This is a genomic window from Acinetobacter entericus, assembly GCF_026168575.1.
Taxonomy (GTDB): domain Bacteria; phylum Pseudomonadota; class Gammaproteobacteria; order Pseudomonadales; family Moraxellaceae; genus Acinetobacter; species Acinetobacter bouvetii.
On the sequence record NZ_JAPEQW010000010.1, the window covers coordinates 57672 to 115342 of the forward strand.

Here is a 57671-nt window from a genome sequence, read left to right on the forward strand (position 1 = left end):
ATTTACCCAAAGCTTCCGGCGGCATTTATTCCATTTTTTTTGGCCAAAAGACCTTATCAGCAACATTAGTTTCTAAACTTGCCAGTAAAACCCAATGCAATCTCCTTGGCTTAAGCTGTATACGCAATAAGGATTCATCCAGTTTTGATGTGCATTGCACGCGCTTATCTGACGATATTTTATCTAAAGATTTACAGATTTCTGTTGATGCGCTGAACATGGCAATGCAAAACATAATCAATCAAGCCCCAGAGCAGTATATTTGGTCCTACAAACGCTTCAGAAATTGCTATGGCGACATTAATCATTACAATCAAAATAAGCTTTGATCCAATGAATAACTTTAAAATGCATGCAGCGCAGACTGACTAAAAAATCATTAAGTAATTGAATTTAATTAGCTTATTCTTATTCAATTGAGAACAATTTTCAACAGTGGCATAATAGCCACCACTTTCCACTTTGCTGTGAATCTCCCCTATGGCTATGCGTCCTGAAGTTCGCCGTCGTGCAATTGTCTTAATTATTTTTGCTGTCGTGCAATGGGTTTTTATGCGCTACATCGTAGACAATCAGCTATTCAATTTAACCACCTATAACCGTATCTTGATTTTCTGCATCAGCAGCTTGGGCGGTGCATTGCTGATCTTTGTGGGGTTGATTTATATGGTGCTGAAAGGCAATGCGGATAAGGACAATTAACTCAGATCCTAAAACCTTTTAAACCTGCATTAAATAAGTAGCTAGTTATGACCTCATTAGTAAAAGCAAATACCAATTACACTGTTGAATTTCATTCTTTTCATTGGGATAACTTTAGCCCAGAAATTTTAAAGGCTCACAGCAGTGTAATGCAGCATTTAGATATCCCAATTCAGTATACGCAAAAAAATATACCGCATGGGCAATGGCTTGATGATATCATGCGGCAAGCAACATCCGATGTCATTGTTATTATTGAACCTGATTTGTTCCCACTCAATCGACAAGTTGTTGATGATACAATTCAATACGTGTTAAAAAATGATACTTTTTTAGGCTGCGCACAAGTTTCTAATCATATTGGTACAGCATCGCATATCTTCGCCTCTCCTGCTTTTTTTGCCATTACCCGTACTTGCTATGAAAAACTAGGCTCTCCTTCATTCATGCCAAATAAACAGGGAGATGTAGCAGAAGCGTTGGCTTTTGCAGCGGAAGCCAAAGGAATCCGTTACCGTACACTTTTCCCATCCCGTTACGAAAAAGCACCATCTGAAGGCTGTTGGCCGCTCGCCAGTTATGGTTATTACGGTATTGGCACAGTATTTGAAGATAAGGTCTATCATTTATTCCAAAGCCGCACTGCGGAAAATATTGAACTGTTTATTAAACGCTGCCATGAACTGATACAAGACCAGCTGGACTTATCTGGCTTCAAAAACTCAATCAACTTAGAGATTCCAGAACATGTTTATCAGCCAAAGAAAAAGCGGAAATGGTATTCACGCTTTTTCTAATTAAGGTATAAGGCCTATCCTTCTTTACGAATAACTCAAAACGAAAAGTCTCCACGGCATTTGATGGTCAATTCACTTATTGCCGTGATTCAATTTATTGCTTTTTATTCAGAAATTTTCTCACTCTTTTAATATTCAGCCACCAATTCAGCAGACGGCTACTGCCGACAAAAAATACAGAGCACATAGGAAAAAACCATTGTCCTGCTTTACGTTCCCGCTGTACTTCGGTATAGCATCTTTGAATATCAAAATAGCCTTGATCTACTTTTCCTCCGCTTTTATGAAAAAGATGAAAATCAATCACATAGGATTTTAGACCTAGATATTTTGCATTTTGGCATAGATCCAATGCGTATAAATGGAAGCCTTTCATCGTTGCAGTTGAAGCATTATTCACTCGCTGATTGATAATAAAAAAGTTTTCATCCACACTCATGACTTCTTGCGGAAATGGCCCTTCATTAATACTTTCACCATGCGGATCAGAAATGCGGACAAAGTGTTGCCCTACCGTAGTACGCCCAGCATTTGCAGCCACTGCCCAGTTTGAATCCAACTGATTTAGTTGTTCCAAACACTGTTCCAAATGCTCGCGGTCATCATATTTAAACAGCAGGTCTTGATGACAAAAAATCAAATATTGTCCTTGTGCTGATTTAATTGCCCGATTTACACCACTATATCCATCAAATTGATTTGAAGCTGCGTTATCAAAATATAAAAATTCAATATCCTCTCCAGCAAAACCTTTTTGCTGCGCTGATTCAACCATTTCTAAATATTCTTCTAATCTAGTCACCAAGGTGCAAAATGTGAATTTTTTAGTGAAAGTTAGTTCATTTTCAATTTTTTTTACCGACTCGATCATACCCAAACCTATAAATTAATCTAAATAACCCTATAATTTCACGCCATTCACTCGAATCTCATCAACACCGAGGATGTTTTCCACTCATAAATGTTTTAATCACAATTTTTAAATCTCTAAACTCAAAATGGCTGAATTTTCGATACATCAGGCGTAAAAATTTCAAACGGGCCATCCACAGGCTGCCGCTGTAATATTTCACTTTCAGTGTATTTTCATAAATAAACTCTTTTTTCCGCCAGTCAGTCATCGCTTCTTCAGTGAGTGATAAACCATGATTCAAATACGAATTTGAAGTTATCTTAAATTGATTCCCCGCGTGAATCATCTGATTCAAGCGCAAGAAAAAAGTTGAATCTACTCCATAAAAAGCAAAGTGCTGATCAAATACATGTCCAAATTTTTCAATAAATACATGCTTGATCCGCTCTGACAACACCAAACCAGAACCTACTGAAAAAATCGTTTGAATCTGCCTAACCTGCCCTGAGTGCAGCAATAACTGATCATTCAGCATTGGGAAATGCTGCACCTTATCAATTCTGGCATAAATTTTTGGCAGTTCAATATCCGTATTCTGCAGTCCATAAAACAGATGCTGCTCATACTCGGAATTGATCTCGGTATCATCATCAAACATGACATAATAATCTGCCGTATTTTTTTCAATCAGATCATTATAAATCCAACTTAAAGGCTTATTTTCTAAATGGTTTTCTAAAGTAACTTGTAAATGCTTCTGCTTCAATTCAAGCAGAAGCTCATCTTCTTCAACGGCATTTGGTCCATTGTTCACAATCACCAAATGCTGAAGCGGCATATTAAATCGGCTCAAACCTTGCAAGGTTGCAGATTCGTTTAAAGTCTTATTATAGACAATGACAACCAGCGCAATTTTAGATTTTGACATTTTGGATGGTTCCCTAAAAAACAGCTTATTAAACAGCTACTTTCTAACAATATATTTAATTTATGCTTTTATTCACTGAATAAGCGTAATAAATAATCAAGATATTAATTAAAAAATTTAATAAAAAGAAAAAATTGTTTTTATAATTTTATCTATCTCTGTATCTTGTAAACCCAAATATAAAGGTAATCTTATCAATTTTTCGCTTTCCCGAGTAGTAAAAACGTCTTTCCCATGAAAACTAGACACTTTGATACCAAATGAAGATGAATGTAAAGGCACATAGTGAAATACTGCAAGTACATCATGATCTTTTAAATAACTTAATAATAGAGTGCGTTGTTGCAAATTTTTAACTTTGATATAGAACATATGTGCGTTATGAGAACATTCTTGAGGAATTATAGGCAAAAGTAACAGTTCTTCATCTGCTAATTTCTTTAACTGATGAAAATACTTATGCCATATTTTTAATCTAAATTGATTGATATATTCTGATTGTTCAAGCTGTGCATATAAATATGCAGCTTGAAGCTCACTGGGCAAATAACTACTCCCAATATCTGACCAAGTATATTTATCCACCATACCTCGAAAAAATTGACTGCGGTTTGTTCCCTTTTCTCTAATAATCTCCGCACGCTCTATAAACTGTGGGTCATTAATTAATAATAGACCACCTTCTCCACCGCTAGTATAATTCTTAGTTTCATGAAAACTATATGCTGCCAAATGCCCAATCGTTCCTAGAGCCTTTCCTTTATATGTTGCCATCATAGCTTGGGCTGCATCTTCTACAACAAATAAATTATATTTTGTTGCCAATGCCATAATCGTGTCCATTTCACAAGCAACCCCTGCGTAATGCACAGGAACAATGGCTTTAGTCTTATCCGTAATTGCAGCTTCAATTTTAGTTTCATCAATATTCATAGTATCTGAACGAATATCCACAAAAATAATCTTTGCCCCACGTAAAACAAAAGCATTAGCTGTACTGACAAAAGTATAGCTTGGCATAATAACTTCATCGCCTGTTTCAATATCCAATAGAATGGCCGCAAGCTCTAAAGCATGTGTACATGAAGGTGTAAGTAAAGTTTTTGGACAAGGTAAATACTTTTCAAACCACTCTTGACATAATTTAGAATATTTGCCATCACCGGATAATTTTTTACCACGAACTGCATCCAATAAATATTCAGTTTCTTTACCAGTATAAGGTGGCTTATTAAATGGAATCATATATTCTGATCCTTGATAAATTTAACAGTTGATTATTTAAATTTCTCTAAATATGTTATGTTGCACTAAAGCTGAACCTTGTAGCACTAATTTACCAGTATCATCATAAATATTGGTTTGCAAATCTGCTCGACTCTTTTCCCTATAAATTCTAATAACGACAATCTCAACGAGATAATATTGATCTACATATACAGGAGCTTTAAATAACAAATCTTGTTTCAAATAAATAGTCCCTAAACCAGGATATTCTGTACCAAATATCCTTGATAAAATACTACCAACCAAAAAACCATGTACAATAGGTTTTCCGAAAATAGTATCCCGAGCATATTTTTCATCAAGATGTATTGGATTAATATCGCCTGTTAAATGGGAAAACATTTCCACATCTGTTTGTTCAAAACTTACGCTATAAGTTTGTTTCAATTCTTGGTTATTTAGTAATGCAAAATCCATATTTTTACCTATATTTAAACGTTGGATCCATTTAAATATTGTACTTCAAGTTCCAATAGATTCTTACTTCGCTCTTTTACTCGTTTTGCAGGATTTCCGACATAAACCCCCCAAGCCTCTGTACTTTTATTAACTAATGTCATTGCACCTACAGAACATCCCTCTTTTAGATGAACACCTGGGAAGATAATAGAAGCTGCTCCCACAATGACATGCTTACCTATATATATTTCTCGTTTTATCTCTTTTTTAAAGGACGAGGGAATTGTAGGGTTGGTCAAAGTTCGACCACTATAATCATCTGATTGAGTAAAAACTTGTACTTGATAAGCTAATCCAGAAAAATCATCAAATATTATCCCCTTTTCACCACCTGCAACTAAACACTGAGGAGCAATATGTACATTCTGACCAATTTTAATACTTCCTGAAATTACACAAAAATCATCTATTCTCGAATGATCTCCAATTTCAATCTGATCACAGTTATAAATAGCTGCTTTATCACTGATTTTTACATTTTTACCTAAAGATTTAAAACCCATATTCAATAGTTGTTGTTCTGTTAAATATGCCATTTATATATTCCAAAATCATAGTTTAAAAAAAGTACGAATTTCATCCATACAAGTTTGAACACAAGTCTCACTTTTAAAATGTTCATGCTCAATATGCTCGAAAACCTTTTCTTTGGTTTGATGTGCCCAATCTAACTGAACTTGATTCAAACCATAGGCAATGCCATAACGATCAGTTTCATTAGAATACCATTCATCAATACTTACTCTATGATCAGGCACAACAACTGATACACAACCTGCTAATACCGCAAAAATAGAATATGCAGTATAGTCGTCATAACAAATAAATGTTCTTGCTTGATTAAATATCTGGGCAATTTCTGAATGACTTTTTCCATCTAAACAAATTGAATTTTTATCATGAATAATAGGCTTACTAACTCCTTTTCGTATCATATAGCAACTTTCAATCGTTCTTTCTAATTCAACATTTCTATATATATCAATTGGATAAAAAATTACTTTCAATTCATTCAATGATGTTTGGCTATTCACATATGAAAAATCTTTGATTGCTGAGTTAAACTTAAAATATAACTCATCTTCCCCATAGTGAATTCGTCCCGTATGAAAACCTGGTTGATGTAACAACCATCGCACCACATGTTTAATTTTCAATGGATTGTCATCAACTATTTCAGGATAAATCACGACACTTTTTTTTGGAAAAAAAAAATTCTGCCAGACAGGTGTATTCCAATCTGGATGTACGTCTATTTTGGTATTTCTAAATATTTTTTTTATATCTTGTCTCAGACCAAATTTCCGATGCGGTACAAGATATGCTCGACAATTGGTGACTTCATTAATTAAATGGCAAAGCCGATGTAATGCAATGCTTCCTCCTGAATTTTCATCATAGGAATACGCATAAATAAAAATATTCATATTAATCTATGCGCTCTTTAAATGGTTTCGCCAAACGATCTTTATCAGTAAGTTGAATCACCATATTTTCTTCAATCTGCCAATCAATTGCTAAATCTTTATCATTCCAAACAATTGAGCGCTCACACGCTTTAGAATAATAATTCGTGGTCTTATAAAGAAACTGCGTATTATCTTCCAATGCAATGAAACCATGCGCAAAACCGGCAGGAATCCAAAACTGCTTATGATTTTCACCGCTCAGCTCCACACCAACCCATTCTCCAAATGTCAAAGAACCCTGGCGGATATCCACAGCCACATCCCATGCACGCCCCTGCACAACACGCACGAGTTTACCTTGCGCATGCGGATCCAGCTGATAATGCAAACCGCGCAAAACACCTTTTTGCGAGAGTGAATGATTGTCTTGCACAAAATTAGGCACCTCAAGACCGCGTTCAGCCAATATTTTTTCAAATCCCTGCTGATTAAAGCTTTCCATAAACCAGCCGCGTTCATCAGCAAATATACGCGGTTCTAAAATAAGCAGGTCTTTAATTTTTGTTTCAATTACATTCATTTTCACAAATCCAGTGAGGACTTCACATCTTAATAACTAAAAAATAAATCAGGTTCAATCGCATTTAATGCTTTTTGATATATTCCTGATGCAGCGATAGCAGGTACTGGCCATAACCGGTTTTTTTGAAAAATTCACCGCGCGCCTTCAATTGATCTGCATTAATCCATTGATTATGAAAAGCAATCTCTTCTAGGCTAGCCACTTTTAAACCCTGTCTATTTTCAATGGTTTGCACAAATTGGCTGGCTTCCAATAAAGAGTCATGTGTACCTGTATCCAGCCAAGCAAAACCACGCCCTAAGACTTCTACATTCAGCTCATCTTTTGCCAGATAAATGTTATTCACATCGGTAATTTCCAGCTCACCACGATGAGATGGCTTAATATTTTTAGCAATTTCAACCACCTGATTGTCATAAAAATAAAGCCCCGTAACCGCATAATTTGACTTCGGCTGTTCTGGTTTTTCTTCGATACTCAGCGCTTTACCATTGCTGTCAAAATCTACAACACCAAACCGCTCTGGATCATTCACATAATAACCAAAAACCGTTGCGCCGCTTTCTCTACTGGCTGCACGTTTGAGCTGATCAGAAAAATGCTGACCATAAAAAATATTGTCGCCCAAAATCAAGCAAACATTATCATCGCCAATAAATTCTTCGCCCAAAATAAAAGCCTGCGCCAAACCATCTGGTGAAGGCTGTATTTTATAGGAAAGCTGGATACCAAGCGCTTCGCCCGTGCCCAAAAGCTTTTCAAAATTAGGCAAATCTTCAGGCGTGGAAATAATTAAAATTTCATTAATTCCCGCCAGCATCAGCACAGACAGCGGATAATAAATCATCGGCTTATCATAAATCGGCAACAGCTGCTTAGAGGTCCCCATAGTGATTGGATATAGTCGGGTACCTGAGCCGCCGGCAAGAATAATTCCTTTACGCTTATTATTTGATGTCATGTTATAAAATCTCTGCGATAACTTGTGCTACACCCTGCTGCCAAGCAGGTAAATATATTTTAAAGTTCTGTTGTAATTTACTGGTATTCAGCCGTGAATTTAGCGGTCTTTTTGCTGGTGTTGGATATTCTTCGGTCCGTATGGCTTTCACATTTTTCAACGTCAGCTGTACATTGGCATTGCGCGCCTGCTCAAAAATATATTGAGCATAATCATACCAAGTCGTTTCACCTTTTGGCGCCAAATGGTAATGACCATGCAAATTCGGACGCTCCGCTGCTTGCAGATCATAATAACGCAAAACTTGTGCCGTAATATCGGCAATTAACGCAGCGCCTGTCGGCACACCTACCTGATCATAAATAATACTAAGTTCAGGCTTACTCTGAGCCAATTTCAGCATGGTTTTAATAAAATTATGCCCACGTGATGCATAGACCCAGCAAGTCCGAAAATTTATAAATCTGACCTGACTATTTTCTAGCGCAAGCTCTCCATTTCGTTTAGTTTGACCATAATGATTAATCGACGCAGTCTGATCATCTTCATGCCATGCTGCAGTTCCTGTCCCATCAAAAACGTAATCCGTTGAATAATGGATAACTAAAATATCTTTCTCTTTACACACCTCGGCAAGATGAGCAACAGCAAGATGATTAATGCTATTAGCATATTCCAATTCTGTTTCTGCCAAATCTACAGCAGTATAGGCAGCTGCATTGACCACGACATCAGGCTGAATATTTGAAATTGCATAACGGATTGCTTCAAAATTTGTGACATCACCACAAAAACCATCTGCATTAATCTGACGATCCAGAGCAATCACTTCACCTAAAGGCTGCAATGCACGTTGCAACTCCCAGCCTACTTGGCCACTTTTTCCGAGTAAAAGAATTTTCATGCAGCTGCTCAGTCAGTGGGATTTAATCGATATTGCTGGTTTAACCAGTTTTGGTATTCACCGCTTTGAATGTGTGATACCCATTGCTGATTGTTCAAATACCATTGCACCGTTTTTCTCAGACCCGTTTCAAAACTTTCCTCAGGCACCCAGCCTAGATCCTGTTTGATTTTATTGGCATCAATCGCATAGCGTAGATCATGCCCAGGACGGTCTACTACATAGTTGATCAAATCCTCATAATGTGCGAGACCCTGTGGCTTATTTGGCGCCAACTCCTCCAATAAGCTGCAGATTGATTTCACTACATCAATATTTTTTTGCTCGTTATGACCGCCAATATTGTAGGTTTCACCAACCGTAGCCTCAGTAACCACCTTATACAAAGCACGGGCATGATCTTCGACATAGAGCCAGTCGCGAATCTGCTGGCCATTACCATATACTGGCAAAGATTTCCCCTGCAAAGCATTTAGAATAATCAACGGAATAAGTTTTTCAGGGAAATGATATGGACCATAGTTATTAGAGCAATTGGTCAATACAACGGGTAAACCATATGTCCGATGCCACGCACGTACAAGATGATCTGAACTTGCCTTGCTTGCAGAATAAGGTGAACTAGGTGCATACGATGTTGTTTCAGTAAACAAATCATCTGTTCCTTCTAAATCACCATAAACTTCATCAGTAGAAATATGATGAAAGCGAAAAGCTTGCTGAGCTTGATCATCCAATTCATTCCAGTATTTACGGGCAGCTTCAAGCAGCTGATAAGTGCCGATAATATTTGTTTCTATAAAATCAGCTGGTCCTGAAATTGAGCGATCAACATGAGATTCAGCTGCTAAATGCATTACTGCATCTGGCTGAAATTGTGAGAAAAGCTGATCCAATGCTTCACGGTCACAAATATCAGTCTTAGAAAACTGATAACGTTGATTATCAGCAACTGAGGCTAAGGATTCCAAATTACCAGCATAAGTCAATTTATCTACATTAAGTACCAAATCATCTGTATTTTGGAGAATATGACGAACCACTGCTGAGCCGATAAAGCCAGCACCTCCTGTTATTAAAATTTTCAACTGATGCTCTCTATGAATTTAATTAAAATATAAGTTGCTAAATAATTTGCTAAAATTTTTTCTCAGCCCTGTACCATATTTGCTTTTCAGCAAAGGTCTATTATCTACCCGCTCAGCTTCTATAGCACTTAGCCTTTGGTTACTTTCACCCTTTTGAATAACAGGATGATCCACTAAATATGTCATCATCAAATGCACTTGATGATCAAAATCAAATAAATAGCTCCAGTCATCAGCCCTGCGCAATGGCTGATGATAAGCTAACAATAAAGTGGCCATTTCTCTGTCAACAATATACGCCATAGCATAATTCACACGATGATAAAAATCAGGAATAACTTCCAGTACTTTTTTACCTAAGAGTTGATCTTGTACAAATTTACCTCTTACTTTTCTGGATTCCTTCATTTGAATTCCACCCAAACTCAGTAAAGTTTTAGGAGGCAACTTAATTCGGCTGAATTCTTGCTGCAGCATATCAATTGTTAAGTCTTCCGGTAAAATAGCATCATCCTCGAGAATAAATGCATATGAATCATCCGATTCCAAAAACTCTTTCAATGCTTGCAAATGTGACAAGGTACATCCCAGTTCACCAGGTGTTAGGGCTTGTTCACGACCTTTAACAGCTTTCTCAAAATAAAATTTTGCAGAAAGCTCAGTTCCTTTTATACCAATTTTTTTATACTGTTGAGTTAACGACTGAAAAAAAGGCTGTTGCAGAAATTGATTCAAGCGTATTGAGTCCGCTTGTTCAATACTAATAATAAAAACTTTCATAGAAACAGCCCAATTTCATACTGCATAAATAATATCTAATGTAGAATTAGATAGATAGTATTATATGTTTCCGTGCCTTCATGATGCGTACAATTTTAAAGAAATGGTATAAATTTAAACAAAATAAGCAAGCTAAACAATATAACTCTCACTGGTATATGCGCTTTGGCTGGCTCGATCAACCCTTAAACAATCAAGAACAGCTCAAAGAACTCTTTGAAATTCACTCACCGCGCAAATTTACATTTGCCGACTGTTTCTATGCACAGGAAGACAGCCGCCATTTCATTTTTTTTGAAGAAGTCGATGATGTTCATCCTGTTGGCTTTCTATCTGTCTTGGAAATTTTTAAAGATGGCACATTTACAGAACCTAAAACCATTCTCAAACTGGATTACCATCTTTCCTATCCCTGCGTTTTCAAGGTCGAAAATGACTGGTACATGATTCCAGAAACCAGTGCCAATAGAACGGTTGAACTGTGGAAATGTGTTGAGTTTCCACTGAAATGGGAAAAACACGCCAATATTTTGGAAAACATAGATACCGTCGATACCACGCCATTTTTTCATGAAGGCCTGTGGTACTTATTTACATCGACACGGCGCAATTGTAAAAAGTTTGGCGACCGTTTAGATTTGTTCTTTACCGAAGACATTCTCACCCCCAACTGGCAAGAGCATCCGCAAAACCCGGTGTGTCAGGGCCATCAGCAGTTCCGCATGGCAGGCAAGCCCTTTATCTATAATGGCAAACTGGTCCGTCCAAGCCAAGATTCATTAAAGCGCTATGGCGGCAATATTGAACTGAAAGAAATTTTAGAACTCAGTCCAACAGCCTATAAAGAACAGCTTTTAGAAGTGGTTTTACCAGACTGGAAAGCTGAAGATGATGGCTGCCACACCATCAATGCCGAAGAAAATTTTGTGGTGCTGGACGCCATCCGGCTTTCAGCCAAAAAATAATCCGAATGGTTAAGCGTGCTGCAGCAGCTCATAAATCCTGAGCGTTTGCTGCGTCATCGCCGCCACGGTCAGTTCATCCTTAGCGCGGAAAAATAAAGGGGCATAATCTCTTTCAGCCTGTTCAGACAGTGCATTTTCTATCGCCTGATGCAATTCATCCGCCTGTCCAATTTCAGCCAAATACGCTTCAGGCAGCCACTCAACCACCCCATTCACTTTGGTAGACGCCATGGCCTTATCCGCCTGCAGCGCCTCGACCATCACCAGAGGAAACCCTTCGCGATCTGATGAAAGTACCACTACATCTGCAAGTTGAATCAAATCACGCGCATCGGTACGGAATCCCAAAAAAGCGACCTGATGCTGCATCTGCTGCTGTACCGCTTGAGCTTGCAGGGAAGCCCGCAATGAGCCATCCCCCACAATCAAAAGAGTGGCATCTATCCCCTGCATGGCCTTTAACAGCAGGCTGATATTTTTAACCGGCTCTAAGCGGCCAATGCACATGACGATTTTTTGAGTGCTGTCCATTTCAGCATGCTGTGCATAAATTTCTGCTTTCAGCGACTGTTTTTGCTGATCCGAAAGCGCCGGCTGCGCATAGACACCGTTATACACCACATGCGCTTTTTCGGCAGGAATGCCTTGTGTCAGTGCTTGACTCACTGCAATCACCGCATCCCCTGCTGCATAAATCGCTTTATTCTTTTTTGTGCCATGCACGGTGGTGACAAATTTTACCGGTTTCAGCCAGCCGCGGATTTTAGACAGGAGTTCTGCCGCTTTGCCTGCCTGCGCATGCACAATATCCGGCTGAATTTGATTAATCAGTGTTTTTAATTGCCAAAGCAGAACAAGATTCCAGCGGCTGCGGGCAAAATCAACCGCATGGAAATGCACCCGCTGATTGAATTTTTCTGCATAGCATGGATGCGCAAGTATATGCACTTCATGCTGCAAAGACATTTCATTGGCTAAATTGAAGGTATGCTGCTCTAAACCGCCTATGCCGCCGCTGGTTGCCAGAACCTGCACAATCTTCATGACTTGCCCTGCTTTTTCTTGGCTGCATTCTGATGCTGTTCAAACAGCTTGGCTTCTTTTAAAAAGGCATAGAAGGCGTTAATCATGCTGTTTACAAAACCGCGCCAGCCATTGAAGCAGCTGCGGCGGATAAAGTAGGATTTTAAGAAGGTCACGGGCATCACCAAGCTCAATTTCAGCAGGCTGGGCTTTTTGCCTTTTTGAAATTTTTCAGCGGCCTTTAAATCTGAATACTGATTATTTTTTTCAACTTTGACAAAAATACTCGACTCACCGTAATGATAAATATCGCCTTCCGCTTTGACGCTTTGCCCATCGACAATGACATTTTCATGGACTTTATTTTCAAGATCATACTGCCCTTTGCTTTTGCGGAAAAAGCGTACTTTGGCATGCTTTTTCGTGTGTTTGCTGTTGGGCACCCCTAAAAACACATCGTTAATCGGCGTGATTAACGCATCAATTTGATTGGCTTGAATGGTGCGCTCAATCTCTACTTTTAACTCAGGAGACAGCACTTCATCACCGTCTAAATTCAGCACCCAATCATTCTTGCATTGCGCCAAAGCCAGGCTTTTTTGACCGGCATAGCCTTGCCAGTCTTGATGTGAAATCCGAGTATTTGGAAAAGACTGCGCAATCGCATAAGTATCATCGGTACTGCCGGAGTCCAGAATAATCACTTCTGAAAAATCGCGGACACTTTCTAAAGTATCCTGCAGCCACGCGCCGCAATTCAAGGTCACAATATAAACACTGCAAGGGATCATAATTTATAGCGTCCTTTAGCCATAGCAATGCGCATTTGCAGGGCATTCATGGCGCCATGTGTGCTGACGCGCGGAATATTGAATTGATTCTCTGCCGTATAGGCTTCTACTTTTTTACGCGTAGATACCGCATTTTTAAAGCCGATTTCTTGCGCCATCTGCTGATGCCTTGCGTTAAAGCGGCCAAATGGATATGCAAAACTTGGGCAGCGGCCCACCAGCGCTTCTATATCCTGCTTAGATGCCTGCATTTCTGCAAAAGCGTCTTCATCAGACAGTTTCAGCAAATTCACATGATGCTGTGTATGCGCGCCAAATTCAATCACCCCAGATTCAGACATCTCGCGAATCTGTTCAGCATTTAATTTTTCAATGCCTTCTATTTGCGTTGCTAAATAAATTGTCGCTTTGGCCTTATATTTTTTCAGCAATGGATAGGCATATTGGTAATTATCCAAAAAGCCGTCATCAAAAGATAAGGCAAAAACATTGCGCTGCCCTTGATACTGGTCCAATTCAGAAACAAAGCAAAACGTGGCTTTCTTTTTGACTAAATATTGCAGCAGCTGTTCAAATTTAGCCGGCGGCATATTCATGCCTGACGCCTCTGCATGCGGCGTCACCTGATGCAGCATCACCACCCTTGGCAATTTTGCGCTGCGCAGCGGCAGCCAAAAGGTATAATTGCCCAGTAGATAAAGTACTGCCGCAAAAAGAGCTAAGCCGGCAACCGCATACAGAAACCACATTATGCGTATACCTCGTGTGCCCATTCATACGCTTCTGACAAAGGCTGATCAAAAGCCACTTCAATCATAAACTGAGTAATCCGCTGGCCATTAAAGCTGCTGCGGGTTTTATTCCAGCCTGCTACTGCAATTTTTTTTGCTTCGACCGGATGATCCGCATAATGCTTAATTTTCGCAGCCAAATCATTCTGGTCATCAAAATACACCACTTCCTGCTCAGTATAGAGTTTGTCAAAGCCAGGGATGCGCGGGCTGAAAGTCAGCAAGCCATTGCCTGTCAGCTGCACAATACGGTCTGAACTGTACAGCGTCACATCATTCTTCCGTGAATAATTCAGCCCCATGCGGGTTTCCGACAATACTTTGTAATAGCCCTTGCCGTAGACGCCGGGCTGTTCAAAACAGCCATAGTATTGATATTGGACTTTATTTTCTGACAAGGTCGCCGCCAGATCTTTCAGGAATTTTTCACGTTCAGGCTCTTTGTACACCACACCGCAGAAAATAAACTCTTTATTAATGTGCTCTGATTCAAACTGTTTCAGCACTTCCACATTGCGGTGCCCCACATTCGGCATATAGGCCACTTTTAGATGCGGCTGCTTTAATTTCTGCAGATATTCCCCGCCCGTTGTACAAAAAACTGCATCCAAATACGGTGAAAACTCGCGAACAAAATCCAGCTTATGTTCCAAATACAGCGGATCGACATACCAAAAAGCAATTTTTGTCTGAGGGAATTGATGTTTAATTTCTTTCAGCACTGTGGGGCTCATTAAATCACTGTGGCCAATCAGCACCAAATCAGGCTCTAGATTATTCACAATTTTTAGAATTTCTTTATTGGCCCAATTGGCGCCTAATTTTTTCGTTTTGAAAATTGTGCCCATGCGGGCCATATCACGAAAGCTGAAATCATAAACAAAATGTCCATTTTCAGTTAAGCCAGCAGAAATTTTACGGTCTGTGCAATAAAAATGGGCGCCCTGTTTATTAAAACCAAAATTCGCAATGTGTAAGATTTTCATAAATCACTCAAATACAATCAATTGTAGTATTGCCAAGCCGGCATATTCTAATATTCAGGGGAAAAGGATAGCATAAAGCCCCCCGTACAGACAGCAGTAAACTTCCATCTCCAAGTCTGCCAAACCATGCAGCGGGAAGACACCGCACTGAATAACATGCTGAGACTTTACAAAATTTTAGCTGAGCTGCAAAAGCTTAAGCGTTATCCGCTGCGCCTCTTCAAACGGTGTATTTTCTGCAAGCTGCGCAATTTCAAATTGCGTTGAAACGATGTTTTTTTCCAGAAGCGCATCCACGGATTTAACAATCCGGTCTTGTTTTAGGCGGTCAATCTGAATCACTCCGACCCGGCACCCCGCGGTCAAAGCTTCGTAAATCATCGAAACACTGTCTTCAGTCACCCAAACTGCTTCCGCTTGCTGCATTTCTTCAAAAATCCAGCCTTGCGGCGTTTGCTCAACTGTAAAAATCTGCAGCTGTTCGGCAAAAGGCTGCTCATTTAAAAGATCCAGAAAATCTGCCGGGGTACGGCGCGAGGTTGTTAAAATGATTTCTGCCTGCGGGTTTTGTTCTGCAATTTGCTGAACAGCGTGCAGTACTTTTTCATTATCCCATTGATGCCGTTTAGACGATCCGCCTAAAGCAATTAAAATCCGATTCGGGTGATGGCGCTGTTCGTTGATAATTGGGTTCAGCGCCCCTTTGCTTAAAATCACATTGCCAAGCTCAGCCACGCCATCATGTTCTGGAATAATCACATGGTCAAACCAGCTGAAAGGAAAATTCGGCTTCATCAAAATAACCGTTTTGGCTTGCGGAAAAACTTTACCCAGCAATAGCACCCTCAGCTGGGTATGACTGCCGACCCCAATAATATAATCTGGCGTCTGGCTCACCGCATCTATGCGATGGGCGAGCATGCCCGCGCACAGGCTAACTATTGGCAATTGCGCAATGGAAATTTCCTGAAAACTGACTGACTGCGTACTGTTGCGCTGAATGGCTTTATACAAGCCCACAGCCTGAGAGCGGTGTCCAGCTTTTCCATCACTCACATAGACAATATGCATAAAGCCTCCGCTCCATTCAGCCAAGATAAAAACTGATCTCAATAAAAAAGGCGGAACTTCCGTTCCGCCTTTTTATCTTAACCGATCAGCTTATTTTACGTAAGTTAACCAGTGCGCATATTTAGGGTCTTTGCCCTGTACAGCATCGAAATATGCTTTTTGAATTTGCGTTGTGATCGGGCCGCGAACGCCTTCACCGATTTGACGGTCATCATATTCACGGATTGGCGTTACTTCAGCCGCTGTACCCGTAAAGAACGCTTCATCCGCAATGTAGAATTCATCACGGGTGATACGGCGCTCAACCACTTCAAAGCCAAGGTCTTTAGCAATGGTGATAATGGTTTGACGGGTAATGCCGTCCAACGCGCCGCCTGCGATGTCAGGGGTATGAATCACGCCGTCACGCACCAAAAATACGTTTTCGCCAGAACCTTGACATACATAGCCTTGAGGATCAAGCAACATTGCTTCATCATAGCCTGAATGCGCCACTTCCTGATGCGCAAGAATCGACAGCGTGTAGTTGCCAGATGCTTTTGCTTTACACATCGTCACGTTCGGGTGATGGTGTGTAAATGAAGAAGTTTTCACGCGGATGCCTTTCGCCATCGCCTCTTCGCCAAGGTAAGCGCCCCAGCTCCATGCTGCAACCACTGCATGAATAGTATTATCTGTTGCCGCAATGCCCAGCTTTTCTGAACCGATAAAGATAATCGGGCGCAGGTAGCAAGACGCTAATTTGTTTTCACGAACCACATCAATTTGAGCCTGTTCCAAAGCTGCTTGATCAAATGGAACTTTCATTTGATAAATTTTTGCAGAATTGAGCAAACGCTTGGTGTGTTCTTTTAGACGGAAAATAGCCGTTCCATTCGGAGTTTCATAGGCACGGACACCCTCAAACACACCCATACTGTAGTGTAAAGTATGTGTTAAGACGTGAGTTTTTGCTTCACGCCAGTCAACCAATTGTCCATCTTGCCAAATAAAACCATCACGATCAGCCAAATTCATGGCACACACTCCAAATTTTTATACACAGTCATTTTTATCCAAGGCAACAGCTGCGCTTGGATCAATTAATCTTTGCCATAGCTTGCAAACGACCTCTCGGGTATCGCGCCAATCCGCAGCATTCACTTGCATTGATTGATTTGCAAGGGCTAAGCGGTGGCTCTCGGCTCGTTCACGAAGGTAAGCTTGAATCAATGCTGTCGCATCGTCACTGGATAAGCAACTTGCTTTTGCGGCGTCTTCAAGGATTCGTACGTTGTCGGAGTAGTGAGCGAGATCTGGATTCGCCCCACTCCATGCTAATACCGCATACTGTGCCATAAATTCAATATCAACGATACCACCTGCATCCTGTTTTAAATGAAAAATCCCGTCTTTTTGCTGTTCTTTAGAAGAGCCCAAATGATCTTTCATTTTTTGACGCATTTTCAGCACTTCTTCGCGCACGCTTTCTTCATTTCTCGGCTGGGTTAATATCCGGCAGCGCAATTGCTCAAACTTCGCCCGCAGCGATTCTTCACCGGCAATCGAACGCGCTCGCACCAAAGCCTGATGCTCCCAGACCCAAGCGCTCTTAAACTGATACTGCTCAAACGCTTTCAGGCTGGTCACCAGCACGCCAGCCTCACCGGATGGACGCAGTCGGGTATCAATTTCATAGACCCGGCCATCCAGCGTTTGCGTGGTCATTAATGACATAAATTTCTGCGCCACACGCATGGCAAATTCAAATCCGCTGATGGGTTTTAAGCCATCGGTATCCGCCTGTTCATCCATAAAGTGAATAAAGACTAAATCCAAGTCTGAGCCATAGCCCAGCTCAATGCCGCCTAATTTCCCATAGCCCGCCACTGCAAAAGCGATATGATCCAGTGAGCAGCGCTGCCCATCAGCATCCAGAGGATAGCCATGTTTTTTAGCGGTAATTTGATAAGCCAGATTCAGCGTGGAGGCCACAGAAACTTCTGCAATATCCGTCAGCGCATCGGAGACTTTCATCAACGGGCTTTCTGCCAGCACATCGCTGGCCGCCACAGTTAGTACATTGGATTTTTTGAATAAGCGCAGCACCCGCATCAAGTCTTCCACATCATCCAATTCAATCCGCAGCAATTGCTGGCGCAGTGAATCTTCCAAATCCTTACGCTTCGGCAGCTCAAAATCCATGGACAGGAATTCATCCAGCAAGACCGGATAGTGCGTCAACTCTTCACAAATCCACGGGCTGACGGTGGCCATTTTGACTAAACGCTGCAGCGCGCCTTTGCTTTCAATCAGCATCACTAAATACACGGTGCGGCGCATGACCGATTCCACCAATGGCATCAAACGCAGCAAAGCCACTTGCGGATTGTCCGACTGAATCACCGCTTCAATCAAATGCGGCCAAAAGGTTTTTAAGCGCTGAACTGCCTTAGCCGGCAATTTTTTCAGGGCATGTCCATACCAAAATTCATGGACCAGATTTTTTGCGTTTTCATCCAAAACATCGTTCAGCTGTTTTTCGAGTTGCGTAAAACTTTCAACTAATGGATCGGGTTCTTTTTCTTTAATTAAATGTTCAAATTGATAAATGACTTTGGCGCGCTTTTCATTTAACACCTGCAGGAAATCATCCCATGAGGCATAGCCCAAGGTATCCAGCATGCGCTGGCGCGGTTCCGTCTCATGCGGTAAAGACTGCGTCTGTTGATCATTCAGCGCTTGAATCGCATGTTCGACACGGCGCAGGAATAAATAGGCGTCTTCCAGTTCCAAGATCACGTTTGGATCCAGCAGGCCGACCTCACCCAAATGATGCAAATTCACCAAGCATTGGCGGTCTTGCAATTCCAGTTTTGATCCGCCGTAAATCAGCTGGAATACCTGAACAATAAACTCCACTTCACGGATGCCGCCAGCCCCCAGCTTAATATCATCTCCAATATTGCGGCGCTGCACTTCACGCTCAATCATCGCCTTCATTTCGCGCATGGCTTCAAAAGCGGTGTAATCAACATATTTACGGAATACAAATGGCCGAGTCATGCCCAGCAGTTCAGCACCTTCTTTGCCCCCTGTGACAATACGCGCTTTAATCCATGCGTAGCGCTCCCATTCGCGCCCATGCTGGCTCAAATATTTTTCTAAAGCTGCATGGCTGATCGCCAAGGCAGAACCGTCCCCCCAAGGGCGCAGGCGCATATCCACACGGAACACAAAGCCATCTGCAGTCATGTGGTCCAATAAATAGATGAGCTTTTGCCCCCACAAAATGCAGAACTGCTGCACATCAATGCATTTTCTGCCGTTGGTTTCACCCTGCTCATCAAACGCAAAAATCAAATCAATATCGCTGGACAGGTTCAATTCCTGCGCGCCCAGCTTGCCCATGGCAATGACAATCAAGTCTTGCACTTTGCCGTTATAGCCCATCGGCTCGCCATGTTTAGCCGCTAAAGGCTGGTAAGCGAAAGCTTTCGCTTCACAAATTGAAGCATCAGCAAAATCGGAAAGTTCACGTGTCAGTGTCACCACATCGGTCAGCGCATTGGCATCCTGCCAAATCCAGCGGAACATCAGGCGCGCCCGCAGAATGCGCATTTCACGCATCCAGGCATTTTCATTCGTAATATTATTTAAAGCTGCTTGGACAAAAGCCTGAATTTGCTCAGTGCTCAAAGGAATTAAAAATTGGTCAACGGCATAATCCTGTTCAATTAAGTTGCGGTGTATCCCCAACACTTGCTCTGCATATTGGCTGGCACGCAAGGTCTTCTGCAATTGTTCCACATTCATTTTCAAACCCATAATCCAGTTTTTTTTCTAGTTATATCAGCTGCAAACCCATAGTGGAAAAGAATTTGATATTTTAATCATGAGATTAAGCTGTTTCTTCCGGCTTATCGCCGTGCTGGCTGCTTATTTCCAAAGCATGATGATGGCTCAGCGCCAAAGGGAAAGTGACTTTAAAAAGAGTTCCCGCCCCCTCCTTGGATTCGACAGCAATTTCGCCATGATTCATTTCGACAAAGCGCTTGCAAAGAATCAAGCCCAATCCAGTGCCTTTTTCTCCTGCGGTGCCTTTCACACTGACGGTGATTTTAGGATCAAACAGCTGTTCAATCTGAGGCTGCGTCATGCCTAAACCGGTGTCCTGAATAGACAGGCAGACCCCTTTTGAAGCCATGCAGGCCCGCAGCGTTACTTTTCCCGTTCCATCTGTATTGGTAAATTTCAGCGCATTGGACACCAAGTTCTGAATAACAGACGTGACCATATTGATATCTGCGTAGATCTTCAAGCCTTCGGGCACGTCATTCAGCAGCTGAATATTTTTCTTGACCGCCAGACTATTCAAAACATCGCAGACAATTTTCACCGCATGGCTCAATTCAAAATTGATCGGGTGATAGACCAAGCGCCCGCCCTCAGCCATGGCCCAGTTCAGCAGACTTTCCAGCAAATTATAGGTTGATTGCGCTGTGTCGAATAAATAGTCAGCGATATTTTGAATGCTGGATTCATCCAAAGTTTCACGCTCTTGCGCCAATACTTCAGAAAACCCCAGCAAGCCATGAAACGGCGCACGCAGATCATGCGCAATAATTTGAAAAAATTTGGTGTTACTGAAATTCAGCGCCGACTGCTGCTCATAAAGCTCTTTCAGTTCAGTATTTTCTACCCGCAATTTAATGCTGCCAATCAGGCTAAAGACAAACTCCTGCACCACGTTTTTTTGCTTTTCATCAAAAGCGCTGCTCTGCTCATCAAATAATAAAACCTGCCCTATCGGCAGTTCGTCATCTGTCAAGTTAAATGCCAGCAAACGGGTATGGCCTGCGCCCAATCTTTGAATATGCTGAGAAAAGTTTGAATAATTGGGGTGTGAATCATCAATGCAATCCGCACCTTCAAAATAAGGCTCTAATTGCGCTTGACCGCTGGCAAGAAAAGGCTTGCACCCGTCGGCTGAGGAAAACCAGATATACGGCTCATTCTGAAAAACCAAAACGGCATGATCCGCCTGCAGCATGCTTCTCGAAAATTTCAGGAATTCCGCCACACGGTTATCTTTGGTGAATACACCCATCAGTAAAGCCAATCTGCACGCGGCCAACTGTTCCGTCTGTGTGCCTATTTCCAGCAATTGTATCGCCATAGCGCGTCACCTGCTTTTTGCGCAAAAAGCAAAACCGCCTTTTGCACCCAATTTTAATTCTTATATTTTATTTTAATTAACAAAATTCAACAAACATCTCAACAACAATAACTGACAAAATCATTCTATTATTTATAAAAAAGCAAATAAAATGGCGTAAATTTAAAACAAAACATTAAATATCAATAATATAATTAATTCAGGATTTCATAAAAAGAGCCCAGCCTTCCGACAAAAAGATTGTAAGAAAAATGATTCAGTTCACAGTTTCCATAATATGCTTTCAAGCATCAGGACTGAAATGACAGAATATTGTCCATTGCTGGACTCAATGCATTTAGCGGCACTTCACATCCAACTGTTTGAACTTTTTTTTGATGCCTTTTGCCAACACCAAATGCCATTGGATCACCGCAGCCTGCAGATGCGCCCGAACTAAAATAGGCGATTCAGCTTAAAGAACCATCAAAAAACTGCTGTATAAATCTAAAATTCCTTCAGCTTATCTGAATAAAAGTTCAAGTGTGCAGCCTGCATTTTAATGACAGCTTTGGTGACTGACTGGGGCATAAAAAACGCTGATTTTCTCTGTACAATAATTTATTTCCATGATACCCAACATGTTGCCAGAAATTAGCTTGCCATTTCACCAGCAAAGCCAAACAGAAAACTATGGAATTTAAATTAAAAATAGAACTTAAAACATTGAATAACAATAATTAAAATAAAAAAAATGCATCGACCTGTATTTCAGCGCATTCATGCCGTTTTCCTCCGCCAGCCAGCTGTTGCTGCTCGCCAAATTCGAAAAGCAGCTAAATTTCACGTAGAATATTGCCATCGGTGAACAGCATCGATCTATACATTTTCAGCCAGCGGCCAATATGCGATATTGCCGTTTGGCTGAGGTGCAAAAAGCACCAATACCTTTAAATGTTTTATTTAAGCAAACCGGTTCTCAGGACTGAGCCAAAAGCTCGGTCCAGACAAAATCAATCAAAGCAAGGGGCTATATATGGCTGGTGGAAAGTCAACAATCATTTACACTTTGACCGATGAGGCGCCACTGTTAGCGACCTATTCTCTGCTGCCGATCATTGAGACCTTTACTAAGCCAGCTGGCGTTGAGATCGTTAAAAGTGACATCTCTGTAGCTGTACGCGTGCTTGCAGAATTTGCAGACTGCCTAAGTGATGAACAAAAGGTGCCCGACACGCTTGCAGAGCTTGGCCGTCTCACACAAGATCCAGACACGAATATTATCAAGCTTCCGAACATCAGCGCATCTGTTGGTCAATTGACAGCGTGCATTAAGGAACTTCAGTCTAAAGGCTATGCGCTTCCTGACTATCCTGAAAACCCGACAACTGACGAAGAAAAAGCCATTAAGGCCCGTTACAGCAAATGCCTAGGCTCTGCTGTAAACCCAGTATTGCGTGAAGGCAACTCAGACCGCCGCGCGCCTGCTGCGGTTAAAAACTATGTGAAAAAGCATCCTCACTCAATGAGCGAATGGAAGCAATGGTCACAAACTCACGTTTCACATATGAATGAAGGCGACTTCTACCATGGTGAAAAGTCAATGACTTTGGACCGCGCCCGCAATGTGAAGATGGAATTGATCACCAAGTCTGGTGAAACCATTGTTCTGAAGCCAAAAGTTGCGCTTCAAGACGGCGAAATCATCGACTCAATGTTCATGAGCAAGAAAGCGCTTTGCGATTTCTATGAAAAAGAACTTGATGACTGTAAAGAAGCGGGCATTTTGTTCTCTTTACACGTTAAAGCAACCATGATGAAAGTTTCACACCCGATTGTTTTCGGTCACTGTGTGAAAATTTACTACAAAGACGCTTTTGAAAAACACGGTAAATTATTCGACGAACTCGGTATTAACGTGAACAACGGTATGGCAGGTCTTTATGAAAAGATCGCAACTTTACCGACATCTTTACGTGAAGAAATCATCGAAGACTTACATGCTTGCCAAGAACACCGTCCAGCACTTGCTATGGTTGATTCTGCTAAAGGCATCACAAACTTCCATTCACCAAACGACGTAATTGTAGATGCTTCAATGCCTGCAATGATTCGTGGTGGCGGTAAAATGTGGGGCGCTGACGGCAAACCTTATGACTGTAAAGCAGTAATGCCTGAGTCAACTTTTGCGCGTATCTACCAAGAAATGATCAATTTCTGTAAGTGGAACGGCAACTTTGACCCACGTACGATGGGTACAGTGCCGAACGTTGGTTTGATGGCGCAAAAAGCGGAAGAATACGGCTCACACGACAAGACGTTTGAAATCTCTGAGGCGGGTGTTGCAAACATCACTGACTTAGAAACTGGCGAAGTGTTGATGTCTCAGAACGTGGAAGAGGGTGACATCTGGCGTATGTGTCAGGTGAAAGATGCACCAATCCGTGACTGGGTGAAACTGGCAGTAACGCGCGCGCGCAACTCTGGCATGCCTGCAATTTTCTGGCTTGACCCATACCGCCCGCACGAAAATGAATTGATCAAGAAAGTTGAAAAATACTTGAAAGATCATGACACTGCTGGCTTAGACATTCAAATCATGTCTCAAGTCCGTGCGATGCGTTATACACTTGAACGTGTTGCGCGCGGCCTAGATACAATTTCAGTAACCGGCAACATCTTGCGTGACTACCTCACCGACTTGTTCCCGATCATGGAATTGGGCACTTCTGCCAAAATGCTGTCTATCGTTCCGTTGATGGCTGGCGGCGGCATGTACGAAACTGGCGCAGGCGGTTCTGCGCCTAAACACGTACAGCAGCTTGTTGAAGAAAACCACTTGCGTTGGGATTCTTTAGGCGAGTTCATGGCGTTGGCTGTATCTTTAGAAGAAATGGGCATTAAAGAAGACAATGCTCGTGCAAAACTTCTTGCGAAGACACTTGACCAAGCTACCGGCAAGCTTTTAGACAATGACAAGTCTCCTTCACGCCGTACAGGTGAGCTGGACAACCGCGGCAGCCACTACTACCTAGCGAAATACTGGGCGGATGCTTTGGCAGCTCAGGATGAAGATGCTGATCTTAAAGCGAAGTTTGCGCCACTTGCGAAAGCATTGGACGAAAACGAAGACAAGATCGTTGCTGAACTTGCTGCCGTTCAAGGCAAACCAGCGGATATCGGCGGTTACTATGCAGTTGATACAGCCAAAGTAAATGCAGTGATGCGTCCAAGCGCAACGTTAAATGCAGCGCTTGCAGCAGCTCAATAAGTTGTCAAACTAAGGAATCTTAGTGAATTAAAAAACCGGCCTAGTGCCGGTTTTTTATTGCCAATTATTCTTGTTATAAAATTCAATTCATAAATAAAGATGAAATATAATCCTACATTAAATCAATTCCGAAGCGATGCAACACAACTAACCATAAGAAAAATAATACGATTGTCACAATACAGCAAATCATTAAAGTCAGCCAAAAACTACAACGCGCATAAAGTATTGGAAATAATAAAAACATAGGCAAAGTCGGAACTACATACCAAAACGTATACCATGCATGATTTGAAATTTTCTGTGGATCTTGATTTTCAAGTTTCATCCAAATTAATACAAGCACCGTTACAATGGGTAATGCTGCAATCAAGCCGCCTAAACGATCGCTGCGTTTAGCCAGCTCTGAAATCAGCACCACCATTCCAGCCGTCATCGCATATTTTGCAATAAGCCATAGCATTTTTAGACCCTTCAAGATTCAGCAGAAAGCATATTTTGGAATTCTTAATATATAGTTTCATGATAAAAACATTTCTTTTTTATTTGAATACCTGAACCATATTTTATAAATTTAATTTCAGGCAATAAAAAAGCCCTCAAGTCTTATAGTGCTTGAGGGCTTTCCAGATATCTGGTCCCGAGGGTCGGACTCGAACCGACACGTCATCGCTGACAGTGGATTTTGAGTCCACCGCGTCTACCAATTTCACCACCTCGGGAGTGGATGAGGGCTATAATACGCTATTTCACAGCACTGTCAACAATTGATATATGTGTTTGATTACTTTTAACTCAATCAATATTTTTTCGTCTTAAAAGTGAGCAAAAACAGCCGAAAAATTGAAAAAAGCATATAATGGGCGCAATTTATTCCCCTACTGTTTTATACATTTCTCATGCAACTTTCTGATTTCAGTTTTGATCTCCCAGATGAGCTGATTGCTCGCTATCCATTAGAAACCCGCAGCGCTTCCCGCCTGCTACACCTCGATGTTCAAGGCCAGTATCACGATTATCACTTTACCGATATTTTAGACCTGCTGCAGCCGGGTGACCTGCTGGTGCTGAACGACACCAAAGTGATGAAAGCGCGCTTAAAAGGCAAACGCGCTACAGGCGGTGCTGTCGAAGTGCTGGTTGAGCGCATGATGGACAAATTCGTGGCGCACTGCCACATCAAAGCCAGCAACTCGCCGAAAGAAGGCGCTGAGCTGTTTATTGGCCCAGACGAAGTGAAAGTGACGGTAAAAGGCCGTCATGAAAATTTATTTATTGTTGAATTTTCACAATCTATTTTAGATGTCTTAGACAAATACGGCGCGCTGCCGATTCCGCCTTACTTCAACCGTGAAGCCGAATCTATTGACACCGAACGCTATCAAACAGTGTTCAATGACCCCGCCAAATTAGCCTCAGTCGCTGCGCCAACCGCCAGCCTGCATTTTGATGAAGCGCTGCTGCAAAAATTAGAAGCCAAAGGCATCAATAAAACCTTTGTGACCCTGCATGTCGGCGCAGGCACTTTCCTGCCTGTGCGCACCACCGATATTGAAAACCATATCATGCACAGCGAATGGTGCGATGTATCTGATGATTCGATGGCGCTGATCCGCGAAACCAAAGCGCGCGGCAACAAAGTCATTGCAGTCGGCACCACTGCGACCCGCGCCACTGAAAGCGCTGCCCAAGCCAATGGCGGCGAGCTCAAAGGCTGGACCGGCGATACGCAAATTTTCATCTATCCGGGTTATGAGTTTAAAGTGGTTGACCGCTTGATCACCAACTTCCATTTGCCTGAATCAACCCTGCTGATGCTGGTGTCTGCATTGTCAAACCGCGACAATATTTTGAATGCCTATCATCATGCTGTGGACAGCCAATACCGCTTCTTCAGCTATGGCGATGCCATGCTGATTGACAATCTCAACGTGAAATAAACTCAGAGTCTACCCCATGCCGATCGATTCTGTTCAACGCTCCATCCATATACGGCGCAAAAAAAATGCTGTGGTTTTTCAGAATATCGCCCGGCTGTGGGATCTTGGACGCAAAGCCCATTCACATCAGGATATTTTAGATGGCCTGCATCCGTGGAATGCGCCGATTACCTTGCGCTTTGAAAATCTGCTTCCGCGGCTTTTAGCGCTCTGCGGCATGATCTGCATTGTGCCGGTATTCTTTCAAGCCTCACACTTTTGGGCACAGCTGTGTTTTCTTGCCGGGCTGATGATGATTTTTTGGGCCTATATCAGCTACGAGCAGGATGACCCGATTGAAGAAGTCATTGAGTTCTTAGAACGTGAAAGCATTGCCAAAAAATATCAGCTGCAATTCGGCCGCCAGCCGCAGCATATTTCCATTCCAATGAATCAAGCCCACTTCATGGCGCATTTAAAGAACCTGTTTCCAGTCTTTAATCAGGGCTCAATCTCCAATGACATCAGCAATTACGCCAGTGCAGTGTGGGACGATGAGGATGGCTTGCAGCATCAGGTGCTGGTATTTCAATACCACTACATTAATGAAATTAAAGTCCGTGACAAAGATGCCAACGAAGTCCGCTTAAAAGAAGTGCATAAAGACTTATGGGGAGTCTTTGTTTTTGATGTTGAACATCAAGGCATTGCCATTACCAGCATAAATACGCCTTTTTATTATCCTTACAGTTTTCCATGGCACAGCAGCGACATTCAAATCAACCAAAAGCTGAAATTCTATGGCAGTGATGAAATGAACACAGCCAAACTGATGAGCCCCGGTTTTGTGCTGCGCGCGGCCGATTTTTTCCAGTCCCGCCAAGGCGACTTGATGTTTCATCCAGTCAGCAAAATTCTGTGTTTTTTAGGCCCGCAGGATTTATTCCAAGTGTCCAGCAAATCATCGAAGATTGAAGATATTTCAGCATTGCGCGGACATTTAAGAACGTTTAAATTAATTGCTTTAGAGAACTTGCAAAAAGATCTGACTATTTTTTTAAAATAAGCTTATAAATTCAGCTTTTCAAAAAAACAAGATCTTTGGGGAAAATAAAATATGGGGCTGATGATCTTTTTTATACTGATTATTGCGGCTGTTTTTGGCTGTATCGTCATCCGCAACAATATTGTGCGCCACCACAATGCAACCATCCGCGCATGGTCCGATGTTGCCAGCTACGAACGTCAAAAAGTCAAAATTCTAGACGGCTTGCAGCCGCTGGTCGAGCAGTACTCTGGTTTTGAACAAGGCACTTTGGAAAAAGTGACTGAACTGCGTCAAAACATTATGAATCTGAACCTGCAAAATGCTGATGTTTCGCAGCTGCAGCACATTGAATCGTTAAATAAAGAATTGATGCGCAGCCTGAATGTCGTGGTAGAAAACTATCCAGAATTAAAGGCCAATGAAATTTATCTAAAAATGATGAATGAAATTGAAGAGCAAAATGAAAATGTCGGCGCGGCAATTACGATTTTTAACCGCAATGTCGAACTGTTCAACAATCATATTCAAGTGTTTCCAAACAATATCGTCAACACCATGACTTTAGGCAAAAAAACAATTCGTCCTTTTAAAGACAATGCCGTAACGCAGAGCTTTGATTATAGGCCAAACTTTTAATTTCAGGCGCAGGGCTTTCCTGCGCCGCGCTATGGATTTCAAGCCATGCCAGAACATACAACATTATTAAAACAAGTATTAATAGAAGAATTTCAGCAGCTTTATCAGCACTATAAAAACGATGATATTTACGCATGCGCCTTGGTTTTTAATGAATATTTGCAGATTGATTATTTAGCCATTTCCACTCAGCGCAGCATTTATGCAGAGCATGAAGACCGCGCCCAGTATTTATCTGAACTGGAGCGCTGGAATATCCAAAAGTGGCGCAGCAGATTACGCCCTGCGCAAAGTTCCGCCTTGCACAGCTTTCGGGATATTCTGGCTGGAAGCGCGGCATCTGCGCACAGTTTCAGTACCCCCATACCCGATCAGTCCAGCAGCAATCTGCAAACGCTGCTGGATGCCTTTAAGCAGGCCAAAGAAGCGCTGGTCACTTTAAATGGCCAAGATCTGCATCAGATTTTATTTTTTATCGGCCTGCCTTCTCAGCCAGAGATAGAAATTCGGTCCGTGCTGTATCTCAATCCGACCAGCAGCGGGCTGCAGTCCTTTTTGCATGACCGCACGCCAAAGCAGCAGGCCATCCAGCATTTAAACCGCTTTAAGCTGTCGCAGGCCGATAAAGACCTGCTGATTGATTTAGCGCAGTTGGCGGAAGTGGAACCGTATAACGAGCTTCAGGTCGCCCACGCAGCGTATCTGCTGACGCTTGAGTCCAATTTTATGGATACCAATGCCTATATTCAAAAACTGGTGCAGACCATTGCAGCAATGGCAACCGGCAGCAAAGACAGCTGCGCCATGCAAAAAGATGAAATATTAGCGCGCATCAATCAGTTTTATCATTCTTCCCATTTCACCGCGCAGCCCGCCAGCTGAAAGCGCTTCTGCGGCCTTGCGCAAATGTGAATGCAAATCCATGAGAAATTTACAGCCTCAGTACGCTCTGGCGCTGGCGTTTAGCAGCGGAATCAAGGAAAATAGCGTACTTTTAGCACTAATGATCAGCGAACTGTTTTTTCGCCTTGATTTGGAACCTGTATGAAGTTTGAAAAATTAGGCCAGTCTGGACGCGCGCGCCGCGGCCGTCTTACCCTTGCACATGGTGTGGTGGAAACGCCTGTGTTTATGCCCGTCGGGACTTACGGCACGGTAAAAGGCATGCTCCCGCGCGATATTGAAGAAATTAAAGCGCAAATTATTTTAGGCAACACTTTCCATCTTTACTTGCGCCCTGGCCTAGAAGTCATTCAGGAACACGGCGGCCTGCATGAATTCATGAAATGGGACAAGCCGATTTTGACCGATTCAGGCGGCTTCCAGGTCTTCAGCCTTGGCGCAATGCGTAAAATCAAAGAAGAAGGCGTGACCTTCCGCTCACCGATTGACGGCTCTAAAGTATTTTTATCTCCTGAAATTTCAATGGATATTCAAAAAACATTGAATTCAGATATCGTGATGATTTTTGATGAATGCACGCCTTACCCTGCAACGCATGAAGAAGCGCAAAAATCGCTTCAGCTGTCATTGCGCTGGGCAAAACGCTGCAAAACTCATCACCATGATGAAATCAACAATACCAATGCTTTATTCGGCATCATTCAAGGCGGCATGTACGAAGACCTGCGTGATGAGTCTCTGAATGGCCTGCTGGACATTGGCTTTGACGGATATGCCATTGGCGGCCTGTCTGTGGGCGAACCGAAAGAAGAAATGATTAAAGTGCTGGACTATCTTCCTGCGAAAATGCCTGAAGATAAGCCGCGTTACCTGATGGGCGTCGGTAAGCCTGAAGATATTGTGGAAGGCATCCGCCGCGGTGTAGATATGTTTGACTGCGTGATGCCGTCCCGCAACGCACGCAACGGCCACTATTTTGTGACAGATGGTTTAGTGCGCATCCGCAATGCCAAATACCGCCATGACCAAAGTCCGCTGGATGCTGATTGCGACTGCTACACCTGCACAAATTTCACCCGCGCTTATCTGTTCCATTTAGAGAAATGCGGCGAAATGCTGGGCTCAATGCTGGGCACCATCCATAACCTGCGCTATTACCAGCGTTTTACCCAAGATATTCGTGACGCTCTGGACAATGGCACATTTGATGAATTTGTTCAGGACTTTTATGCCCGCCGAGGCTTAGAAGTGCCGCCTTGTCCGCAAGATTAATCTTTCAGCATTTGCGCTGAGGAAAAAGACAAGGTAAATTGCAGAACAAGCCAATTTATTATCATGTTATTGATATACCGTTTTATTAGTTTAGGAAATTGAAATGAGCCTTTTTATTTCTACTGCACATGCAGCAGGTGAAGCAGCACAACAGCCGAGTATGATGGCCAACATCTTAATGATTGCTGTTTTTGTTGCGATCTTCTACTTCTTGATCTGGCGTCCGCAATCTAAGCGCGCAAAAGAACACCGCGCGCTGGTTGAAAGCCTGGGCGTCGGCAGTGAAGTTGTGTTTGCCGGCGGTTTAATGGGCAAAATCATTAAACTTGAAGGCGATTTTGCTGTCGTTGAACTGAGCCGCGGCGTAGAAGTAAAAATTCAGCGCGCAAGTGTGATTTCAGTTCTTCCTGAAGGCACGTTAAACAACCTTTAATCAAAAAACAGTCGTGCATCCGCACGGCTTTTTTCATTTTAAGAAGAAAACAAATGCGTTACCCAGCATGGAAATATCTGCTGATCCTAGTCGTTTTAGTGGTCAGCACATTATATGCCCTGCCAAGTTTGTATCCAGATGAACCAGCTGTTCAAATTTCGGGTGCCAAAGCCGGTACTCAAATCGATCAGAGCATCGTGCAAAAAGCAGAGCAAATTTTAAAAAGTGAAAACATTGCCACACACGACAACAGCTTCACCAATAATGCAGCCTTATTGCGCGTAGATTCAAGCGAAGCACAATTAAAAGCAAAAGACGCTTTGCGGCGCGACTTGGGCGACCAATACGTTGTCGCATTAAACCTTGCGCCAACCACGCCTGAATGGCTGCAGAAAATTGGCGCTAAGCCGATGAAGCTCGGCTTGGACTTGCGCGGCGGTGTTCACTTCTTGCTTGAAGTGGATATGGATAAAGCCATTTCACAGCGTATGGAAACATCTGCTGCAGACTTGCGCCGCCAGCTGCGTGACAGCAACCTGAAATTCAACAGCCTATCGCTCAGCAATAACGCGATTACCCTTCAGTTCGCCAACAATGATGACCGGTCAGCAGTGATGGATTTCCTGCGCCGAAGCGGCAATGAGTATACGCAGCAGGCGATTGCAACCGACAGCGGTTCAACACTGCGCTTGACCTATACTGATGCCCGCAAGCAGGAAATTCAGTCCTATGCAGTCAACCAGAACTTAACCACACTGCGCAACCGGATTAACGAGTTGGGCGTAGCGGAAGCTGTGGTTCAAACGCAGGGCAGCAACCGCATTGTGGTGGAGCTTCCAGGTGTTCAGGATACGGCTGAAGCAAAACGTGTCCTTGGCCGTACTGCAAACCTTGAATTCCGCTTAGTATCCGACTTGAATGATCAATATATTGATCCATACACCGGTCAGATCAAAGGTTCATTGCCGCCAGGCACAGAAGCTTTCGCCTATGAATCTTTAGACAGCGGCCGTCAGCTGCTGCTGGAGCGCAACCGTATTTTAACGGGTGAGCGTGTTCAAAATGCATCTTCAGGCTTTAGCCAGGATTCAGGCGGCGCTGAAGTAAACATTACGCTGGATACTGCTGGCGGCAAGCTAATGTCAGAAGCAACCCGCAATTCTGTCGGCAAACGCATGGCTGTGCTGTTTATTGAAAACAAGCAAAAGATCAGCTATGTTCAAGACCCTAAGACTGGCGCGCAGACTGAAGTCCGCACCCCTTATACTGAGTCTGTCGTCATTAATGCAGCAACCATTCAAGCCGTATTAGGTTCACAATTCCGCATTACCGGCCTGTCTTCTCCGCAGGAAGCGTCAGAGCTTGCTTTGATGCTGCGTGCAGGTGCACTGGCGGCGCCAATGTACTTTGTTGAAGAACGGGTGATTGGCCCGAGCTTGGGTCAAGAAAACATTGATAAAGGCGTCTTGTCTACGCAAATCGGCTTCTTGCTGGTTGCAATCTGGATGGTGGTGTTCTTCCGCCTATTTGGCTTAATCGCCAACTTTGCCCTCGTGTTCAACTTGGCAATGATTTTAACCATCATGTCTTGGATTGGCGCCTCCCTCACCCTGCCGGGTATTGCGGGTATCGTCATCACCATTGGCATGGCGGTCGATGCCAACGTGCTGATCTGTGAGCGGATACGGGAAGAAATGAAATGGGGCGCCTCGCCCAAGCAGGCCATTGTGGCCGGCTATGATCGGGCCTACAACACCATTCTGGACTCCAACTTAACCACATTCTTGGTGGCGTTTATTCTGTTTGCCATTGGCACAGGCCCGATTAAAGGCTTTGCCGTGACCCTGATGATTGGTATCGTCTGCTCAATGTTTACTGCCATTACAGTAACCCGTGCGATTGTCCAGCTCATTTACGGCAAAAAACGCAACCTGCATAAGTTGAGCATTTAAGGAGATCGATGATGACTGAAAATACTCAACTGAAACCCAAAAAATACGGCCGTCCAGACGATGAACACGTGATTCCGTTTATGAAGATTTCTTTGCCTGCGGCATTGATTTCCATCTTCTTGACGGTGGCCAGCATCTACTTTATTGCGACGAAAGGACTGAACTTAGGTTTAGACTTTACCGGCGGTGTTTCTGCAGAATTGAACTACAGCCAGCCAGTAAAAGCCGCGGATGTCTCCGAAGCTTTAGCAAAAGCAGGCTTTAAAGATTCTGTGGTGCAGACTTTAGGCTCTAACCGCGACTTGATGGTGCGTATGCCCATCCAGGAAACGGCTGAAGCTGCGGACTTAACCAAAGAAATCACTACGGCAGCGCAATTGCCGGGCAACAAAGCTGAAGTGCATAAAGTTGATGTTGTCGGCGGCCAAGTCGGCAACGAACTGTACATCCGCTCAGGCGGCGCTGTGGCATTAGCCATGCTGCTGATGCTGGTTTATGTCACAATCCGCTTTGAATTCAAGCTGGCGCTGGGCGCAGTGCTTTCCCTGCTGCATGACGTGATTGTCACTGTCGGTGTGTTTGCGATGATGCAGTGGCCGTTTGACTTAACCGTACTGGCGGCGATTTTGGCGCTGCTCGGCTTCTCATTGAACGACAACATTGTTGTTTCTGACCGTATCCGCGAAAATTTCCGGAAAATCCGCGGTGCAGAGCCTTTGGAAATCGTCAACATTGCCTTAACCGAGACGTTACGCCGTACTATTCATACGTCGGCGACCCTGCTGCTTGTGGTGTTAGCCATGATGTTCCTGGGCGGCGAAGGCCTGCACTGGTTCTCAGTGGCAATGTTTATCGGTGTCTTTGTCGGCACCTATTCTTCGATTTATATCGGGACTGCCTTTGCCTTATGGCGCGGCTTGAACCGTCAGGACTTCATTGTACAAGTGAAGCCTGAGTTTGAAGAAGAAAATGAAATTCCACGCTGATTGCTAAATCATAAAAAAAACCCATCTTCAGATGGGTTTTTTTTATGGCTTTATGGGTGCTGTATCAGCTGGATTTCAGGAAAAGTAAAACCTCTGCAGGATAATTCTGAACGCCATGCAACCGTCAGCATAAGGTGAGGCAGCTGAAAATTTTGATAGGCGAATGTGCCAAGGCTGCAATGGCTGCACACGCCACCATTCTGATCGGGATGAACTTGTGTATCCAATTCATTCAAATTCATGCGGATGCCCAAACCTGACGCTTTGAGCACCGCTTCTTTCGCCGTCCACACTTTAAACCAATAGTCCGATGGATCTTCTAAACTTTCCCAGAGCGCTAATTCACGCGGATGAAACGCATGGCGCGCTAAAGCATCAAAACGCACTTTCCGCGCCAAATCCTCCACATCAATACCAATATCCGGCATGCTGGCGCTGAGCGCTAAAGCATAATTCTGCTGGCTGTGCGAATGATTAAATGCAATTTCAGGCAATTTTTTAAGATAAGGCTTGCCAAATTCAGTGCTACCCAAATCAGCATCCTGTATCTGCTGCTGACTATATTCACTTAAATGCTGATTGCGCTGACGGTAAATCTGCTGCTTTTTATACCTTTGGTAGGCGCGCATATCCGGAAAATCATCTCGCGGTAAAGGCGCGAGCTGAGCCAGAGCATGCACATGCACTTGAATATTTTTAGGCTTGCTCATTGTGTACCCAGCTCGACTTTCATGATTTTTTAGAACTTAACAATATCACCTTTCAGCGCAACGCCAGCAATAGCTGTACCTTTGGCGCATCGGTAAGTCGTGGTGCTGCGGGTTTCATTTGACTTATAGAAACTTACCAGATTGGTCACAGCATTTGCGCCCCTGGCTTTTGCGGTATTTTGGAATTGAATCAGCGCTGAACGCAGCACATGATCACATGCGCTTTCAGCAGATTTGGCAAAACCATTGGTTTTTTTATTGGTCACTAAGCCCTTTTCAATCACCTTGCCGCCTGACTTGGTGCCCGCCAAATAAAACTTAACAGACCCATCCAGTGTTCCATCCGCTACAGCGCGGTCCACAGCTTCTTTGAAATTAAAGTCGTGCATGGTATCTGCCGCATGTACTGCAGCCATTCCGCTCAAAGTCAGCACAGCGGCTGCGCAAATATTTTTCAATAACATTATTATACCCTCGTCTAATCAGACATGTTTAAAAATCAGGGAGGTATTGATTCCTCCAAAAGCAAAATTGTTGCTCATCATGATGTGCGTTTCTGCTGAACGCATTTCATTGACGATATAATCCAAATCACCGCAGCCGCTGTCAAGCTGATTTAAATTCAGCGTAGGCACCAGCTGATTGCGCAGCATCATTTCAATACTCAGCCATGCCTCAATGGCCCCGCATGCCCCGAGCGTATGCCCAAAATAACTTTTTAATGAGCTGATCGGCTTCTTGCCCAAAATCCGTGCGGTCGCTTGCGATTCTGCAATATCCCCTTGATCGGTTGAGGTGCCGTGCGCATTGACATAGTCAATATCCGCGGCAGCAAGCTGCGCATCTTTCAGTGCCAACTGCATGCAACGGCCCATCATTTCAGAGTCAGGCCGGGTCACATGCTGACCGTCGGTATTGCTGCCATAACCGATGACCTCGGCATAAATCGTCGCCCCGCGCGCTTGGGCATGTTCATATTCTTCTAAAATCAAACAGCCTGCGCCTTCACCGACCACTAAACCATCACGCTTTGCATCAAAGGGACGCGGTGTTTTTTCTGGGCTGTCATTTTGCGTACTGGTCGCCAGCAGCACATCAAACACAGCAGAACCTGCAGCGCTGAGTTCTTCTGCCCCGCCTGCAATCATCACAGTTTGCTTGCCGAATTTAATCGCTTCATAAGCCTGGCCAATGGCCATGGAACCCGAAGTACAGGCACTTGAGGTCGGCAGCGTTAAACCTTTTAGACCAAAATAAACCGTCATATTGACTGCGCTGGTATGCGACATCATCCGGATATAGGTCGTCGCATTCAGCTTGTTCATATTATTATCCAGCAACATTGCGCCAAATTCAGCAACCGCATCTACGCTGCCTGCCGATGAACCGAAAGCAACCCCGGTTTCACCGCTTTTTAAAATCTCATCATTCAGCAGCCCTGCATCTTCCAATGCTTTTTCAGCACATACCGTAGACATTAAAGCAACACGTCCCATGCCGCGGGTCACTTTACGGTTAAAATGCTTCGGTACAGTAAAGGATTCAACGGGGCCCGCCAATTTACTGCGTAAATCAGGATAAATTTCCCAGTCCGGCATGTAGCGGATGCCGCTTTTGCCTTGTGCAAACTGCTCAAAAATTTGCTCTGCGGTTTCCCCCAAAGAGGTAATCCCTGACATGCCTGTCACAACAACACGTTTCATTAAATCAGGCCTCCATTGACTGAAATCACTTGGCGGGTGATATAACTGGCATCATCACTGCATAAAAACTTCACCGCTTTGGCGACTTCTTCCACCTGCCCCATGCGCTGCATCGGAATCATCTTCAAAGCATGCTCTTTCACTTCTTCCGTGACCATTTCGGTTTCAATCAAGCCCGGAGCCACACAGTTCACCGTGATTTTGCGTTTGGCCAATTCCAGCGCCAATGCTTTGGTCGCGCCAATCAAGCCTGCTTTGGCAGCGCTATAGTTCACCTGACCTCGGTTACCCATGATTCCAGACACCGAAGATAAGGTCACAATACGTCCGCCCTTTTTCAAGCGAATCATCGGCATCATCAAGGGTTTCAGCACATTATAAAAACCGTTCAGAGAGGTCGAGACCACGTCATCCCAGTCTTCATCGGTCAATGCGGGGAAAGCACCATCACGGGTTAGTCCTGCATTCAGCACCGCACCGTAAAAAGCGCCATGCTGTGCTATATCTTGCTCCAAAATGGCAGCAATCTTTTCACGCTCATTCACATCGAACATCAGTACATGGCTGGCCTGTCCAAGCGCTTGAATCTCCTGAGCTACGGCTTCGGCCTCAGACTGTCTTGAGCGGGCATGCACCGTGACATCAAAGCCTGCCTTTGCTAACTCTAAAGCAATCGCTTTACCTATTCCACGGCTCGAACCCGTGACTAAAACTCTTCTGTTCACACTAATTTTCCAATGATTTCATTCATATTTTCAGGCTCAAATACGCTCAACATAGCGCTGAACCGATGTTCTTGATATTCAATTTCACAATTAAACTGCCCCAAACCTTCGTGCAGATAACTTTGTTCGACCCGAATCTGCACGGTTGTACCCAAACTAAAATAGGCACAGGGTAACTGCATTTTACGCGTTCCCAATAAAAAGCCAATTTTCGGTGGCAATCCCTGAGTTTGCCCTTTATAGCCTGCATAGGCACTAATGGTCTGCGCCATCAGCTCAATACTGCTCCATGTGGGCAAGCCATCTGGCTCACAAAACATCAAATCTGGCGTGATGTGAAGTTCTGCAATGGCGAACTCATCATTGGCTTCAATCAGATGACTCACGAAAACCATCGGTTTTTCATGTGGAGTAAACTGTACTGCGTCCATCATGGCAAAGCCGTCCCGAAAATTAAACTGATATTGCTGCCGCCAAAAGCAAAAGAATTACTCATCGCATAGCGAATGGGTGTATTCAAATGCGGTGTAAGCACATAATTTTGCCCAGCCAACGCATCGTCCAACTCACCTACATGATGTAGCGGCAACCAGGATTGGTCCAATAAAACCTGCTGGCAAATAAAGGCTTCGATTGCACCTGCTGCCCCCAGACAATGCCCTGTTTTATGTTTGGTGCTGCTCAAAGCCACAGCTGCATCTGAAAAAACAGTCTGTACCGCTTGAATTTCCATCGCATCATTTTGCGGTGTAGAAGTCCCATGTAAGTTCAAATATCCAATATCGCCTGCTTCAAGCTGCGCAGCATCTAACGCTTTTTGCATCGCCTCCGCAGCACCTTGCCCTTCTGGATGCGGTGCTGAAATATGCCATGCATCCATTGACTCGCCGCTCGACAGCAACATCACAGGAGCGGGCGCTTTGGAAAGTAAAAACAGTCCTGTGGCTTCACCAATATTGATACCGTCACGGTTGGCACCACAGGGCTGACAAATTCCGCTCGATAAGCTTTCTAAACTATTAAAACCATTTAAAGTCAGCTTGCATAGGGTGTCGACTCCACCGACTAAGACAGCATCGACCAGATCGGCATTCAGCAAACGTTGCCCCGCCGCCAGCGCTTTAGCTGCCGAGGAACAAGCGGTAGAAATGGTATAGGCAGGCCCTTCCCAGCCCAAATACTGTTGTAAGGCTTCCGCTAAACTGCCCATTTCTTGCTTTTGGTGCTGTATAGACTGCGGCACAGGCTGTTGAAACTGTGCTTTTAAAGTAGGTTCATTATCCGCGATGCCTGAGGTTGATGTGCCGATAATCACAGCAAGACGTTGTTTAGCAAACTGTGCTGTATAGGCCCGAATCTCGGTTTCAATGTGTGCCAGAGCCGTCAGGGCAAAGCGTAAATTCCGTGAGTCTGCACTGCTTAAGCTTGCAGGAACTGCTTGAAGCAAGGCTTGGTCAGATGCACCGACCCAGACCGTTCGCCCCGCGATCAGATCCTCTCGTTGGGATAAGGTATTTTTGGTGCTTGTTAAGGCATGTTGAAGCTCAGCGGCATTTTGTCCCAAAGCCGATAGCGCCGCACTGAACTGAATGCCAACAGCTGAAACATGCTGTAGATTTTTAGTCATGATGGTCACCTTGATCATCTTCTAAAGTATTGCTCACCGCACTGATGACCATCTGATAAGGCACTTGCAAATTATCTAGCTCAATTGCTCCCTCATTTTGCTGAATTTTCAACACGGGCTGCTGCTGTATATAAATGGTATCGTTTTTCTGCACGACCGCATTTTGAGCAGCATGCAGCGCTGCAAAATGAGGATAAGTTGCATATAGAATATCGCGTACTACATAATCAAAAGGCAATAATTTCATCGGCTCAATCCGCTGCTCCACATGTACTTTTTGACCATCAAAACTGAGCTTAAACAACTGCTGTCCAGTGAGGCTGAGCGCCAGCATGTCAAGCGCCTGTCCCCTCTGCTGCTGGTACAGTAAAAAACTGAAACTCTGGCTTTTCCACTGCACTTCAATTTGATCTTGGCGCTGGTAATTTTGCGCCACCCACTCTGGGGTCGCGAGTCCTTGCGCTTTAGGGATCCAGCTTTGACAGGCACTACAGAGCAAAGCACTGGCTAAAACCCAACTGACAGTTTTCAAATGCAGCTTAAGTTTCATCGGTCAGCGACTCTTTTTTTGGTTGTTCTTCTCGGCAATATTCGGCCAAAGTACTCAAACGTTGCTTGGCATTGCGATGAATTGGGTTGCTCTCATCCCACGCATAACCTGCCAGTAAAGATGCAATCATACGGCGGATTTTTTCATCCTGATGAGTGGAGAACACCACATCCTGAAACTCCCCCGAATACCATGACTCAACATAGGCACGGAACACTTGAATGCCTTTACGTAGTGGCTTTTCATATTGCTCCATCCAATCGACTGCCTGACCTTGCAGCACTTGCTCGACCAATGGTACGGCTAGACTGGACGATTTCAAGGCAATGGTTACCCCTGAAGAAAAGACAGGATCAAGGAACTCGCCAGCATTGCCAAGTAGCGCATAGTTGTTTGATGCCAAATGTTTCACATCGGCAGAATAGCCCACCAAAGTACGGACAGGAGTATCATGTTTAGCATGACGCAGCACATGCGACAAGCTGGCATCATCCGCCAAAATACGTTTCTGCAAGGCTTCTAAGTCATAGTCCGCACTGCCGTCATAACCGTATTTTTCAAAGAAATCTTGCTCCGCCACGATGCCAAATGAAGAACGCCCATCGGCAAAGGGAATCAGCCAGTACCACGCACGGTGGTCTTTTTCATGCACAGTAATTAAAATTTTCTCACGGTCAAACTCAGGGTCATTCAATAGACCGTCTTCAATATGGGTAAAAACCGCACGGCGCACAGGAAAGTCCGATGGGCTTTCTAAGTCGAGAAACTTCGGCAAAATGCGGCCAAAACCACTGGCATCTAAGAGGAACTTGCCTTGGATTTGGTAGTTGTCGCCTTGCGCATCTTTGACCGTCAAAATCGGCTGTGTAGACGTCACATCGACCGCCAACACTTCATGGCCAAAACGGATGTCCGCGCCCATTTTTTCAGCTTGCTGTGCCAAAAGCTGGTCAAAGTTGGCACGTCGTACCTGCCATGTAGTCCCCGGGCCTTCACTAAACTTTTGAGTAAAATCATAAAAACTGCGCTGTGTGCCTCTTAAAAAAGCCGCGCCATTTTTAAACTGAAAGGCATATTCGTCAGCATGGGCACGCACTGTCTCCAACAAACCCGCTTCTTCTAAAAACACCATACACTGTGGCAATAAAGACTCACCGATGGAAAAACGCGGAAAATATTGCTTTTCAATCACCGTAACCTGATAGCCTTTTTGGCGCAGCAAAGCTGCGGCCGAACTGCCTGATGGTCCCGCCCCAATAATTAAAACATCTGTTTGTTGCATGGTGCTCATTGCACTGTACCCTTTGACTCAGCTCTTTGGCTGATATTGTTGAACCACCACATGTTTTGCATCGGAGGATGTAAAAAGTGTGGCATAAATAAATGAAAAAATAACGCCCAGCAACACTGTTAAGCCGAAACTGTGAATGGCGTAGGTATGACTAAAAGACAGCAAACCAAAACTAAAAAACGTCGACATCATGCACAGGAACAAAGCCATGCCCACCACCTGCGGGTGATCGTGTCCGTGGCGGTAGAAAATCGCATAATCCACCCCAATCCCAATGATTAGGAAGGTACCCATAATGCTGAATAAATTAATCTCGACACCCAGCCATGCTTGAATGGCAAACGTGGTCATTAAGGCCATACTGACAGGCAACACCAAAGGCAGAATGGATTTTTTGCCATAAAGTGCGCCTAAGCCAACAGCTAACATCAGCAAAGCGCTGAGTAATAGCCACTGTGCCTGCACACGATGCTGTTTAAACAATTCAGACAGTTGATGAACTGGACGTAACAGCTGTACATCAACATTCTCAAGCTGCTGCACAGCTTTGACGTCATGCACATTTTGCAGCATCACCAAACGCTGCGTCGGACTCATCTGCAGAAAATGCAGGGGATGATCTTTAAAGACAGCTTCGGTCAATAACGGTTGGTCTTTTAAATGCGCTTGCCAGTTTAAAACATCGGCAGTATTGAGCTGTAACGCTTGCGCATATTTCACTAAAGCGGACTGAGGAATCGCCTGTAACATCGCGATATTGTGTTTTTGCTGCTCAAGCGAGGGTATCCACTGCCCTAAAGCTTGCACAGCATCCAGCTTGCCAGCCTGCTGTAAGGGCACAAGTTTTGCCAGTAGCTGCTGTTCACGCTGCTCTAACTCTGCTGGAGTTCTGCCCTGTACCACAAAGTATTCACTGCTTTGCTGTTGCATAAAACGCGAACGGATGTATTGATCTTCCTGCTTTAAGGTGGCATCCATACTTTGCAAATTGCGGATGTCATCATTGCTTTTCAGAAAGACGAGGCTGCTGCCTGTCACCAGTAGAATCAGTGAAATCATGCCATAACGCAGCGTATTTTGACTCTGCACATAACTGCGTGCTTTGCCAATAAAGCCCAAAGCACGTATCGCAGGTTCCGCATTCAGCGCAGGCAAACGTGGCAGCAGTAAAATACTGGTCACCCATGCGGCACTCAGCCCAACCATGGAAAAGACCGCAATCTGTTTAAAGCCCGGAAATGGAGTAAAACTCAGCACCACATAGGCCAATAACGTGGTCATCAGACCCACAAATAAACTCGGCAATAATGGTTTTAAAACAGAAAATCCATCCACCTGTCGGTGCTGAGACTGCATGGCCATAAAGTAAAATGAAAAATCGACACAGACCCCAATCAGACTGGCGCCAAAAACCAGTGTCATCAGATGAATTTCACCGAAAACCCAATACGTCACCGCAAAGGCCACCAAGCTACCTGTACCCACTGCGACCATTTCCGTCAGCATCGGTCGTATCGAACGGAAGCCAAACCAGACTAGAAGCAAAATCCCGATAGTCGAACCCACGCCAATGGTGGAAATTTCCTCTTTGGCAGAGTTAGTGCCGAACTGTGCAAACAGCAGCGTGCCTGTCCAGTGCGGCTTGACCTGCAACTGGTTGAGTTGCTGATTGATATTCTGAATAAAAGCAGCAGCCTGCTCTTGGTAGGCAATGTTATAAGGACTGTTGTTGAGCTGAAGCACCATCAGGCGCGAGATGCCCTGCTCATCACGAATGGTCGCAAAGCCCTGCTCTAAATTGATATCGGCATTGCTTTGTAAGGCGCTTAAACCCACTGCATAGCGCGGAAACAGCAACAAAGGGTCTTGCTTGAGCATTTCAGCCGTGATTGGCATGCCCAGACTCATCAGTTGCAATAAGCCCTGCTCCATCAACGCAGCAGTATCCTGCCCTTGCACCATCTGCTGATCTGTCTTGGATAATAATCCCGCCTTGTGTTGATACAGCGCTTGGGAAAATTGATCAGGATCAAGCTGCGGACGAACGGGTAAAAACAGCTGACTTCGATCGGCTTGGGTTTTGAGTGCTTGCGTTGCCTGTTCTAATTGCAGATCTGTTTTGGCATCCAGCACCACAAAAACTTTGTCATTTAACTGCTGACTGACATATTGCTGCGCTTGTTCCAGATGCGCATCTTGATGGGCTTCAGGCAGCAAAGCAAAAATATTGGTCTCAATCTTGATGCCTTTATTCAGCCAAGCCACGCCCAGTGCCAAAGCAATGACACACAGCACCAACAACCACAGAGCGCTAAATTTATTTTGCCAATTGGAAAAGCGCATTTTCCGCAGCCGTTAAAGTTTGAGGTTGAGCCGTTTGCTGGCTAAAACGAATGATGGTGCGATTATTGGCTTGTTCCAAAATCGTAATACGGTCCACATAGTGCTGACCTTGCGCATCGACTTGGACAAAAAGCTTTTTAAATAGACTGCTTTTCGGCGTTAAGCTGACATTCCACTTCGTCGGACTGTAATTGGCAGACACCACATTAAAGTTTTTAGCGAGCGCCGCTTCATTGCCCGACATCAACTGTAAAAACATCGTCGCTACAGAGCCATAAGGAGTCTTATCGACTTCAATTTGACTGGACGTGCGCTGCGTCTTTTGTACCAGCTTACGCGGTGTCACCACCAAATCGGCTTTGACTGGACTTTGAATCTGCCACAGCACGCCTTGATTTTTGCTGAACAGTACCGTACCTTTGGACACATAGGTTTTATTCAAAGCGGCCAGTTTCTTCTGCTGCTCAAATTGGGCACGCACCACAGGCGTTGCACCGAGCTGAGCAAACACCTGCTTCAATTCAGTACTTTGTGCATTCGCTGCGGGAGCAAGCACAATCATCACGCTGGCTGTACACGCAACCAAAATCGGCTTAGGTAATTTATATCGAATCATGCTTGCATTACTCCGCCTTAAACTCAGGCCATGCATTTAAACAGTCCAGCAACACCTGTGGCGACTGGAAGCACATTTCACGTTTTTCAATGTGTACCGCCACTTGCGAGGTATAGCCCTTAGTCAGCTTTCTGCCCGAAACTGCATCGAAAATCAGATATTCAATTTTCAGACGGTTTTCCCACTCTTTCAGAACGGCGCGCACACGAATTTTTTGCTCAAACTCAATGCCTTGTACATAGCGGACATGACTTTCAATCACCGGCCATGCATAGCCCGAGTCACGCATTTGGTTATAGTTATAGTGAAATTGATCCAGCAGTTTGCAGCGCGCAATTTCAAAATATTTTAAATAATGCCCGTGCCACACCACGTTCATAGTGTCGACATCATGAAAGGGCACTTCAATGATTACATCAGCATGCATGCTCATTTCCTATGAATATTGAACAGCAATGCTGTCTAACAGTTCTAACTGCTCAAAGCGATTAACCAATGCTTGAAGCTCTTGCTGCAAAGGACGATCTTCCTCTACATAGGTGAAGCTCTGAAGCACCCAGTGTTGAAATGCTGTTAAAACAGGGCTGAGTTCTGTATATACCCCTTTGAGTTTAACCGCCTGAACCGCTGCGCAGCTGAGTGCCGCAATCACTTGTTCGGTTAAGGTAATGATACGGCTAGCATCACGCGCGGCAATAGTGCCCATGCTGACTTTGTCTTGATTATGACATTCAGTTGAGCGTGAGAAAATCGACGCAGCGAGTGTTTGTTTCAAGGCTTCTGCTGTCCATGCCGAAACCGCGATTTGTACCGCTTTAAAGCCATGATTCAGCGGCAAGCGCTCAGGACTAGAACCGGTTAAATTACGCGGTAAACCATTGTTCATTTTATAGTCCACCAACTGTGCCAACTGACGATCCATCAAGTCAGCAATATTCGCGATCATAATTTTCAGGCTGTCCATGGCTTGGGCAATATGGCCGCCATAGAAATGTCCGCCATGCAGTACCCGCAAATTGACAGGGTCAATCAATGGATTGTCATTACTTGAGTTCAGTTCATTTTCAATAAACTGACGCAGCCAGACTTTAGAATCTTCAAACACCCCAATCACATGCGGTGCACAGCGCAATGAATAACGGTCTTGCAGGCGTGAATTTTGGTGTTCAGTTTGTACTTCACTGTTTAACCAGTCACGTAATTGGGCTGCAATATGTTGCTGTCCTGGATGTGGTTTTTGCGCAAACAAGACTTCATCAAAATGGCTTGGATTCCCCTCTAAGGCCAAAACATTTAGTGCGGTAATCAAGGTACTGGCAAAAGAAATCTGTTCTGCTTTTTTATAGTTGAGGCAAGCAATCGCGGTCATGACCGCTGTACCATTCATCAGGGCTAAGCCTTCTTTAGGACGCATCACCAAAGGCTGCAAGCCTTTTTCGGCATACACTTGCGCAATCGGTACAATCTGGCATTGATAGTACACATCGCGCTCACCGACCAATGCCCCAGCGATATAAGACAAAGGCGTCAAGTCACCACTGGCACCGACCGAACCCTCCGAGGGAATCACCGGAATCACATCTTCATTCAGCATCCAGACCAAACGCTGTAACAAGGCATGCGAGACACCCGAATAACCGCGCGCCAAAGAACATAAACGCACCACCACGACAGCACGTGCGGTAATTAAGTCTAAGTTTTGCCCCATGCCGCAGCCATGAAAACGCGACAAATGTAGCGGCAACTCATGCACTTGATGGGCTGGAATTTCAACCAAGCACGAGTCTCCATAACCCGTGGTCACGCCATAAATGACACCTTCGTCTTGCAACAGCTGATCGAGGAAATCTGCGCCGCGTTGAATCAATGCTGTCCATTCAGCAGAGGTAGGCAATGCCACCTGTTTTTCTTTACGCGCTACAGCCACAACATCTTCAATACTGAGCGGAGTTTCCCCAACAATTAACACAAGACTTATCCTTTATTCCAAAAATTATAAAAATTAAACCATTGATAGGGCGCGCGTATGCAATGCTGTTCCAACAGTTGCACATACTGTCGTATGGTCTGTTGCATGGCCTGTAAACGCTCTTTACGTGGCCAGTTTAACTGCTCCGCGACTTGATGAATATGCACTTCAAAATGTGTATCGACTCGATAGCAAAACACTGCCAATACAGGGGCTTTTAACAAACTGGATAAAATCCAAGCACCCTGCGGCCACAGCGCTTGCTCACCTAAAAAAGCAACTGATTGTACCCGATCTGACTGCACGGGTACGCGGTCTGCCGCCACAATCACCCATTCACCTTGATCCAATTTATCCTGCAAAATTAGTGCTGTTTCGACTCCCAACTCATCCACCGAAACCAAATTGACATCGGCATGTTCATTCAACTTTTTTAAAAATGCATTGAATTTGGTGGCATGCTTTTGATAGACCAACACATTAATTTTCTGCGGATGCTCTGCCTTGACTGCACGGAGTAATTCAATATTGCCAAAGTGCGACACCACAATCACCGCACCTTTTTGATAGTGCGAATGCAAGTGCGCATGACCATGCAGATTTAAGTTCTGCTCAGGAATATGCCCGAGCCAGCCCTCAATTTTATCTAAAATACATTCACCAAATTGCATCAAATGCGTATAGCTGTTCCACAGCTGCGGCTCAGCCTGAAACGGCGACTGCGCACCTGCAAAATGATGCAGTTTTTTTAAGTACAACAGGGAAGCCTGACGCGCGGTATTGGAAAAGAGCCAGTACCATAAAATCACAAAGTACAAGATGAACCGGCACAGCCAGCGCCCACCCAAACGGTAGAAACCCAGCATCAGCATCAGCGGCAACATCCCGCCCCGCTCTTTCACGGCACTCCATTTCTGCATATGCTTCTCTGACCGCCTTAGCCTTTGATTTTCTGATAAATCAGTTTGGGGAACCGCAGCAGCATGCCACCCAATAAGCGGCTATGCGCGCGTGCCATGCCCAGATTGTCCCGCCAAACATCAAAATGTGAAATGCCGCCTTCAGGATAAACCACATGCGTGGGCAGATTGATAAACGGTACATTGTCCCATTTCAAACGCACCAAAATTTCCGAGTCAAAGCCCATCCGTGGTTGAAACTTGGCTGTATTTAAAATGTTTACCGTCTGCGCCAAAGGATAAATGCGAAAGCCACACATGCTGTCCTTAATCTCAAAAGACAGGCTGTTAATCCACACCCAAATATGCGTTGCATAACGGCCATAGAGACGTTTTTTTGGAACAGTCGCATCAAAGATCGGCTGACCAATAACCATGGCTTCGGGATGCTGGATAGATGTGTCTAAAAAGTGTTGCACGTCTTGCCAGTCATGTTGTCCATCGGCATCTAATTGCAAGGCATGACTATAACCACATTGAAAGGCATGCTTGAGACCCGTGATCACCGCCTGCCCCTTACCTTGATTGTGTGTATGTTCAACCAAATCGACCCTTGGGTAGTCATGCGCGAGCTGATGTAACACTGCCGTACAAGCAGCATCACTGCCATCGTTCACCATAATGATAGGTAACTCAAAAGAGGCTAAATGTGACAATAACGTAGACAAATAATGCGGATGGTTATACACAGGAATCACAAAGCAGTGTTTCATTTTTGTCTCTCGGCTTAAACGTCTGAAGGGACAGCAAACAGCAAACGTCCTGATGCCAATATTTTGTCATGATTTTTCAGCTCAAAACTGACCTTATGCGCTTTACGGCTGAGCACCAGTTCCACCGTTTGATAGGGTTGGATCAGTCCTTGAAATTTTAACTGTTCAAAACCATTGCACCACAGTAAATCCGGCCAGTTTTGTTTGGCAAAATGTTGAATAAATCCAATTTGCCCTACGCCTGGATAAATCGGGAAGTTCGGGAAATGCCCTTTAAAACACTCCAGCTCAGGCACAAACTCCAAAGCATAACTGATCTGCATATCGTGAGACTGCTGCGTCAATACCACAGGCAAGGTCATCGGTTGAAAGAGTGATTTTAAATACTGTTTATTCAGCTTCGATTGTGCATTTTGTGGCATTTGCGTTAAGAACCGCCACTGCCGCGGAATCGCGATATTTTCCAGTTTCTGTTGTAATTGTTTTTTCAGCTGTGCGGTAAAGGCAGCTTTGCCCTTTTCGGTGAGCAGCGCCCTTGCATTCTCAGTCAACACAGCCACCACTGCCAAAATTTGACGCTGTTCTTTTTCATGAATTAAAACATGGCACTGCTGTATTTCAGCCAACTCAGCGATTTTCGCTTCAATCGCATCGAGACTTAAGCGCTTTTCTTCAAGTTTAACAATGCGGTCCAAACGTCCCAATAACTGAAACGGACTTTTGGAATTCTGTGCATCCACGACCTGCACTTTATCCCCAGTTAAAATCCAATCCGCGCTAAAGGCATGGTTGGTTTTAACGGCTAACTCTTGCTGCTTGGCGCAGTTAATTTCGACATTGGCAAAGGGTGTCCATAGCGCATCATCTGCCTGACGGTGGGCGATCCCGCCTGTTTCAGAACTGCCAAACACTTCAGTAATCGGACGGTTCAGCAAAGGACGCACACCTGCATCCAACTTTCCACCAGAGGAATAGACCCCATGGCAGTCTTGCAATACCACATCTGTGGTCCAGCGCTTCAACAAAGCGGGGCTGGAAATCAGATAATTGGGCAGCTGCACATGGGCAATTTTCTTTTGAATATCGACCACATCTTCAGGGAAAGCCAGTTGTTTTTGATAGAAACTGCGCCCACTGGCTAAGGGCCACAACAACTTAAACAACAAACCATAAATATGCTGATGACTCACCGTGGCAATGGCTACCGCCTGCTCAGGCAAATCAAAACTAGCCTCTAAACCACAGACTTCATTGAACAACTGCTGCAAGGTCCGCGGAATCTTTTTCGGCTGCCCAGTTGAACCCGAAGTATAAAAATACAGCTGAGCCTGATTGAGAAAGGCAGCATCAAATTGAAGCTCGAAGGTTGACTCTGCTGTCGATGGCAAACGTTTTAAAAAATAAATCTGCTGTTCAGCCAGTTCTTTTTCTAAGTCGCTGACCCGATGCGGCGGCAACAGCACTTGCTTGCCTGCTTGCAAGGCCGCAAACAACAATACTAAAAACTCATAACTGTCTTCTTGCCAAAGCGCCCATACAGGCTGTTCCAACGGCTGAATTTGCGCAGCCTGTTCAGCCACATCCAACCAAAAAGTGTGAAAGGAAACGAAACTTGAGTCCGCCTGAATACACAGGGGACGCAATGAATGGAGATGGTGTTGAAAATGACAAGACATAAAATTTGTTTTTAAAACCGTATTTCTAATCGCTATAGTTCGAGGCTGCTGTTTCAGCTGCCCTGACGGAAATGCTGTTATTTCTGTGCCTGATGCAGTCGCTGCTGGCGTTTGCGCAACACAAACTCACCCAGCAACAGTCCACCCATCAAGACATAAGAGATCAAGCCGTTATACAGCACCCAAATCGTCATTGGTGCGAAAAAAACGGTGATCAAGGCAATAACCGCATTGATGCAGAAAAACCCACACCAAACTTTGGTCACTTGACGGGTCCATTCTACCCCTTCTTCGGGCAAATTAGGCTCTGCCAAACGTGCAAAACGTTCAATCATTGAAGGCGGTCTAATCAAAGTGCTGGCAAAAATAAATAGCGCCCCGAGACTCATAAAGACAGGATAGAGTTTAAGCCACGCATGATCTTTTAAAATCAAACTCAGCCCGCCGCATAAAATGGCAAAACCCGTCAATGGCCACAGCAAGGCATTACCCTTACTCAATAGGCGCAAGACGCCCAGTGCAATCAATACCGCACTGACCCAGACATACTGTCCGTGCGCTAAAGCATAAGCGACAAAAAAAGGATAGAGGATCAATCCGACCCCTGCTATCCCTTTTAAAATGTTGTTCATGCAGCCGACATATTCTGAATCACGACCACCACATCTTGTACGGTACGCACGTTTTTAAAGTCTTCAGGGTTGACTTGTTTGCCTGTCAACTCTTTAATTTTCACCACCAAATCAATGGCATCAATACTGTCAACATCAAGGTCTGAAGCTAAGTTTGATTCTAACTGCACATCTTCAGGCGCAATTTCAAACAGCTCTTCCATCCACTCACGTAATTTTTCTAACACGGTTTCTTGTGCAAGCATAGCAACCTCTTATGCTGTTTTCTGTGCTTCAACCAAAGCTACTAAGCTTTGAATTGATTTAAAATATTCTTTGGTTTCTGCAGATTCTGCATTCAAATGAATGCCATAGCGCTTTTTCAATGCCAAACCCAGTTCTAAAGCATCAATCGAGTCCAAACCCAGACCATCACCAAACAAAGGTGCGTCTGTATCAATGTCTTCAATACGGATGTCTTCAAGGGCGAGGACATCAATAATCATTTGCTTTAATTCATCAGCAAGATTGCTCATTTAGGGATAACTCTTGGTTAAAAAACCACTGTAATTGTTGATTTAATTGACGCACATTTTTGGGATTGACCGTTACATCATCCAATACGTCTTCCACTCGGATCGCATCCAACACTTTTACATGGATATGAAAAGGCTGTTCTGGAATGTGATACCACTTTTCATTTTTGGTCAGGGTCGATGGCGTGCAGCTAATCAGCACAGGACGAATCGGCACACCAGCACGCAGGGCAATATTGGCCGCACCACGCTGAAAGTCATTCAATTGCTCGCCTTTTGCTGTCCGTGTCCCTTCAGGAAAGATCAACAAGGACGCTGCATGATCGTGCTGTAATTTTTGTACGCAGTCCTGAATAAATTGTTCAGAACCTGCATTTAAAATATAGCCTGCGCTTTGCACAGGGCCTTTGGTAAAAGGATTCGACCACAGCGCCTGCTTGACGACGCAGTTTGCTTGTTCCATTAAACCAATTAAAACCACCACGTCAATCAGTGTCGGATGATTGGCAATGACCAACTCTTGTTGACTGTGCTGTAGTTTGTCTAAACCTTCAACCGTATAGGTCATAATGCCCAGTTTCACCATCATTTCGGTGAAACCTTTAAAACTGTGCTTAATCACCTTTTGAGTGCGCTGCTTGCGAAGCTCAAGATCTGCTGAGCTCAGCTTGACCAGAGGTGCAATCAAACCACCAATCGCCACGCCGCCTAAGCCAAAGCTGGCAAAGCTAAATCCTGTCGCTCCAACGCGCCAGACATAGTTGGCTTTTTGCCTGATCCTATTTAATTTCAGCATTTCGTCCACGCTTCAGATTCAGTTTGATCAGGATTAGTCCAAAACGTGTTAAATGCTAAAGCCTGCTGATAGGCTGGCGTTGAATCTGTATGCTTTGGCATCAACATCAAATTTGCAGGCGCTAATGAAATCATCGCTGCCATCGCAAAAGCAGCAAATGGTTGATGCTCGATATATATGTCTGGCAAGGCTTCATCATAATACACCAGCAAAACCTGACGAGCTTCTGGCCTTGTTTTTAACCACGCATAGGCTTCAATTAGACCATCATTCCACGAACCCGCCAAACTGGTCGCAGGTGTCGCATCCTGACATAAAATAGAATATAAGCCTGAAATTGCATTATGTACCGAGGTTGAAAATTGAGTCGGTGAAGGGGTTTGCTCGCTTAACACATCTTCTAAAATATTTAGTGTTTTTGCTTCATCGCCATATTGCGACACCCAAACGATATAATCGGCATTGTGAGTGTCTAAAGTCTGTATTGCGCTATTCAAAGCCAGCTTTGCAAGACGCGATAAGCGCCGGCGCTGCATCGCAGGAATGTATTCTAAGGCAGGAAATACGCCGTCTGCCTGGCTTATTGTCAGCTGAGACACATTTAATAGCACCATGCGCTGTATTTCCTTACTCTTTTTAATTCACATACCATATTTGCGCGGATTATAGCATTGACGATATTTTTTTTACAAAAAATATCTTTATTATTTTTAATATCATATATTTAGACTTGATTTTACATTCCGCCACCAAAGAACAAAAATATAAAAAGCCTGCATTACGCAGGCTTTTTAATGCAAGAGTTTGAATCAGCCGCCTTGAATCAAACGGCGCGCGCTGATAATGCCCGGCTGCTGCTCTAAACGGGCCAGCAAACGCGACAGCTGCGCCAAACCTTTCACTTCAATCAGCAACTTCATATTGGCAATACCGTCTGCTTCAGAAATGGTATTCACCTGACGGATGTTGATCTGATCGGAGAAAATCACCTGTGTCAGGTCTTTCAGCAGGCCGCGGCGGTCATAGGCTTCCACCACAATCTGCACGCTCTGACCGCGGGTCGGCTGCATTTCCCAGTCCGCTTCAACCGCGCGTTCCGGTTCCTGACTGATCATGCGCACATAATCGGGACATGCCACTTTATGAATGCTCACACCGCGGTTCAGGGTAATGTATCCGGCAATGGCTTCACCGTGCACAGGCTGACAGCACTGCGCCACATGCAGCTCTACATTATCTAAGCCGTCAATTAGGATGCCGTGCGCAGACAGCGTATGGCTGGCGCGCGGATTCAAGGCCGGCTTCAGCACCAGCTCAGGCTCATCCTGATCCAGATGCATATGGCGGTTGACCTGATTCATTAACGAATGCAGGCTAACATCACCGCTGACCAGACTGATCAGAATATCTTCACCAGATTTCACATTGAAGTGATTGCAGTAATCGTTCAAATCAATGCTTTTAGGATGAATAGCCAGGCGTGATAATTCTTTATTCAGAATTTCACGGCCCACTTCCAAGTTTTTGCTGCGGTCTTGCTGGCGGAACCAATGGCGCAGCTTATCGCGCGCGCGGGCTGTTTTAATATAGCCTAAAGAATTCACCAGCCAGTCACGGTTCGGCTCGCGGTCTTTCTTGGTTAAAATTTCAACCTGCTCACCGGTTTTCAGGGTATAGGTCAGCGGCACATAGCGCTGATTGACCCGCGCAGCATAGCATTTGTTGCCGACTTCGGTATGCACATGATAAGCGAAGTCCAGCACGGTAGAGCCGCGCGGCAGTTCTTTAATATCACCATCCCGGCTGAAGACATAAATTTTTTCAAAACCTTCGAAATCTTGAATTTGCTCAAAATTCTCTTCAGATTCATCATCTTTATGCGCACTGGCGTCATTGCGCTCCTGATAATGTTCAAGCACGGCGCGCAGCGAGTGCAGGCGGTGATTGAACGACTGATCGGTGTTTTTGCTGCCTTCTTTATAATTAAAGTGCGAACAGACGCCCAGCTCCGCTTCTTCATGCATTGCATTGGTGCGGATTTGCACTTCAAGCGATTTATTTTCAGCAATCACCGCAGTATGCAGGGAACGGTAGCCATTGGCTTTCGGGTTGGTAATATAGTCATCAAACTGATGCGGAATATGGCGCCAGATTTGATGCACAATGCCTAAAGAATGATAGCATTCAGGTACTGTTTTAACCAATACGCGGACTGCGCGGATATCATAGAGCTGATCAAAACTCAGATTCTTGCTTTTCATTTTCCGATAAATCGAATAAATGTGCTTCACCCTGCCGCTGATTTCAGCCTCAATGCCATGTTCAGCCAGCTCATTACGCAGCTTATCAATCACAAACTGAATGTAATGTTCACGCTCTAAACGCTTTTCATTCAATAAAGACGCGATTTCTTTATAGCGCTCTGGCGCTAAATAGCGGAACGCTAAATCCTCGAGTTCCCATTTCAGCTGCGCGATACCCAAACGGTGCGCCAAGGGTGAATAAATGGTGAGAATCTCACGCGCCACACGCTCTTGACGCTCGCGTGACGCCTGCGCCAATTCACGCAATGCATAGGTCCGCTCTGCCAGCTTGATCAGTACAACGCGGACATCTTCCGTCACTGAAATCAGCATCTTATAGATGCCGCTTAAATGTTCGCGCTGATTATTATTAAAATGATCTTCCAGGCGCTTATTCTGCTCAATCAGTTCAGACAGCTTCCCCATTGCTAAAGTGCCTTTGACCAAGCTGTGCACTTGTTCGCCAAACTTTGCCAGCACTTCATCCAAGGGCATGACGCCTTCACGCACAGAACGGTAAAGCATCGCAGCGGAAAGCGTATCTTCATCAACATGCAGATGCGCCAGAATATCCGCCATTTCAATACCGGTATAAAAGGTATTGGAACGGTGATTGACCGTAGAGTCTAACTCTCTTTGCAAGGTTAAACGCGCAACTTTTTCAAGCTGCTTGAGGGGCGCCCCCAGTAAGCCGCGCACACGATCCAGCCATTCCGCCAAATCATGCAATGCTTGATCGGCATGTTCTACAGTCGCTTCCTGAGACAGTTCATTTAAACGCCCCGGGAGCTGTTCACGCACTGTGACCATACCCTACTCCTACTTTTTTACTCTTCATTATAACTTAAATCATTCGGCTTATTTTCTTGTTCGAACAACGCAATCGATTCAACATGACCGGTATGGGTAAACATATCCATCACGCCTGCTTTTTTCAGCAGATAGCCTTGCTGCGCCAATATTCCTGCATCTCTAGCCAAAGTCGCTGGATTGCATGAAACATAAACAATTCTTTTTGCACCAAATTTGGGCACATAATGCATAATTTCTTCTGCGCCTGAACGCGGCGGATCAATCAATAATGCATCAAAACCCTCTTTTGCCCAAGAATGATGCGAAAAGTCTTTTGTTAAATCTTGTGAATAGAACTTCAGCCAATCAATGCCATTATTTACAGCATTTTCTGCACAGCGGTGAACCATTTCCTCACTGCCTTCAACCGCAATGACCTCACCTTGCGCACCAACACAGCGCGCAAGCGGAAGAGAAAAATTTCCTAATCCGCAAAATAAATCCAGAACACGCTCGCCTTGCTTCAATTCAAGCAAATCACATGCCAGCTTGACCATTTGCGGATTAATTGTAGAGTTCACCTGCGTAAAATCTAAAGGATTGAACGCAAAATCTGCATTAAACTCTTCCAAACGGTAATGCAGGCGCATGTCTGAGCTCTGGCCATCAATGCGGGCTAAACTGCCTGGACCTGCAGGCTGCAAATACAATTGCCAACCCTTCTGTAACGCAAATTGCTGTAATTGGTTGACATCCTCATCATTTAATTTTTCAGTATGGCGTATCACCAAGGCAACATCCTGATCACCCATCGCCAATTCTATATGACCAATAGCCCCTTTGCCCTTTAGACTTTGGATTAACTGCTTCAGGCGCGTAATCGAACCAAAGTTTTGATCCAGCACCAAACATCGGTCAATTGACGTCAGCTGATTGCTGGCATTTTCCCGAAATCCAACAATCAGTTTGTCCTTATTCGGCAAATAGCGCACGCCAATCCGCGCTTTACGGCGGTAATCTTCACGTGAAGAGCGCAAAGGCGCCAGCCATTCTTCGGGCTGCAATCCTGCAAAATGGCTTAAATGCGATTTCAGCACATCCTGTTTTAAGCGGATTTGCTCATCCGGATGAATATGCTGCATGCTGCAGCCGCCGCAGACGCCAAAATGCGGGCATGCGGGCGTCACGCGCATTTCAGACGCGTCACTCAGCAATTCAATGCTGTCAGCTTCTTCCAGCCGTTTCGCTGTGTGGGTAATGCGCGCGCATACAGTTTCTCCGGGCAAGGCATAACGGATAAAAACTTTTTTACCGTGTTTATCCGCAGGATGGTGAGGATGAGTCCCATAATGCGCGATGCCCCGCCCCTCATGTGAAAGCGACTCAACCTGGAAGATATAAGAAGGCTGCTGGGCTTTTGCGGGCTTGGCTCTATGTTTCATGCGGACCTAATGTGTGGGGGGTGGGAAATCAAATTGAGTGAATTCTGTCTGCCGTGAAGTTTCACGCCAAACCGATAAAAATTCAGCATGCTGCGGTAAAGCCTGCAGGTACTGGATGGTGCTTTGCACCAGATGCTGATGATCAGTCAATTGCAGCTGGCCTTTCAGCAGCAGCCAGCGCAGGTAAATCAGCCATGTATTCAGCACATCGCCTTCACAGTAGCTGGTCAACGCCTGCCACTGCTGCCCGCGCACATATTCAGGCACACGGTAAGCGCCGTCACCGCGCTTGCCGGGAAAACCGAGCAAATGCGCTGCATCATCCAGCTTCATGAAGTGGCGGCCATGAAACATGGCCATAGCATCCATTAAATCGACATGGCGCTGGTGATAGCGGTTCTGATAGTTATTATAGCGCTTTTGCGTATCAATCTCGCCCTGATCGAATAAACTTGGCGCAGAAAGGCCATGATACATGGCGCGGAAAAGAATCACCGGCAAATCAAATTGCGAACCATTCCAACTGATTAACGTTGGATGGCGCTTGTCAAAGATCGATAAAAATTTTGTTAAAATTTCCGCTTCCGAATCATGCTCACGGCTGAATGAAAACATTTTCATGCCATGTTCATCCAGCCACAGCCCGGAAATACAGACAATTTCATGCAAAGGCAGGCGCTGAAAATCCGTACCGGATTCCTGACGGCGCAATTTAGCCAATGCGCTGTTCAAATCTGCTTCGGGCAAATCCAGACCGTACAAATGCGCCCCAGACTTCACATCGGTTAATGTTTCGATATCAAAAGTTAAAACAGGTAAACGCATAAGCACTCACAAAAGCCTGAAATTAATCGGCATCAACTACAGAAAATAAGCCCGTAGACAGGTAACGGTCGCCACGGTCGCAAACAATGCAGACAATCACAGCTTCAGGATTTTCTTCCGCCAGCTTAATGGAGGCCCAGACTGCGCCGCCTGAAGAGGTTCCCGCACTGACGCCTTCAGCGCGCGCCAATTTGCGTGCTGTTTTTTCCGCTTCAATTTGCGGAATATCCATAATGCGGTCTACACGCGACGGGTCAAAAATTGTCGGCAAATACTCTTTCGGCCAGCGGCGGATGCCGGCAATATTTGAACCTTCAGAAGGCTGCAGGCCGACAATTTGAATATCCGGATTTTGTTCTTTGAGGTATTTTGAAATACCCATGATTGTCCCCGTGGTGCCCATCGCGCTGACAAAATGAGTGATTCTGCCGCCGGTCTGCTGCCAAATTTCTGGACCCGTCGTCAAATAATGCGCTTCTGAGTTGTCTGGATTGCCAAATTGATTCAATACAAGGCCTACGCCATCCTGCTGCATTTGCGCCGCCATATCACGCGCCTCTTCCATGCTGGAGGATTCTATAAGCTCTGCGCCATAGGCGCGCATCGCGTCTTTACGCTCTTGGCTGGAGTTTGCCGGCATAATCAGCTTCATCCGATAGCCGCGCATGGCTGCCACCATCGCCAGCGCAATCCCTGTATTTCCGCTCGTCGCTTCAATCAGCGTGTCACCCGGCTTAATTTGCCCGCGTTTTTCCGCCTGCATGATCATATTGTAGGCTGGCCGGTCTTTGACAGAACCCGCAGGATTGTTGCCTTCCAGCTTAACCAATACTGTTGCTTGAGTGTGACTTGCCAGACGCTGCAGACGCACCAAAGGAGTCTTTCCTACATAGTGGTCTAACAAAAAATCGTCTGCTTGGAAATCAGGGGATGTGTTACTCATTATTCGCACCTATATCGAGGTGCGCCTATTGTATGAAAAAATGACTTTTCCTGCACCCATTTGAAATGGCTTTTTCGCGAAAGTGATTAAAGCGCAGTCAGTTTCAAATAATCCATGCTAATATGCGGTGCATAAGGAATAAACTGCTTGCATCATGTCAAATATCAACAAAAAGCTTTTTAAACGCCTACACTTAAACCATGCTTATGGACAATTGATTGCATTGATTTTCGTGCCGATTACCATTTTGGCATGCGTAGGTGCAGCTTTGGTATTGACTGAAACGTCCAATGCGGCCAAAGCGCAGCAGCGGCAAATGGCGATTGCCATTTTAACCCGCTACCAGCCGACTGCAGAAAGCGCGCTAAATTTGCTGATTCACTATCCATGGCAATTTGATCAGGCCCGTTTCAGCATGCAGAACATGCTGAATGAAAAGCATCTGAACCGTTCAGCTATTGTGGACAGCAAAGGCATGAACCGTCTGAACATTGGCCCTGAAGGGCAAGAAACCTGGCCCAAAATTGATTCCAAAGCCCGTTTTATCGGCCCGATTAAATTCAACAGCAGCAATGTCTACGCCGCTAAAATCAGTGATGAAACCAA

At 44.5% G+C, this 57671-nt stretch carries 57 protein-coding genes, 1 tRNA gene and 1 pseudogene (2 of these 59 cut by a window edge); 14 read left to right on the forward strand and 45 right to left on the reverse strand.

What is annotated here, in order from left to right; genetic code table 11:
- The 3 genes from OKC24_RS09575 to OKC24_RS09585 all read left to right on the forward strand — a co-directional run.
- On the forward strand, positions 1 to 329 hold the end of the coding sequence (locus OKC24_RS09575) for a lysophospholipid acyltransferase family protein (RefSeq protein WP_131276789.1). The gene continues 547 nt to the left of window position 1, outside the view; the window shows 329 of its 876 coding nt (coding positions 548-876); its start codon lies beyond the left edge, outside the window; the stop codon is at positions 327 to 329.
- 151 nt (positions 330 to 480) lie between these two features.
- Positions 481 to 702, forward strand: a complete 222-nt coding sequence (locus tag OKC24_RS09580; RefSeq protein ID WP_131276792.1) for a hypothetical protein — start codon at positions 481 to 483, stop codon at positions 700 to 702.
- A 47-nt stretch (positions 703 to 749) separates the two neighbouring features.
- Positions 750 to 1499, forward strand: coding sequence for a hypothetical protein (locus tag OKC24_RS09585; protein WP_130146280.1), 750 nt, complete (start codon positions 750 to 752; stop codon positions 1497 to 1499).
- A 94-nt stretch (positions 1500 to 1593) separates the two neighbouring features.
- Here OKC24_RS09585 and OKC24_RS09590 read toward each other — a convergent pair whose 3' ends face one another.
- From OKC24_RS09590 to OKC24_RS09640, 11 genes are all read right to left on the reverse strand, one after another.
- Positions 1594 to 2301: an acyl esterase gene (locus OKC24_RS09590; RefSeq protein ID WP_265465004.1), complete on the reverse strand. Its 708-nt coding sequence runs from the start codon at positions 2299 to 2301 to the stop codon at positions 1594 to 1596.
- 130 nt (positions 2302 to 2431) lie between these two features.
- Positions 2432 to 3280, reverse strand: coding sequence for a glycosyltransferase family 2 protein (locus tag OKC24_RS09595; protein ID WP_130146278.1), 849 nt, complete (start codon positions 3278 to 3280; stop codon positions 2432 to 2434).
- A 117-nt stretch (positions 3281 to 3397) separates the two neighbouring features.
- On the reverse strand, positions 3398 to 4525 hold the full coding sequence (rffA, locus tag OKC24_RS09600; protein WP_130146276.1) for a dTDP-4-amino-4,6-dideoxygalactose transaminase: 1128 nt from the start codon (positions 4523 to 4525) through the stop codon (positions 3398 to 3400).
- Positions 4526 to 4561: 36 nt separating this feature from the next.
- Positions 4562 to 4984 (reverse strand): MaoC family dehydratase, encoded by a 423-nt coding sequence (locus OKC24_RS09605; protein WP_130146275.1) that lies wholly within the window; start codon positions 4982 to 4984, stop codon positions 4562 to 4564.
- A gap of 14 nt (positions 4985 to 4998) precedes the next feature.
- Positions 4999 to 5562, reverse strand: coding sequence for an acyltransferase (locus tag OKC24_RS09610; protein WP_130146273.1), 564 nt, complete (start codon positions 5560 to 5562; stop codon positions 4999 to 5001).
- 15 nt (positions 5563 to 5577) lie between these two features.
- Positions 5578 to 6453: a WavQ gene (locus tag OKC24_RS09615; protein ID WP_265465005.1), complete on the reverse strand. Its 876-nt coding sequence runs from the start codon at positions 6451 to 6453 to the stop codon at positions 5578 to 5580.
- Position 6454: 1 nt separating this feature from the next.
- Positions 6455 to 7015, reverse strand: coding sequence for a dTDP-4-dehydrorhamnose 3,5-epimerase (gene rfbC, locus OKC24_RS09620; RefSeq protein ID WP_130146269.1), 561 nt, complete (start codon positions 7013 to 7015; stop codon positions 6455 to 6457).
- A 64-nt stretch (positions 7016 to 7079) separates the two neighbouring features.
- Positions 7080 to 7979 (reverse strand): glucose-1-phosphate thymidylyltransferase RfbA, encoded by a 900-nt coding sequence (rfbA, locus tag OKC24_RS09625; RefSeq protein WP_130146267.1) that lies wholly within the window; start codon positions 7977 to 7979, stop codon positions 7080 to 7082.
- 1 nt (position 7980) lies between these two features.
- Positions 7981 to 8883 carry a dTDP-4-dehydrorhamnose reductase gene (rfbD, locus tag OKC24_RS09630; RefSeq protein WP_130146265.1) on the reverse strand — a complete coding sequence of 301 codons (903 nt, stop codon included), beginning with the start codon at positions 8881 to 8883 and terminating at the stop codon, positions 7981 to 7983.
- A gap of 8 nt (positions 8884 to 8891) precedes the next feature.
- Positions 8892 to 9971, reverse strand: coding sequence for a dTDP-glucose 4,6-dehydratase (gene rfbB, locus OKC24_RS09635; protein ID WP_130146263.1), 1080 nt, complete (start codon positions 9969 to 9971; stop codon positions 8892 to 8894).
- A gap of 18 nt (positions 9972 to 9989) precedes the next feature.
- Positions 9990 to 10751, reverse strand: a complete 762-nt coding sequence (locus tag OKC24_RS09640; protein WP_130146261.1) for a glycosyltransferase family 25 protein — start codon at positions 10749 to 10751, stop codon at positions 9990 to 9992.
- Positions 10752 to 10831: 80 nt separating this feature from the next.
- Between OKC24_RS09640 and OKC24_RS09645 the strand changes: the two are divergent.
- Positions 10832 to 11729, forward strand: a pseudogene (locus tag OKC24_RS09645) (glucosamine inositolphosphorylceramide transferase family protein).
- On the opposite strand, the gene OKC24_RS09650 reads toward OKC24_RS09645, so the two are convergent.
- From OKC24_RS09650 to OKC24_RS09685, 8 genes are all read right to left on the reverse strand, one after another.
- Positions 11726 to 12760, reverse strand: coding sequence for a glycosyltransferase (locus OKC24_RS09650; protein WP_131276795.1), 1035 nt, complete (start codon positions 12758 to 12760; stop codon positions 11726 to 11728). The pseudogene OKC24_RS09645 and the gene OKC24_RS09650 sit on opposite strands and share 4 nt — an antisense overlap.
- Positions 12757 to 13530 (reverse strand): glycosyltransferase family 2 protein, encoded by a 774-nt coding sequence (locus OKC24_RS09655; RefSeq protein WP_130146256.1) that lies wholly within the window; start codon positions 13528 to 13530, stop codon positions 12757 to 12759. The genes OKC24_RS09650 and OKC24_RS09655 overlap by 4 nt, the downstream gene beginning before the upstream one ends.
- Positions 13527 to 14282, reverse strand: a complete 756-nt coding sequence (locus OKC24_RS09660) for a polysaccharide deacetylase family protein (protein WP_213073147.1) — start codon at positions 14280 to 14282, stop codon at positions 13527 to 13529. Before OKC24_RS09660 ends, OKC24_RS09655 begins: the two co-directional genes overlap by 4 nt.
- Positions 14279 to 15307 (reverse strand): glycosyltransferase family protein, encoded by a 1029-nt coding sequence (locus OKC24_RS09665; RefSeq protein ID WP_131276798.1) that lies wholly within the window; start codon positions 15305 to 15307, stop codon positions 14279 to 14281. The genes OKC24_RS09660 and OKC24_RS09665 overlap by 4 nt, the downstream gene beginning before the upstream one ends.
- 177 nt (positions 15308 to 15484) lie before the next feature.
- A complete protein-coding gene (locus OKC24_RS09670; RefSeq protein WP_265465007.1) occupies positions 15485 to 16378 on the reverse strand; it encodes a mitochondrial fission ELM1 family protein in 894 nt (297 codons plus the stop codon).
- A gap of 90 nt (positions 16379 to 16468) precedes the next feature.
- Complete coding sequence (locus tag OKC24_RS09675; protein ID WP_130146248.1) at positions 16469 to 17395, reverse strand: branched-chain amino acid transaminase; 927 nt, start codon at positions 17393 to 17395, stop codon at positions 16469 to 16471.
- Positions 17396 to 17413: 18 nt separating this feature from the next.
- Positions 17414 to 20173, reverse strand: coding sequence for a bifunctional [glutamate--ammonia ligase]-adenylyl-L-tyrosine phosphorylase/[glutamate--ammonia-ligase] adenylyltransferase (gene glnE, locus OKC24_RS09680; protein ID WP_265465008.1), 2760 nt, complete (start codon positions 20171 to 20173; stop codon positions 17414 to 17416).
- Between the two features lie 85 nt (positions 20174 to 20258).
- A complete protein-coding gene (locus OKC24_RS09685) occupies positions 20259 to 21536 on the reverse strand; it encodes a sensor histidine kinase (protein ID WP_265465009.1) in 1278 nt (425 codons plus the stop codon).
- A gap of 1015 nt (positions 21537 to 22551) precedes the next feature.
- On the opposite strand from OKC24_RS09685, the gene OKC24_RS09690 reads away from it, so the two are divergent.
- A complete protein-coding gene (locus OKC24_RS09690; RefSeq protein WP_130146243.1) occupies positions 22552 to 24786 on the forward strand; it encodes an NADP-dependent isocitrate dehydrogenase in 2235 nt (744 codons plus the stop codon).
- A 112-nt stretch (positions 24787 to 24898) separates the two neighbouring features.
- Here the strand turns inward: OKC24_RS09690 and OKC24_RS09695 are convergent, their stop codons facing one another.
- Positions 24899 to 25249 (reverse strand): DUF3147 family protein, encoded by a 351-nt coding sequence (locus OKC24_RS09695; RefSeq protein WP_130146241.1) that lies wholly within the window; start codon positions 25247 to 25249, stop codon positions 24899 to 24901.
- Between the two features lie 172 nt (positions 25250 to 25421).
- A tRNA-Leu gene (locus OKC24_RS09700) sits at positions 25422 to 25508 on the reverse strand.
- A 177-nt stretch (positions 25509 to 25685) separates the two neighbouring features.
- Here OKC24_RS09700 and queA point away from each other — a divergent pair.
- The 8 genes from queA to secF all read left to right on the forward strand — a co-directional run bounded on the left by queA (position 25686) and on the right by secF (position 33935).
- Positions 25686 to 26726 (forward strand): tRNA preQ1(34) S-adenosylmethionine ribosyltransferase-isomerase QueA, encoded by a 1041-nt coding sequence (gene queA, locus OKC24_RS09705; protein WP_130146239.1) that lies wholly within the window; start codon positions 25686 to 25688, stop codon positions 26724 to 26726.
- Between the two features lie 16 nt (positions 26727 to 26742).
- Positions 26743 to 27771, forward strand: coding sequence for a hypothetical protein (locus tag OKC24_RS09710; RefSeq protein ID WP_130146237.1), 1029 nt, complete (start codon positions 26743 to 26745; stop codon positions 27769 to 27771).
- A gap of 51 nt (positions 27772 to 27822) precedes the next feature.
- Positions 27823 to 28389, forward strand: coding sequence for a LemA family protein (locus OKC24_RS09715; protein WP_130146235.1), 567 nt, complete (start codon positions 27823 to 27825; stop codon positions 28387 to 28389).
- A gap of 45 nt (positions 28390 to 28434) precedes the next feature.
- Positions 28435 to 29271: a DUF4303 domain-containing protein gene (locus tag OKC24_RS09720; protein ID WP_130146233.1), complete on the forward strand. Its 837-nt coding sequence runs from the start codon at positions 28435 to 28437 to the stop codon at positions 29269 to 29271.
- A 162-nt stretch (positions 29272 to 29433) separates the two neighbouring features.
- The gene (gene tgt / locus OKC24_RS09725) at positions 29434 to 30564 is read left to right on the forward strand and encodes a tRNA guanosine(34) transglycosylase Tgt (RefSeq protein WP_131276801.1); all 1131 of its coding nucleotides are present in this window, start codon (positions 29434 to 29436) and stop codon (positions 30562 to 30564) included.
- 103 nt (positions 30565 to 30667) lie between these two features.
- Positions 30668 to 30997, forward strand: coding sequence for a preprotein translocase subunit YajC (yajC, locus tag OKC24_RS09730; RefSeq protein WP_005012622.1), 330 nt, complete (start codon positions 30668 to 30670; stop codon positions 30995 to 30997).
- A 53-nt stretch (positions 30998 to 31050) separates the two neighbouring features.
- The gene (gene secD / locus OKC24_RS09735) at positions 31051 to 32949 is read left to right on the forward strand and encodes a protein translocase subunit SecD (protein WP_130146229.1); all 1899 of its coding nucleotides are present in this window, start codon (positions 31051 to 31053) and stop codon (positions 32947 to 32949) included.
- 8 nt (positions 32950 to 32957) lie between these two features.
- Positions 32958 to 33935, forward strand: coding sequence for a protein translocase subunit SecF (gene secF, locus OKC24_RS09740; RefSeq protein WP_265465010.1), 978 nt, complete (start codon positions 32958 to 32960; stop codon positions 33933 to 33935).
- Positions 33936 to 33985: 50 nt separating this feature from the next.
- On the opposite strand, the gene OKC24_RS09745 is transcribed toward secF, so the two are convergent.
- The 24 genes from OKC24_RS09745 to cysM all read right to left on the reverse strand — a co-directional run bounded on the left by OKC24_RS09745 (position 33986) and on the right by cysM (position 57065).
- Positions 33986 to 34645, reverse strand: a complete 660-nt coding sequence (locus OKC24_RS09745; protein ID WP_265465011.1) for a 4'-phosphopantetheinyl transferase family protein — start codon at positions 34643 to 34645, stop codon at positions 33986 to 33988.
- Positions 34646 to 34674: 29 nt separating this feature from the next.
- The gene (locus tag OKC24_RS09750; RefSeq protein WP_265465012.1) at positions 34675 to 35109 is read right to left on the reverse strand and encodes an excinuclease; all 435 of its coding nucleotides are present in this window, start codon (positions 35107 to 35109) and stop codon (positions 34675 to 34677) included.
- Positions 35110 to 35127: 18 nt separating this feature from the next.
- On the reverse strand, positions 35128 to 36348 hold the full coding sequence (locus OKC24_RS09755) for a beta-ketoacyl-ACP synthase (protein ID WP_265465013.1): 1221 nt from the start codon (positions 36346 to 36348) through the stop codon (positions 35128 to 35130).
- A complete protein-coding gene (locus tag OKC24_RS09760; RefSeq protein WP_265465014.1) occupies positions 36348 to 37073 on the reverse strand; it encodes a 3-ketoacyl-ACP reductase FabG2 in 726 nt (241 codons plus the stop codon). The genes OKC24_RS09755 and OKC24_RS09760 overlap by 1 nt, the downstream gene beginning before the upstream one ends.
- Positions 37070 to 37507, reverse strand: coding sequence for a hotdog family protein (locus OKC24_RS09765; protein ID WP_265465015.1), 438 nt, complete (start codon positions 37505 to 37507; stop codon positions 37070 to 37072). Before OKC24_RS09765 ends, OKC24_RS09760 begins: the two co-directional genes overlap by 4 nt.
- A complete protein-coding gene (locus tag OKC24_RS09770; RefSeq protein ID WP_265465016.1) occupies positions 37504 to 38700 on the reverse strand; it encodes a beta-ketoacyl-[acyl-carrier-protein] synthase family protein in 1197 nt (398 codons plus the stop codon). Before OKC24_RS09770 ends, OKC24_RS09765 begins: the two co-directional genes overlap by 4 nt.
- The gene (locus OKC24_RS09775; protein WP_265465017.1) at positions 38693 to 39250 is read right to left on the reverse strand and encodes a DUF3261 domain-containing protein; all 558 of its coding nucleotides are present in this window, start codon (positions 39248 to 39250) and stop codon (positions 38693 to 38695) included. The genes OKC24_RS09770 and OKC24_RS09775 overlap by 8 nt, the downstream gene beginning before the upstream one ends.
- Positions 39240 to 40541 carry an NAD(P)/FAD-dependent oxidoreductase gene (locus tag OKC24_RS09780; protein ID WP_130146212.1) on the reverse strand — a complete coding sequence of 434 codons (1302 nt, stop codon included), beginning with the start codon at positions 40539 to 40541 and terminating at the stop codon, positions 39240 to 39242. The genes OKC24_RS09775 and OKC24_RS09780 overlap by 11 nt, the downstream gene beginning before the upstream one ends.
- 18 nt (positions 40542 to 40559) lie before the next feature.
- Positions 40560 to 42884, reverse strand: coding sequence for an MMPL family transporter (locus OKC24_RS09785; protein ID WP_131276804.1), 2325 nt, complete (start codon positions 42882 to 42884; stop codon positions 40560 to 40562).
- Positions 42859 to 43446 (reverse strand): LolA family protein, encoded by a 588-nt coding sequence (locus OKC24_RS09790; protein ID WP_252151917.1) that lies wholly within the window; start codon positions 43444 to 43446, stop codon positions 42859 to 42861. The genes OKC24_RS09785 and OKC24_RS09790 overlap by 26 nt, the downstream gene beginning before the upstream one ends.
- A 61-nt stretch (positions 43447 to 43507) precedes the next feature.
- Positions 43508 to 43927 carry an acyl-CoA thioesterase gene (locus OKC24_RS09795; protein WP_005012597.1) on the reverse strand — a complete coding sequence of 140 codons (420 nt, stop codon included), beginning with the start codon at positions 43925 to 43927 and terminating at the stop codon, positions 43508 to 43510.
- Between the two features lie 9 nt (positions 43928 to 43936).
- The gene (locus tag OKC24_RS09800; protein WP_131276810.1) at positions 43937 to 45469 is read right to left on the reverse strand and encodes an HAL/PAL/TAL family ammonia-lyase; all 1533 of its coding nucleotides are present in this window, start codon (positions 45467 to 45469) and stop codon (positions 43937 to 43939) included.
- Positions 45470 to 45474: 5 nt separating this feature from the next.
- Positions 45475 to 46389 carry a lysophospholipid acyltransferase family protein gene (locus OKC24_RS09805; RefSeq protein WP_131276813.1) on the reverse strand — a complete coding sequence of 305 codons (915 nt, stop codon included), beginning with the start codon at positions 46387 to 46389 and terminating at the stop codon, positions 45475 to 45477.
- Between the two features lie 17 nt (positions 46390 to 46406).
- Complete coding sequence (locus OKC24_RS09810; protein WP_131276816.1) at positions 46407 to 47141, reverse strand: glycosyltransferase family 2 protein; 735 nt, start codon at positions 47139 to 47141, stop codon at positions 46407 to 46409.
- 14 nt (positions 47142 to 47155) lie between these two features.
- Entirely contained in the window at positions 47156 to 48817 is a 1662-nt protein-coding gene (locus OKC24_RS09815) for an ApeI family dehydratase (RefSeq protein ID WP_131276819.1), read from the reverse strand.
- A gap of 77 nt (positions 48818 to 48894) precedes the next feature.
- Positions 48895 to 49449 (reverse strand): COG4648 family protein, encoded by a 555-nt coding sequence (locus tag OKC24_RS09820; protein ID WP_131276822.1) that lies wholly within the window; start codon positions 49447 to 49449, stop codon positions 48895 to 48897.
- Positions 49446 to 49694 carry an acyl carrier protein gene (locus tag OKC24_RS09825; protein ID WP_005012586.1) on the reverse strand — a complete coding sequence of 83 codons (249 nt, stop codon included), beginning with the start codon at positions 49692 to 49694 and terminating at the stop codon, positions 49446 to 49448. The genes OKC24_RS09820 and OKC24_RS09825 overlap by 4 nt, the downstream gene beginning before the upstream one ends.
- A gap of 9 nt (positions 49695 to 49703) precedes the next feature.
- Positions 49704 to 49964, reverse strand: a complete 261-nt coding sequence (locus OKC24_RS09830; RefSeq protein WP_130146196.1) for a phosphopantetheine-binding protein — start codon at positions 49962 to 49964, stop codon at positions 49704 to 49706.
- A complete protein-coding gene (locus OKC24_RS09835) occupies positions 49948 to 50760 on the reverse strand; it encodes a lysophospholipid acyltransferase family protein (protein WP_130146194.1) in 813 nt (270 codons plus the stop codon). The genes OKC24_RS09830 and OKC24_RS09835 overlap by 17 nt, the downstream gene beginning before the upstream one ends.
- Complete coding sequence (locus OKC24_RS09840) at positions 50754 to 51374, reverse strand: beta-ketoacyl synthase chain length factor (RefSeq protein ID WP_130146192.1); 621 nt, start codon at positions 51372 to 51374, stop codon at positions 50754 to 50756. The genes OKC24_RS09835 and OKC24_RS09840 overlap by 7 nt, the downstream gene beginning before the upstream one ends.
- A 195-nt stretch (positions 51375 to 51569) precedes the next feature.
- The gene (locus OKC24_RS09845) at positions 51570 to 53873 is read right to left on the reverse strand and encodes a RelA/SpoT family protein (RefSeq protein ID WP_130146190.1); all 2304 of its coding nucleotides are present in this window, start codon (positions 53871 to 53873) and stop codon (positions 51570 to 51572) included.
- 17 nt (positions 53874 to 53890) lie between these two features.
- Positions 53891 to 55297 (reverse strand): 23S rRNA (uracil(1939)-C(5))-methyltransferase RlmD, encoded by a 1407-nt coding sequence (gene rlmD, locus OKC24_RS09850; protein ID WP_130146188.1) that lies wholly within the window; start codon positions 55295 to 55297, stop codon positions 53891 to 53893.
- 6 nt (positions 55298 to 55303) lie between these two features.
- Positions 55304 to 56122 carry a 3'-5' exonuclease gene (locus OKC24_RS09855; RefSeq protein ID WP_130146186.1) on the reverse strand — a complete coding sequence of 273 codons (819 nt, stop codon included), beginning with the start codon at positions 56120 to 56122 and terminating at the stop codon, positions 55304 to 55306.
- Between the two features lie 22 nt (positions 56123 to 56144).
- Positions 56145 to 57065 carry a cysteine synthase CysM gene (gene cysM / locus OKC24_RS09860; protein WP_130146184.1) on the reverse strand — a complete coding sequence of 307 codons (921 nt, stop codon included), beginning with the start codon at positions 57063 to 57065 and terminating at the stop codon, positions 56145 to 56147.
- A 154-nt stretch (positions 57066 to 57219) separates the two neighbouring features.
- On the opposite strand from cysM, the gene OKC24_RS09865 reads away from it, so the two are divergent.
- On the forward strand, positions 57220 to 57671 hold the start of the coding sequence (locus OKC24_RS09865) for a GacS-like sensor histidine kinase (RefSeq protein ID WP_130146182.1). It continues 2356 nt past the right edge of the window; only the first 452 of its 2808 coding nucleotides appear in the window; it begins with the start codon at positions 57220 to 57222; the stop codon falls past the right edge of the window.

Coding starts and splice junctions, on each gene's coding strand:
- OKC24_RS09580 (WP_131276792.1), top strand. CDS start 481: ATGGCTATGCGTCCTGAAGTTCGCCGTCGTGCAATTGTCTTAATTATT.
- OKC24_RS09585 (WP_130146280.1), top strand. CDS start 750: ATGACCTCATTAGTAAAAGCAAATACCAATTACACTGTTGAATTTCAT.
- OKC24_RS09595 (WP_130146278.1), bottom strand. CDS start 3,280: ATGTCAAAATCTAAAATTGCGCTGGTTGTCATTGTCTATAATAAGACT.
- rffA (WP_130146276.1), bottom strand. CDS start 4,525: ATGATTCCATTTAATAAGCCACCTTATACTGGTAAAGAAACTGAATAT.
- OKC24_RS09605 (WP_130146275.1), bottom strand. CDS start 4,984: ATGGATTTTGCATTACTAAATAACCAAGAATTGAAACAAACTTATAGC.
- OKC24_RS09610 (WP_130146273.1), bottom strand. CDS start 5,562: ATGGCATATTTAACAGAACAACAACTATTGAATATGGGTTTTAAATCT.
- OKC24_RS09615 (WP_265465005.1), bottom strand. CDS start 6,453: ATGAATATTTTTATTTATGCGTATTCCTATGATGAAAATTCAGGAGGA.
- rfbC (WP_130146269.1), bottom strand. CDS start 7,015: ATGAATGTAATTGAAACAAAAATTAAAGACCTGCTTATTTTAGAACCG.
- rfbA (WP_130146267.1), bottom strand. CDS start 7,979: ATGACATCAAATAATAAGCGTAAAGGAATTATTCTTGCCGGCGGCTCA.
- rfbD (WP_130146265.1), bottom strand. CDS start 8,883: ATGAAAATTCTTTTACTCGGAAAAAGTGGCCAAGTAGGCTGGGAGTTG.
- OKC24_RS09640 (WP_130146261.1), bottom strand. CDS start 10,751: ATGAAAGTTTTTATTATTAGTATTGAACAAGCGGACTCAATACGCTTG.
- OKC24_RS09650 (WP_131276795.1), bottom strand. CDS start 12,760: ATGAAGATTGTGCAGGTTCTGGCAACCAGCGGCGGCATAGGCGGTTTA.
- OKC24_RS09655 (WP_130146256.1), bottom strand. CDS start 13,530: ATGATCCCTTGCAGTGTTTATATTGTGACCTTGAATTGCGGCGCGTGG.
- OKC24_RS09665 (WP_131276798.1), bottom strand. CDS start 15,307: ATGAAAATCTTACACATTGCGAATTTTGGTTTTAATAAACAGGGCGCC.
- OKC24_RS09670 (WP_265465007.1), bottom strand. CDS start 16,378: ATGCATATTGTCTATGTGAGTGATGGAAAAGCTGGACACCGCTCTCAG.
- OKC24_RS09675 (WP_130146248.1), bottom strand. CDS start 17,395: ATGAATTTGGCTGATCGTGATGGTTTTATTTGGCAAGATGGACAATTG.
- glnE (WP_265465008.1), bottom strand. CDS start 20,173: ATGAATGTGGAACAATTGCAGAAGACCTTGCGTGCCAGCCAATATGCA.
- OKC24_RS09685 (WP_265465009.1), bottom strand. CDS start 21,536: ATGGCGATACAATTGCTGGAAATAGGCACACAGACGGAACAGTTGGCC.
- OKC24_RS09690 (WP_130146243.1), top strand. CDS start 22,552: ATGGCTGGTGGAAAGTCAACAATCATTTACACTTTGACCGATGAGGCG.
- OKC24_RS09695 (WP_130146241.1), bottom strand. CDS start 25,249: ATGCTATGGCTTATTGCAAAATATGCGATGACGGCTGGAATGGTGGTG.
- queA (WP_130146239.1), top strand. CDS start 25,686: ATGCAACTTTCTGATTTCAGTTTTGATCTCCCAGATGAGCTGATTGCT.
- OKC24_RS09710 (WP_130146237.1), top strand. CDS start 26,743: ATGCCGATCGATTCTGTTCAACGCTCCATCCATATACGGCGCAAAAAA.
- OKC24_RS09715 (WP_130146235.1), top strand. CDS start 27,823: ATGGGGCTGATGATCTTTTTTATACTGATTATTGCGGCTGTTTTTGGC.
- OKC24_RS09720 (WP_130146233.1), top strand. CDS start 28,435: ATGCCAGAACATACAACATTATTAAAACAAGTATTAATAGAAGAATTT.
- tgt (WP_131276801.1), top strand. CDS start 29,434: ATGAAGTTTGAAAAATTAGGCCAGTCTGGACGCGCGCGCCGCGGCCGT.
- yajC (WP_005012622.1), top strand. CDS start 30,668: ATGAGCCTTTTTATTTCTACTGCACATGCAGCAGGTGAAGCAGCACAA.
- secD (WP_130146229.1), top strand. CDS start 31,051: ATGCGTTACCCAGCATGGAAATATCTGCTGATCCTAGTCGTTTTAGTG.
- secF (WP_265465010.1), top strand. CDS start 32,958: ATGATGACTGAAAATACTCAACTGAAACCCAAAAAATACGGCCGTCCA.
- OKC24_RS09745 (WP_265465011.1), bottom strand. CDS start 34,645: ATGAGCAAGCCTAAAAATATTCAAGTGCATGTGCATGCTCTGGCTCAG.
- OKC24_RS09750 (WP_265465012.1), bottom strand. CDS start 35,109: ATGTTATTGAAAAATATTTGCGCAGCCGCTGTGCTGACTTTGAGCGGA.
- OKC24_RS09755 (WP_265465013.1), bottom strand. CDS start 36,348: ATGAAACGTGTTGTTGTGACAGGCATGTCAGGGATTACCTCTTTGGGG.
- OKC24_RS09765 (WP_265465015.1), bottom strand. CDS start 37,507: ATGATGGACGCAGTACAGTTTACTCCACATGAAAAACCGATGGTTTTC.
- OKC24_RS09770 (WP_265465016.1), bottom strand. CDS start 38,700: ATGACTAAAAATCTACAGCATGTTTCAGCTGTTGGCATTCAGTTCAGT.
- OKC24_RS09775 (WP_265465017.1), bottom strand. CDS start 39,250: ATGAAACTTAAGCTGCATTTGAAAACTGTCAGTTGGGTTTTAGCCAGT.
- OKC24_RS09780 (WP_130146212.1), bottom strand. CDS start 40,541: ATGAGCACCATGCAACAAACAGATGTTTTAATTATTGGGGCGGGACCA.
- OKC24_RS09785 (WP_131276804.1), bottom strand. CDS start 42,884: ATGCGCTTTTCCAATTGGCAAAATAAATTTAGCGCTCTGTGGTTGTTG.
- OKC24_RS09790 (WP_252151917.1), bottom strand. CDS start 43,446: ATGATTGTGCTTGCTCCCGCAGCGAATGCACAAAGTACTGAATTGAAG.
- OKC24_RS09795 (WP_005012597.1), bottom strand. CDS start 43,927: ATGCATGCTGATGTAATCATTGAAGTGCCCTTTCATGATGTCGACACT.
- OKC24_RS09805 (WP_131276813.1), bottom strand. CDS start 46,389: ATGCAGAAATGGAGTGCCGTGAAAGAGCGGGGCGGGATGTTGCCGCTG.
- OKC24_RS09810 (WP_131276816.1), bottom strand. CDS start 47,141: ATGAAACACTGCTTTGTGATTCCTGTGTATAACCATCCGCATTATTTG.
- OKC24_RS09815 (WP_131276819.1), bottom strand. CDS start 48,817: ATGTCTTGTCATTTTCAACACCATCTCCATTCATTGCGTCCCCTGTGT.
- OKC24_RS09820 (WP_131276822.1), bottom strand. CDS start 49,449: ATGAACAACATTTTAAAAGGGATAGCAGGGGTCGGATTGATCCTCTAT.
- OKC24_RS09825 (WP_005012586.1), bottom strand. CDS start 49,694: ATGCTTGCACAAGAAACCGTGTTAGAAAAATTACGTGAGTGGATGGAA.
- OKC24_RS09830 (WP_130146196.1), bottom strand. CDS start 49,964: ATGAGCAATCTTGCTGATGAATTAAAGCAAATGATTATTGATGTCCTC.
- OKC24_RS09835 (WP_130146194.1), bottom strand. CDS start 50,760: ATGCTGAAATTAAATAGGATCAGGCAAAAAGCCAACTATGTCTGGCGC.
- OKC24_RS09840 (WP_130146192.1), bottom strand. CDS start 51,374: ATGGTGCTATTAAATGTGTCTCAGCTGACAATAAGCCAGGCAGACGGC.
- OKC24_RS09845 (WP_130146190.1), bottom strand. CDS start 53,873: ATGGTCACAGTGCGTGAACAGCTCCCGGGGCGTTTAAATGAACTGTCT.
- rlmD (WP_130146188.1), bottom strand. CDS start 55,297: ATGAAACATAGAGCCAAGCCCGCAAAAGCCCAGCAGCCTTCTTATATC.
- OKC24_RS09855 (WP_130146186.1), bottom strand. CDS start 56,122: ATGCGTTTACCTGTTTTAACTTTTGATATCGAAACATTAACCGATGTG.
- cysM (WP_130146184.1), bottom strand. CDS start 57,065: ATGAGTAACACATCCCCTGATTTCCAAGCAGACGATTTTTTGTTAGAC.